At 70.8% G+C, this 55611-nt stretch carries 53 protein-coding genes and 2 pseudogenes (1 of these 55 only partly in view); 31 read left to right on the top strand and 24 right to left on the bottom strand.

What is annotated here, in order from left to right; all coding sequences use genetic code 11:
* The 3 genes in view from HALOF300_RS23070 to HALOF300_RS23060 are tightly spaced (each overlapping or abutting the next) and all read right to left on the bottom strand, a layout consistent with a single transcriptional unit that may run on beyond the window.
* A protein-coding gene (locus tag HALOF300_RS23070; RefSeq protein ID WP_197522787.1) for an SURF1 family protein crosses the window boundary here: on the bottom strand, positions 1-876 show its 5' portion. 72 nt of this gene lie to the left of the window's left edge; 876 of the gene's 948 nt are visible here — the first part of the coding sequence; it begins with the start codon at positions 874-876; its stop codon lies beyond the left edge, outside the window.
* The gene (locus HALOF300_RS23065) at positions 873-1127 is read right to left on the bottom strand and encodes a hypothetical protein (RefSeq protein WP_331716254.1); all 255 of its coding nucleotides are present in this window, start codon (positions 1125-1127) and stop codon (positions 873-875) included. Before HALOF300_RS23065 ends, HALOF300_RS23070 begins: the two co-directional genes overlap by 4 nt.
* Positions 1120-1437: a DUF3099 domain-containing protein gene (locus tag HALOF300_RS23060; protein WP_156743236.1), complete on the bottom strand. Its 318-nt coding sequence runs from the start codon at positions 1435-1437 to the stop codon at positions 1120-1122. Before HALOF300_RS23060 ends, HALOF300_RS23065 begins: the two co-directional genes overlap by 8 nt.
* A gap of 136 nt (positions 1438-1573) precedes the next feature.
* Here HALOF300_RS23060 and fabG point away from each other — a divergent pair, with 136 nt between their 5' ends.
* From fabG to HALOF300_RS23045, 3 genes are all read left to right on the top strand, one after another.
* Positions 1574-2287, top strand: coding sequence for a 3-oxoacyl-ACP reductase FabG (gene fabG / locus HALOF300_RS23055; protein WP_156743235.1), 714 nt, complete (start codon positions 1574-1576; stop codon positions 2285-2287).
* Positions 2288-2353: 66 nt separating this feature from the next.
* Positions 2354-3121, top strand: a complete 768-nt coding sequence (gene fabI / locus HALOF300_RS23050) for an enoyl-ACP reductase FabI (protein WP_156743234.1) — start codon at positions 2354-2356, stop codon at positions 3119-3121.
* Positions 3122-3125: 4 nt separating this feature from the next.
* Positions 3126-3665: a SixA phosphatase family protein gene (locus HALOF300_RS23045; protein WP_197522786.1), complete on the top strand. Its 540-nt coding sequence runs from the start codon at positions 3126-3128 to the stop codon at positions 3663-3665.
* Positions 3666-3687: 22 nt separating this feature from the next.
* On the opposite strand, the gene serB is transcribed toward HALOF300_RS23045, so the two are convergent.
* A complete protein-coding gene (gene serB, locus HALOF300_RS23040) occupies positions 3688-4368 on the bottom strand; it encodes a phosphoserine phosphatase SerB (protein WP_231955710.1) in 681 nt (226 codons plus the stop codon).
* 69 nt (positions 4369-4437) lie between these two features.
* Positions 4438-5682, bottom strand: a complete 1245-nt coding sequence (gene glgC, locus HALOF300_RS23035) for a glucose-1-phosphate adenylyltransferase (RefSeq protein WP_156743232.1) — start codon at positions 5680-5682, stop codon at positions 4438-4440.
* A gap of 105 nt (positions 5683-5787) precedes the next feature.
* Between glgC and glgA the strand changes: the two genes are divergently transcribed.
* Positions 5788-6990 carry a glycogen synthase gene (gene glgA, locus HALOF300_RS23030; RefSeq protein WP_156743231.1) on the top strand — a complete coding sequence of 401 codons (1203 nt, stop codon included), beginning with the start codon at positions 5788-5790 and terminating at the stop codon, positions 6988-6990.
* Positions 6991-7019: 29 nt separating this feature from the next.
* Here glgA and HALOF300_RS23025 read toward each other — a convergent pair whose 3' ends face one another.
* On the bottom strand, positions 7020-7808 hold the full coding sequence (locus HALOF300_RS23025; protein ID WP_156743230.1) for a hypothetical protein: 789 nt from the start codon (positions 7806-7808) through the stop codon (positions 7020-7022).
* A 33-nt stretch (positions 7809-7841) separates the two neighbouring features.
* Between HALOF300_RS23025 and HALOF300_RS23020 the strand changes: the two genes are divergently transcribed.
* From HALOF300_RS23020 to HALOF300_RS22990, 7 genes are all read left to right on the top strand, one after another.
* Positions 7842-8663 carry an ABC transporter ATP-binding protein gene (locus HALOF300_RS23020; RefSeq protein WP_156743229.1) on the top strand — a complete coding sequence of 274 codons (822 nt, stop codon included), beginning with the start codon at positions 7842-7844 and terminating at the stop codon, positions 8661-8663.
* A 47-nt stretch (positions 8664-8710) separates the two neighbouring features.
* Complete coding sequence (locus tag HALOF300_RS23015) at positions 8711-9196, top strand: NfeD family protein (RefSeq protein ID WP_156743228.1); 486 nt, start codon at positions 8711-8713, stop codon at positions 9194-9196.
* Between the two features lie 61 nt (positions 9197-9257).
* The gene (locus tag HALOF300_RS23010) at positions 9258-10439 is read left to right on the top strand and encodes an SPFH domain-containing protein (RefSeq protein WP_156743227.1); all 1182 of its coding nucleotides are present in this window, start codon (positions 9258-9260) and stop codon (positions 10437-10439) included.
* A gap of 26 nt (positions 10440-10465) precedes the next feature.
* On the top strand, positions 10466-12196 hold the full coding sequence (locus HALOF300_RS23005; protein WP_156743226.1) for an ABC transporter ATP-binding protein: 1731 nt from the start codon (positions 10466-10468) through the stop codon (positions 12194-12196).
* Positions 12193-14217: an ABC transporter ATP-binding protein gene (locus HALOF300_RS23000; protein WP_408637010.1), complete on the top strand. Its 2025-nt coding sequence runs from the start codon at positions 12193-12195 to the stop codon at positions 14215-14217. Before HALOF300_RS23005 ends, HALOF300_RS23000 begins: the two co-directional genes overlap by 4 nt.
* Before the next feature lie 92 nt (positions 14218-14309).
* Complete coding sequence (locus HALOF300_RS22995; RefSeq protein WP_156743225.1) at positions 14310-15485, top strand: glycosyltransferase family 4 protein; 1176 nt, start codon at positions 14310-14312, stop codon at positions 15483-15485.
* A 10-nt stretch (positions 15486-15495) separates the two neighbouring features.
* Positions 15496-16317 carry a TrmH family RNA methyltransferase gene (locus HALOF300_RS22990; protein ID WP_231955709.1) on the top strand — a complete coding sequence of 274 codons (822 nt, stop codon included), beginning with the start codon at positions 15496-15498 and terminating at the stop codon, positions 16315-16317.
* Positions 16318-16354: 37 nt separating this feature from the next.
* On the opposite strand, the gene HALOF300_RS22985 is transcribed toward HALOF300_RS22990, so the two are convergent.
* The 4 genes from HALOF300_RS22985 to HALOF300_RS22970 all read right to left on the bottom strand — a co-directional run bounded on the left by HALOF300_RS22985 (position 16355) and on the right by HALOF300_RS22970 (position 21865).
* Positions 16355-18022, bottom strand: a complete 1668-nt coding sequence (locus tag HALOF300_RS22985; protein ID WP_156743224.1) for a dipeptide ABC transporter ATP-binding protein — start codon at positions 18020-18022, stop codon at positions 16355-16357.
* On the bottom strand, positions 18019-19062 hold the full coding sequence (locus HALOF300_RS22980; protein ID WP_156743223.1) for an ABC transporter permease: 1044 nt from the start codon (positions 19060-19062) through the stop codon (positions 18019-18021). The genes HALOF300_RS22985 and HALOF300_RS22980 overlap by 4 nt, the downstream gene beginning before the upstream one ends.
* Positions 19062-20114 carry an ABC transporter permease gene (locus tag HALOF300_RS22975; RefSeq protein ID WP_231955708.1) on the bottom strand — a complete coding sequence of 351 codons (1053 nt, stop codon included), beginning with the start codon at positions 20112-20114 and terminating at the stop codon, positions 19062-19064. The genes HALOF300_RS22980 and HALOF300_RS22975 overlap by 1 nt, the downstream gene beginning before the upstream one ends.
* Before the next feature lie 107 nt (positions 20115-20221).
* Entirely contained in the window at positions 20222-21865 is a 1644-nt protein-coding gene (locus tag HALOF300_RS22970; RefSeq protein ID WP_156743222.1) for an ABC transporter substrate-binding protein, read from the bottom strand.
* A gap of 249 nt (positions 21866-22114) precedes the next feature.
* On the opposite strand from HALOF300_RS22970, the pseudogene HALOF300_RS27440 reads away from it, so the two are divergent.
* The 3 genes and pseudogenes from HALOF300_RS27440 to metH all read left to right on the top strand — a co-directional run.
* A pseudogene (locus tag HALOF300_RS27440) lies at positions 22115-22471 on the top strand (barstar family protein); the annotation flags it as partial.
* Between the two features lie 123 nt (positions 22472-22594).
* On the top strand, positions 22595-23536 hold the full coding sequence (locus tag HALOF300_RS22965; protein WP_231955715.1) for a 5'-3' exonuclease: 942 nt from the start codon (positions 22595-22597) through the stop codon (positions 23534-23536).
* A gap of 40 nt (positions 23537-23576) precedes the next feature.
* Positions 23577-27104, top strand: coding sequence for a methionine synthase (metH, locus tag HALOF300_RS22960; protein WP_156743220.1), 3528 nt, complete (start codon positions 23577-23579; stop codon positions 27102-27104).
* A gap of 25 nt (positions 27105-27129) precedes the next feature.
* Here metH and HALOF300_RS22955 read toward each other — a convergent pair whose 3' ends face one another.
* A complete protein-coding gene (locus HALOF300_RS22955; protein WP_156743219.1) occupies positions 27130-28158 on the bottom strand; it encodes a LacI family DNA-binding transcriptional regulator in 1029 nt (342 codons plus the stop codon).
* A 123-nt stretch (positions 28159-28281) separates the two neighbouring features.
* Between HALOF300_RS22955 and HALOF300_RS22950 the strand changes: the two genes are divergently transcribed.
* The 6 genes from HALOF300_RS22950 to HALOF300_RS22925 all read left to right on the top strand — a co-directional run bounded on the left by HALOF300_RS22950 (position 28282) and on the right by HALOF300_RS22925 (position 33997).
* The gene (locus HALOF300_RS22950) at positions 28282-29499 is read left to right on the top strand and encodes an Nramp family divalent metal transporter (protein WP_156743218.1); all 1218 of its coding nucleotides are present in this window, start codon (positions 28282-28284) and stop codon (positions 29497-29499) included.
* Between the two features lie 5 nt (positions 29500-29504).
* A complete protein-coding gene (locus HALOF300_RS22945) occupies positions 29505-30530 on the top strand; it encodes an NAD-dependent epimerase/dehydratase family protein (protein WP_156743263.1) in 1026 nt (341 codons plus the stop codon).
* Positions 30530-31552 (top strand): dihydrodipicolinate synthase family protein, encoded by a 1023-nt coding sequence (locus HALOF300_RS22940; RefSeq protein WP_156743217.1) that lies wholly within the window; start codon positions 30530-30532, stop codon positions 31550-31552. Before HALOF300_RS22945 ends, HALOF300_RS22940 begins: the two co-directional genes overlap by 1 nt.
* Positions 31553-31740: 188 nt before the next feature.
* The gene (locus HALOF300_RS22935; RefSeq protein ID WP_156743216.1) at positions 31741-32259 is read left to right on the top strand and encodes an EXLDI protein; all 519 of its coding nucleotides are present in this window, start codon (positions 31741-31743) and stop codon (positions 32257-32259) included.
* Positions 32260-32450: 191 nt separating this feature from the next.
* Complete coding sequence (locus HALOF300_RS22930) at positions 32451-33236, top strand: ABC transporter ATP-binding protein (protein ID WP_156743215.1); 786 nt, start codon at positions 32451-32453, stop codon at positions 33234-33236.
* Positions 33233-33997: an ABC transporter permease gene (locus tag HALOF300_RS22925; protein WP_156743214.1), complete on the top strand. Its 765-nt coding sequence runs from the start codon at positions 33233-33235 to the stop codon at positions 33995-33997. Before HALOF300_RS22930 ends, HALOF300_RS22925 begins: the two co-directional genes overlap by 4 nt.
* A 1-nt stretch (position 33998) precedes the next feature.
* Here the strand turns inward: HALOF300_RS22925 and HALOF300_RS22920 are convergent, their stop codons facing one another.
* From HALOF300_RS22920 to HALOF300_RS22905, 4 genes are all read right to left on the bottom strand, one after another.
* The gene (locus tag HALOF300_RS22920; protein ID WP_156743213.1) at positions 33999-34544 is read right to left on the bottom strand and encodes a YbaK/EbsC family protein; all 546 of its coding nucleotides are present in this window, start codon (positions 34542-34544) and stop codon (positions 33999-34001) included.
* The gene (locus HALOF300_RS22915; protein ID WP_156743212.1) at positions 34544-35071 is read right to left on the bottom strand and encodes a YbhB/YbcL family Raf kinase inhibitor-like protein; all 528 of its coding nucleotides are present in this window, start codon (positions 35069-35071) and stop codon (positions 34544-34546) included. The genes HALOF300_RS22920 and HALOF300_RS22915 overlap by 1 nt, the downstream gene beginning before the upstream one ends.
* An 81-nt stretch (positions 35072-35152) precedes the next feature.
* Positions 35153-35824 (bottom strand): hypothetical protein, encoded by a 672-nt coding sequence (locus HALOF300_RS22910; RefSeq protein ID WP_156743211.1) that lies wholly within the window; start codon positions 35822-35824, stop codon positions 35153-35155.
* A gap of 114 nt (positions 35825-35938) precedes the next feature.
* Positions 35939-36601, bottom strand: coding sequence for a TetR/AcrR family transcriptional regulator (locus HALOF300_RS22905; protein WP_156743210.1), 663 nt, complete (start codon positions 36599-36601; stop codon positions 35939-35941).
* Between the two features lie 113 nt (positions 36602-36714).
* Between HALOF300_RS22905 and HALOF300_RS22900 the strand changes: the two genes are divergently transcribed.
* The 4 genes and pseudogenes from HALOF300_RS22900 to HALOF300_RS22885 all read left to right on the top strand — a co-directional run.
* On the top strand, positions 36715-37563 hold the full coding sequence (locus tag HALOF300_RS22900) for a hypothetical protein (RefSeq protein ID WP_156743209.1): 849 nt from the start codon (positions 36715-36717) through the stop codon (positions 37561-37563).
* Entirely contained in the window at positions 37563-39263 is a 1701-nt protein-coding gene (locus HALOF300_RS27575) for a Y-family DNA polymerase (protein ID WP_156743208.1), read from the top strand. Before HALOF300_RS22900 ends, HALOF300_RS27575 begins: the two co-directional genes overlap by 1 nt.
* Before the next feature lie 104 nt (positions 39264-39367).
* A complete protein-coding gene (locus HALOF300_RS22890) occupies positions 39368-40288 on the top strand; it encodes a hypothetical protein (RefSeq protein WP_156743207.1) in 921 nt (306 codons plus the stop codon).
* 27 nt (positions 40289-40315) lie between these two features.
* Positions 40316-40663 (top strand): annotated as a pseudogene (locus tag HALOF300_RS22885) (hypothetical protein); the annotation flags it as partial.
* 29 nt (positions 40664-40692) lie between these two features.
* On the opposite strand, the gene HALOF300_RS22880 reads toward HALOF300_RS22885, so the two are convergent.
* Positions 40693-41145 (bottom strand): nitroreductase family deazaflavin-dependent oxidoreductase, encoded by a 453-nt coding sequence (locus HALOF300_RS22880; protein WP_156743205.1) that lies wholly within the window; start codon positions 41143-41145, stop codon positions 40693-40695.
* Positions 41146-41238: 93 nt separating this feature from the next.
* Between HALOF300_RS22880 and HALOF300_RS22875 the strand changes: the two genes are divergently transcribed.
* Positions 41239-41670, top strand: a complete 432-nt coding sequence (locus HALOF300_RS22875) for a hypothetical protein (RefSeq protein ID WP_156743204.1) — start codon at positions 41239-41241, stop codon at positions 41668-41670.
* 7 nt (positions 41671-41677) lie between these two features.
* On the opposite strand, the gene HALOF300_RS22870 is transcribed toward HALOF300_RS22875, so the two are convergent.
* Positions 41678-42160, bottom strand: coding sequence for a VOC family protein (locus tag HALOF300_RS22870; RefSeq protein ID WP_156743203.1), 483 nt, complete (start codon positions 42158-42160; stop codon positions 41678-41680).
* Positions 42161-42347: 187 nt separating this feature from the next.
* Here HALOF300_RS22870 and HALOF300_RS22865 point away from each other — a divergent pair, with 187 nt between their 5' ends.
* On the top strand, positions 42348-42953 hold the full coding sequence (locus HALOF300_RS22865) for a ClpP family protease (RefSeq protein WP_156743202.1): 606 nt from the start codon (positions 42348-42350) through the stop codon (positions 42951-42953).
* Positions 42953-43561: a ClpP family protease gene (locus HALOF300_RS22860; protein ID WP_156743201.1), complete on the top strand. Its 609-nt coding sequence runs from the start codon at positions 42953-42955 to the stop codon at positions 43559-43561. The genes HALOF300_RS22865 and HALOF300_RS22860 overlap by 1 nt, the downstream gene beginning before the upstream one ends.
* Here HALOF300_RS22860 and HALOF300_RS22855 read toward each other — a convergent pair.
* Both HALOF300_RS22855 and HALOF300_RS22850 read right to left on the bottom strand, forming a co-directional pair.
* Positions 43533-43955: a TIGR03667 family PPOX class F420-dependent oxidoreductase gene (locus HALOF300_RS22855; RefSeq protein ID WP_156743200.1), complete on the bottom strand. Its 423-nt coding sequence runs from the start codon at positions 43953-43955 to the stop codon at positions 43533-43535. The genes HALOF300_RS22860 and HALOF300_RS22855 overlap by 29 nt on opposite strands.
* Before the next feature lie 17 nt (positions 43956-43972).
* Positions 43973-44455, bottom strand: a complete 483-nt coding sequence (locus HALOF300_RS22850; protein WP_231955707.1) for a helix-turn-helix domain-containing protein — start codon at positions 44453-44455, stop codon at positions 43973-43975.
* A gap of 147 nt (positions 44456-44602) precedes the next feature.
* Here HALOF300_RS22850 and HALOF300_RS22845 point away from each other — a divergent pair, with 147 nt between their 5' ends.
* Positions 44603-47917, top strand: a complete 3315-nt coding sequence (locus HALOF300_RS22845) for an error-prone DNA polymerase (protein ID WP_156743199.1) — start codon at positions 44603-44605, stop codon at positions 47915-47917.
* 1 nt (position 47918) lies between these two features.
* On the opposite strand, the gene HALOF300_RS22840 is transcribed toward HALOF300_RS22845, so the two are convergent.
* The gene (locus HALOF300_RS22840; RefSeq protein WP_331716253.1) at positions 47919-49238 is read right to left on the bottom strand and encodes an AI-2E family transporter; all 1320 of its coding nucleotides are present in this window, start codon (positions 49236-49238) and stop codon (positions 47919-47921) included.
* A gap of 204 nt (positions 49239-49442) precedes the next feature.
* Between HALOF300_RS22840 and HALOF300_RS22835 the strand changes: the two genes are divergently transcribed.
* Positions 49443-50192 (top strand): hypothetical protein, encoded by a 750-nt coding sequence (locus HALOF300_RS22835; RefSeq protein ID WP_156743198.1) that lies wholly within the window; start codon positions 49443-49445, stop codon positions 50190-50192.
* A 31-nt stretch (positions 50193-50223) separates the two neighbouring features.
* Here HALOF300_RS22835 and HALOF300_RS22830 read toward each other — a convergent pair whose 3' ends face one another.
* Positions 50224-51117, bottom strand: a complete 894-nt coding sequence (locus HALOF300_RS22830) for an aminoglycoside phosphotransferase family protein (RefSeq protein ID WP_156743197.1) — start codon at positions 51115-51117, stop codon at positions 50224-50226.
* 65 nt (positions 51118-51182) lie between these two features.
* Positions 51183-51893, bottom strand: a complete 711-nt coding sequence (locus HALOF300_RS22825) for an HAD hydrolase-like protein (RefSeq protein WP_231955712.1) — start codon at positions 51891-51893, stop codon at positions 51183-51185.
* A gap of 117 nt (positions 51894-52010) precedes the next feature.
* On the opposite strand from HALOF300_RS22825, the gene HALOF300_RS22820 reads away from it, so the two are divergent.
* Entirely contained in the window at positions 52011-52772 is a 762-nt protein-coding gene (locus HALOF300_RS22820; RefSeq protein WP_231955706.1) for a pentapeptide repeat-containing protein, read from the top strand.
* A 15-nt stretch (positions 52773-52787) separates the two neighbouring features.
* Positions 52788-54020, top strand: a complete 1233-nt coding sequence (locus HALOF300_RS22815) for an MFS transporter (RefSeq protein ID WP_156743194.1) — start codon at positions 52788-52790, stop codon at positions 54018-54020.
* Between the two features lie 25 nt (positions 54021-54045).
* On the opposite strand, the gene HALOF300_RS22810 is transcribed toward HALOF300_RS22815, so the two are convergent.
* Together HALOF300_RS22810 and HALOF300_RS22805 are read right to left on the bottom strand one after the other, a co-directional pair.
* Positions 54046-54519 (bottom strand): tRNA (cytidine(34)-2'-O)-methyltransferase, encoded by a 474-nt coding sequence (locus tag HALOF300_RS22810; RefSeq protein WP_156743193.1) that lies wholly within the window; start codon positions 54517-54519, stop codon positions 54046-54048.
* A gap of 48 nt (positions 54520-54567) precedes the next feature.
* Positions 54568-55611: AAA family ATPase (locus tag HALOF300_RS22805; RefSeq protein ID WP_156743192.1), on the bottom strand; the 1044-nt coding region annotated here is incomplete at its 5' end.

The raw sequence follows: 55611 nt of genomic DNA, 5'->3' as shown, positions 1-55611 counted from the left end.
GGCCCCTCGTGGGCTCGAGCCGCTCGGGGAGCTCGGATCATCGGCCGGGTCGGGGCCGGGGCCGGAACCTTCGGCGGCCTCGCGGCGGGCGAGGATGACCGTGCCCACCAGGGCACCGATCCCGAAGATCCACCACTGGAACGCGTACGAGAGGTGGTTGCCCAGGTCCGCGGCAGGCCGGGGGAGTGCGCTCGGGGGCGAGGCCGTGGTCGGCGACTCGACCGCGAGCACGCCGTAGGCACCCGTGACCAGCTCGCCGTCGGCGCCCACCGCAGCGCTCCCAGCGCCGCCGTCACCGGTCGTCGCGGCCAGCACCTGCGCCGGAGCGAGGCCGTAGACCTGCCCGTCCGGGGCGTCGCGGTCGGTGGTCGGCTCCGCCGGTCGCAGGCGCACGGTGAGCGTGACGTCGCCGTCGGGGAGCTCCTGCTGTGCGCCGTGGTCGGCGAATGTGTCCGTGGCGTACCAGCCGCGGTCGACCGTCAGCAGCCAGGTGCCGCCGTCGGCCAGGTCGACGGCGAAGATGGCGGCCACGTGGTCGGCGGGACTGCCCCCGATCGGCCGCTGGGGAAGGACCACCGAGGGGTGCGGGGCGTCGGTGAGGTAGTGGCCGGTCACCGTCACCGGGGTCCAGGTCTGCGACGTGGCCAGCACTGTGCCCGGGGTGGGGATGACCTCCTCGATACCGACCGGGGTCGAGTCGTAGTTCGCCTCCACCAGCTCGATCGCGGCCGCCTTGCCCTGGTAGCGGGTCAGCTGCCAGTAGCCCAGCGCCGCGCAGGCGACCGCGACGACGAGGGCGACGACCACGGTGCCCGCCCACCGGCCGCTCAGCAGGAACCGGTACCGCCCCGGGATCCGGCTCTCCTGCGAACTCACTTCGGCTCGTCGGGGCTCACTCGAGGATCCGATCCACCAACGCCCGACTCCGGCGGTAGGTCCGCCACCGGGATGGTCTCGCGCAGGAACGAGCGGGCGCCGAGGAAGTTCTCCAGGTGGAGGCGGTGGTCCGGGCACGCGAGCCAGGTCTTGCGTCGGTCGGCGGTGTGCAGCTTCGGATTGTTCCACCGCAGCGCCCAGGCAGCCTCCTGGCGGCAGCCCTTCGCGCTGCAGACGAGGTGCTCAGTCATCATGGCTGCCCGACGTCGAGGCGTCGGTCGGGGCGTCCGGGCCAGGTCCCGCGGGCAGGGACGGCTGGTCGACCTGGGTACCCGGTGCGGTGCGACGGTCGCCGCCGGCGTTCGCTGCCACCACGGCCAGGTATGGCAGCACCACGGCGAGTGCCGCGAACGTCCAGCGCAGCCAGGTGATCGTCACGAAGATCGCCAGCGCGAAGCACACCGTGCGGATACCCATGGTGATGAGATAGCGCTTGGTGCGATCGTGGAGCTGCTCGCTGCGGCCGCGCCCGACCGAGGTGATCGCGTGAACTTCTGGCACCCACCCAGGTTACGCCGGTCGTGACCACCTGGGGGCTGCCGCGGACGATTGTGACGCCCGCCCTCGATCTGCACTAGCGTCTGGGCGTGAGGATTCGAGGGAACAAGGGCCCCGAACGAACGACTGGGATGGCGCAGTGAGCGAGAACGAGCGGACCGTGGTGGTCACCGGGGCGAACCGGGGAATCGGGCGGGCGATCGCCGAACGTTTCGTCGCCGACGGCTACCGCGTCGCCACCATCTACCGCGGCGGGGACCTGCCAGAGGGCGTCTTCGGGGCGGTCGGGGACATGCGGGACTCCGACTCCATCGATGCTGCGTTCACGGCGATCGAGGAGCACCAGGGCCTGACCGACGTCCTCGTGGCGAACGCCGGCATCAACCGGGACACGCTGCTGATGCGGATGACGGACGAGGAGTTCACCGACGTCGTCGACGTGAACCTCACCGGCACGTTCCGGTGCGTGCGCCGAGCCAGCAAGGGCATGATCCGCAAGCGGTCCGGTCGGATCATCCTGATCTCCTCGGTGGTTGGCCTGTACGGCTCGCCCGGGCAGGTCAACTATGCGGCCACCAAGGCGGCCCTGGTGGGCATCGCGCGGTCCGTAACCCGGGAGCTCGGCGCCCGCGGCATCACGGCGAACGTGGTGGCGCCCGGATTCATCGACACGGCGATGACCCAGGAGCTACCGGAGGCGACGCAGCAGAAGTATCTCGCGTCGATCCCGGCCGCACGCTTCGCCGAGCCGGCCGAGGTCGCCGGCGCGGTGAGCTTCCTGGCCGGCCCGGACGCCGGCTACATCAGCGGGGCCGTCATCCCGGTCGACGGCGGCCTCGGCATGGGCCACTGACCACGGGGCCGCCCGGCCCCGCTCACCACGCATCACACCGGCACCACAGACACAGGAGACGCAGGCATGGGACTGCTCGAGGGTAAGAAGTTACTGATCACCGGCGTGCTCATGGAGAGCTCGATCGCGTTCTCCGTCGCGAGGCTCGCGCAGGAGCAGGGCGCCGAGGTGGTGCTGAGCTCGTTCGGCCGCCAGTTCAAGCTGACCCAAGCGATCGGGCGCCGGCTCCCGAAGCCCGCCCCGGTGGTGCAGCTGGACGTCACCGACGACGACGACCTCGCCGCCCTGGCCGACCGGGTCGGCGAGCACGTCGACTCCCTCGACGGTGTGCTGCACTCGATCGGGTTCGCGCCGCAGAGCGTGATGGGCGGCAACTTCCTCACCGGGCAGTGGCCGGATGTCGCGACCGCCCTCGAGGTCTCCGCGTTCTCGCTGAAGTCGCTCGCGGTCGCGGCCAAGCCGCTGCTCGGCGCGGGTTCCTCGATCGTCGGTCTCACGTTCGATGCCCAGTTCGCCTGGCCGGTCTATGACTGGATGGGCGTGGCCAAGGCCGCGTTCGAGTCCACGGCCCGCTACCTGGCCCGGGACCTCGGGCCGGACGGCATCCGGGTGAACCTCGTCTCGGCCGGGCCGCTGCGCACCACCGCGGCCAAGTCGATCCCGGGGTTCGAGGCGATGGAGGGCGGCTGGCCCACCCGAGCCCCACTGGGTTGGGACGTCAATGACGCCGAACCCACGGCCCGCACGATCGCCGCGCTGCTCTCGGACTGGATGCCGGCCACTACCGGAGAGATCGTTCACGTCGACGGTGGAGTGCATGCCATGGGACTCTAGGTCCATGAACGAGTCAGTTTCTGAGCGGCACCTGATCCTGCTCCGACACGCGCAGGCGGAGCACTCGGCACCGACCGATTACGACCGGGTCCTGACCGTCACCGGACGGGCCCAGGCCACGGTCGTCGGTCAGCGGATCGCGGAGCGGGACATCGTGCCGGACCTGGTGCTGTGCTCGGCGGCTGTTCGAGCCCGGCAGACCTGGCAGCTGGTCGCGGCGGCCCTCGGCGATGCGGCCGAGGCCATCGAGGTCACCTACTCCGACGACCTATACAGCGCCGATGTCGACGAGATCCTCGACCTGCTGCGGGCCGTCGCGCCCGAGGTGGTCCGGGTCCTGGTGGTCGGGCACGAGCCGGTGCTCTCCGGAGCCGCACACCGGCTCGCCGGGCCGAAGTCGCAGGAGTCCGCGGCGCTGCGGGTCCGCACCGGGATCTCCACGGCGACAGCGGCGTTCCTGGAGTTCAGCGCACCCTGGTCGACGCTGACGGACCGCTCCGCGGTGCTGACCGGGTTGTCGACGGCTCCGACGCCCGTCGAATAGGTCGGTCGCCGCGTCGAGTCCGTCAGTTCGCGTCGAGCAGAGCGAGCACTGCGTCCAGGCGCGGCCCGGGCAGGGCGACGTCAGCTTGGGCGGCCACCACCGGCTTCGCCGCGAAGGCGACCCCGAGCCCGGCGGCGGCGATCATGTCGAGGTCGTTCGCGCCGTCGCCCACCGCCACCGTGTCGGCGAGATCGATACCCTCGGCCGCTGCGAACTCGCGCAGGTGCCGCGCCTTCGCGGCCCGGTCCACGATCGGCCCGCTGACGCGGCCGGTGAGCACGCCGCCGATGGCCTCGAGCCGGTTCGCCCGGACCAGGGTGATGCCTGCCCGGGCGGCGATCGGGTCGACGATCTCGTGGAAGCCGCCGGAGACCAGGGCGACCGGCCAGCCGCGCGCGAGCAGTTCGCGCACCAGCTCGAGGGCGCCCGGTGCCGTGCGCACCTGGGCACGGACCTCGTCCAGGACGGAGACCGGCAGCCCGGCGAGAGTGGCCACGCGCTCGGTCAGGGAGTGGGCGAAGTCGAGCTCGCCACGCATCGCCCGCTCGGTGATGGCCGCGACGAGGTCACCGGTGCCCGCGTGCGCTGCGATCAGGTCGATCTGCTCGGCGGTGATGAAGGTGGAGTCCACGTCCATCACGACCAGCCGGCGGCGAGAGCTCGGCATTGTCGGCCCGGTCGGCCCGGTCGGCGTGGTCGGCATGGGGATAATCATGCCGCAGCCACCCACCCAGGCGGACCTGCATCACCGGGACGCCCGCCCGGATGCTGCTCAGACGGCGGTGACGCGGGTGCCCTTCGGAACAACGGTGACCCCGGCGGGGGTCACCGCGAAGCCGCGGCTGGCGTCGAGCTCGGCGTCGACCCCCACCGTGGCACCGGCCTCGATCTCCACGAACTTGTCCACGATCGCCTTGTTCACCCGTGCCCGCCGGTGCACCTGGACGCCGTCCATGAGGACCGAGTCCGCGACCGAGGACCACGAGTTCACACGGGTCCCGGGGGACAGGATCGAACCCGACACCTCGCCGCCGGAGACGACCACGCCGGGGGAGATGATCGAGTCGTGGGCCTGGCCGACCCGGTCGGCGGATGCGTGCACGAACTTCGCCGGCGGCAGACCCACATACCCGGTGTGCAACGGCCAGTGGTCGTTGTAGAGGTTGAACACCGGCTCGACGGTGATGAGATCCCGGTTCGCCTCGTAGTACGCGTCCAGTGTCCCGACGTCGCGCCAGTAGTCGCGGTCCCGGTCGGTGGACCCGGCCACATCGTTGTGGATGAAGTCGTACAGGCCGCACTGCCCGCGATCGACGAAGTAGGGCACGATGTCGCCGCCCATGTCGTGGCGGGAGGCGGTCGACGCAGCGTCCTTGGTGACGGCGTCGAGCAACGCGTCCGCGTTCATCACGTAGTTGCCCATGGAGGCCAGGACCTCCTGCGGGGAGTCCGCCAGGCCGACCGGGTCGGCCGGCTTCTCCAGGAACTCGGCGATCCGCAGCGCGTCCGATGCGTCCGCGGAGATCACCCCGAACTGGTCGGCGAGGCCGATCGGCTGCCGGATCCCGGCGACGGTCATCTCCGCACCGGAGTCGATGTGGGAGGCGACCATCTGGGAGAAGTCCATCCGGTACACGTGGTCGGCGCCCACCACGACCACGATGTCGGGGCGCTCGTCGTCCATGATGTTCAAGGACTGGTAGATCGCGTCGGCGCTGCCGAGGAACCAGTTCTTGCCGACCCGCTGCTGCGCCGGGACCGGGGCCACGTAGTTGCCGAGCAGGTGTGACATCCGCCAGGTCTTCGCGATGTGGCGGTCCAGCGAGTGCGACTTGTACTGCGTCAGCACCACGACCTTGAGGTAGCCGGAGTTCACTACGTTGGACAGGGCGAAATCGATGAGGCGGTAGATGCCGCCGAACGGGACCGCGGGCTTGGCGCGATCAGCCGTCAGTGGCATCAATCGCTTACCTTCTCCACCGGCCAGGACGATCGCGAGAACTCGTGGTGCTGCCATGGTCTGAACCATAGGGTGAGGCGAGGGTTCCCACCATTGCTGGCCGTGGTTTGTCACCAGCAGTTCCGCACGGGGACCGGCACCGGAACCGGAAGGAGAGCGGGGATGCGCGTCGACCTGCTGACCAGGGAGTACCCGCCGAAGGTCTACGGGGGTGCCGGCGTGCACGTCACCGAACTCGCGGCGGTCCTCGCCGCGCACATCGAGGTGCAGGTGCGGTGCTTCGACGGCCCGCGGCCGGATGCCGTCGGCGTGACCGGGTACGACGTGCCGCCGGGCCTGACCGGCGCCAACCCCGCGCTGGCCACACTTGGCGTCGACCTGGAGATCGCCGCCGACGTCGCAGGGGCGGACCTGGTCCACTCGCACACCTGGTACGCCAACCTCGCCGGACACCTCGGCGGACTGCTCAACGACATCCCGCACGTGCTGTCCGCGCACAGCCTCGAGCCGTTGCGGCCCTGGAAGGCCGAGCAGCTCGGGGGCGGCTACGCCGTCTCGAGCTGGGCCGAACGGACCTCCTACGAGGGCGCCGCCAGGGTGATCGCGGTGAGCGCGGGCATGCGCTCCGACATCCTCCGCAGCTATCCGCAGCTGGACCCCGAGAAGGTCGTGGTCGTCCACAACGGGATCGACCTGGACTCCTGGCGACGCCCGGAGGCCGCCGAGGTGGACGCCGTCGCCGCGAAGTTCGGCGTGGACCGCTCCCGGCCCACCGTGATCTTCGTCGGCCGGATCACCCGGCAGAAGGGGCTGCCCTACCTCCTGCAAGCGGTCCGGGAGCTGCCCGCCGAGGTCCAGATCATCATGTGCGCGGGAGCACCCGACACCCCGGAGATCGCGGCCGAGGTCAAGGATGCGTTCGCGCAGCTCACCACCCGGCGCACCGGGGTGATCTGGATCGACGAGATGCTGCCCCGCGCCGAGGTGGTCGGGCTGCTCGCGGCGTCCACGGTGTTCGTGTGCCCGTCGATCTACGAACCGCTCGGCATCGTGAACCTGGAGGCGATGGCCGTGGGACTGCCGGTGGTGGCGTCCGCGACCGGGGGCATCCCGGAGGTCGTCGAGGACGGTGTGACCGGGCTCCTGGTGCCGATCGAGCAGGTCACCGACGGCACCGGCACGCCGGTGCACCCGGAGACCTTCGTCCGTGACCTGACCGCAGCCCTCACCGATCTCACGTCGGATCCCGAGCGTGCGGCGCGGATGGGCGCCGCCGGGCGGACCCGGGCCGAGGAGCACTTCTCCTGGGCCGCGATCGGGGAGCGCACCCTCGAGGTGTACCGGGGTGTGCTCGCCGAGCGCTGAACCTCCCGCGCCGCGATCACGGATCCGCGTCAGCCCGGCCGCGGCGCGCTCGCGCTCGCCGCGGTCAGCGCGCGCCGGGCTGCCGCGGCGACGTGCCGGAGCGCGGCCGAGCGCTGATCGGCCTGCCAGGCGTTCACCGCCGCACCGTCGTCGGTGCGGGCGAGTTCGACGATCGCGGTGAGCCTGGCCGCGCGGGCCAGCAGGTCGGTGCGGCGGGGGTCCTGATCGGGGGGCAGCCGGATCTCAAGCGCCGGGGGTACCACGGACGATGCCAGCATCGAGATCTCCTCGGCGGCCTCCTCGCGCCACCGCGCCACATCCATCCGGCCGAGCGCTTCGATGGCGACGTTCAGCGCCTCGGCGAGCCCCGCGCGTGCCTCGCCGAGGGAGTCCACCGCGGGGGGCCCGGCCGCGCCGGTGAACACCTGCCACACCACCATCGCACCGGGCTCGAGCATCGAGCCGAACTCGGTCACGATCGGCACCGCGACGAAGGACCCGGTGGCGGCGTCCGTGCCGGTCGGCGGCCCGACCTGCCGGCCGGACACCACGAGCGCCTCGCCGACCTCCATGGCCAGCTCCCCGGCCGGGCCGCCGAGGGCGAGCGGTTGGCCCGGGCTCGGCAGCGCCGCGACGACCTGAGCATCGCCCGCCCGCAGCAGCAGCTCAGCGAGCGAGCCACCGCCGTCGACCGTGTGCGGTTCGTCCTCGCCGATGATCGCGGCGAGGGCGTCCGAGACGGAGGTCCGGGCGTCCGGGTCGCGCAGCGCGTCGACCCAGAGCGCGGCCAGCACGCTGCGCGGCACGTCGATGGTCACACGCAGAACCTAGGTCAATTAGGGTCAGGAGTCATGGGTGACGTGCTGCAGTTCGACGACGTGAGCGTCCGTCGCGGGACCAAGACCATTCTCGACGGCGTGAACTGGTCGGTCGAGGAGGGCGAGCGTTGGGTGGTGCTCGGCCCGAACGGGGCCGGCAAGACCACGATCGTGCAGCTCGCCTCGGCACGGATGCACCCGAGCGCGGGCCAGGTGGAGATTCTCGGCGAGCGGATGGGCGCCGTCGACGTGTTCGAGCTGCGCCCGCGGATCGGCCTTGCCAGCGCGGCGCTGGCCGACCGGATCCCGGGCGGCGAGACCGTCCTGGACGTCGTCCTCACCGCCTCCTACGGTGTCACCGGTCGGTGGCGGGAGAACTACGAGACACTCGACGTCGGGCGTGCACACGATCTGCTGGGTGCGTTCGACGTGGCGGACCTGAGCGGCCGACTCTTCGGAACGCTCTCGGAGGGCGAGCGCAAGCGCGTCCAGATCGCCAGGGCCCTGATGACCGATCCCGAGGTGCTCATCCTCGACGAGCCGGGTGCCGGCCTCGATCTCGGTGGCCGGGAGGAGCTCGTCGCCGCCCTCGGTGAGCTCGCTGCGGACGTGTACTCACCCGTGCTCATCCTGATCACCCACCACGTCGAGGAGATCCCGCCCGGATTCACCGACGGTCTGCTGCTGCGGGACGGGAAGGTCGAGGCCTCCGGACGTCTCGAGGACGTGATGACCCCGCAGGACCTCTCCCGCACGTTCGGACTCGACCTGCTGGTCGAGCGGCACGGCGAGCGGTGGAGCGCGCGGGCCCTCACCCGTGACGAGCGTGAGCCTGAACGTCGCCACGTGCTTTAAACTTCCTTTACACTGCACTCAAAGGCGACAGGTGAGGGGAGGCAGCGATGAATTACGGCTGGCTGTGGTGGCTCGGAGCGGCGTTGCTGCTCGGGGTCGTCGAGATGCTCACCGTGGACCTGCTGTTCCTGATGCTCGCCGGCGGGGCGGTGGCCGGCGCGATCGCGGCCGGTCTCGGTGCCCCGTTCTGGGTGTCCGCTCTCGTGGCCGCCGCCGTCTCGATCCTGCTGATCTTCGCGGTCCGGCCGTGGGCGCTGGCGCACCTGAAGAAGACCACCCCGGAGGCGGACACGAACATCTCCGCACTCACCGGCCGCACCGCCACGGTGCTGGCGGACGTGACCCAGCAGTCCGGCCGGGTCAAGCTGGTCGGTGAGGTCTGGACCGCGCGCGTGGACCAGCCCGGAGTGGTGCTGGGCGTCGGCTCGGTGGTCTCCGTCGTCCGCATCGAGGGCGCGACCGCCGTGGTCACGGCGCAGGCCGTGCCGCAGAACCCGAGTCAGCCGTACGGAACGCCCGGTCCCGGTTACTGACCGACGACCTTCCACACACGCACGGCCCGATCTGCGGGCCAGAGGAGAGTAGGGGTAGCTGATGGATTTCGGTCAGGTAGTCGGAGCGATCATCCTGATCCTGGTGGTGATCTTCGTGGTCGTGGCGGCCCGCCGCGCGATCCGGATCGTGCCCCAGGCCGTGGCACTCATCGTCGAGCGGCTCGGGCGGTACCAGACGACCATGTACGCCGGGCTGCACCTGCTGATCCCGTTCGTGGACCGCGTCCGGGCCGGCGTCGACCTGCGTGAGCAGGTCGTCCCGTTCCCGCCCCAGCCCGTGATCACTTCCGACAACCTCGTGGTCAGCATCGACACGGTGATCTACTTCCAGGTCACCGACCCGAAGTCCGCGACGTACGAGATCGCTAACTACATCCAGGGCATCGAGCAGCTCACGGTCACCACGCTCCGTAACATCATCGGTTCGATGGACCTGGAGCAGACCCTGACCAGCCGCGACCAGATCAACGGCCAGCTCCGTGGGGTGCTGGACGAGGCCACCGGTCGCTGGGGGATCCGCGTGAACCGGGTCGAGCTGAAGGCCATCGACCCGCCCCAGAGCGTGCAGGGCGCCATGGAGCAGCAGATGCGCGCCGAGCGTGACCGCCGTGCGGCGATCCTCACCGCCGAGGGTGTCAAGCAGTCCCAGATCCTCACCGCCGAGGGTGAGAAGCAGTCCTCCATCCTGCGGGCCGAGGGTGCGGCTCAGGCCGCGATCCTGCGGGCCCAGGGTGAGTCGCGAGCGATCCTCCAGGTCTTCGACGCGATCCACCGTGGCGATGCCGACCCCAAGCTGCTGGCCTACCAGTACCTGCAGATGCTGCCGCAGATCGCGAACGGTTCGTCCTCGAAGCTGTGGGTCGTCCCGGCGGAGTTCACCGCGGCTCTCGGCTCCATCACGTCCGCGTTCGGTGGCGGCGGGACGACACCGCCTGCTCCCACCGGTGGTCGCGGCGACGGCCCCTCGGACGCGGGAGCGGCCCGCGAGCCAGGACCGGACATGATCGAGGGCCTGGACATCGCCCTGCCCGAGACATCCCTGCAGGACCCCGCCGAAGCGCTGCGCGAGGCCCGGAGCCAGGTGGACGAGGCGACAGCCGAGGCGAGCACCGCCGGCGAGCACACCGGGGCACCGTTCAACCGGTCGGCCGAGGCCGGCCAGGCCCCGCCGGACGAGCCGGTTCCGCCGGCAGCGAAGCCGTGGAGCCCACACGGGGAGTAGCTGCGCTCGCGGTGTAACGTCACCGTGTGCTTCGACTGGTCCGCAACTTCCTGAGACCGTACACGTCGGCGATCGTGATCGTCAGCGTCCTGCAGCTGGTACAGACGCTCGCCGCGCTGTACCTGCCGACGCTGAACGCCCGCATCATCGATCAGGGTGTGGTCACTGGCGATACCGACTTCATCATGCGCACCGGCGCCATCATGCTGGGCATCTCGCTGGTGCAGATGGTCGCGAACGTGATCGCCATCTACTTCGGTGCGCGGACGGCGATGGCCCTCGGGCGTGACCTGCGCGAGGCCCTGTTCGGGCGGATCATGGACTTCTCCGCCCAGGAGATGTCCGCGCTCGGTACGCCGTCGCTGATCACCCGCTCCACGAACGACGTGCAGCAGGTGCAGATGTTCGTGTTCATGTCCCTGACCATGATCATCACGGCGCCGATCATGCTCGTCGGCGGCATCATCATGGCGGTCCAGGAGGACACCGGGCTGTCGTTGCTGCTCGTCGTCGTGGTGCCGGTGCTCGGCGGCACCATGGCCCTCGTGGCCGGCCGGATGGTGCCCTACTTCCGCAGTATGCAGAAGCGGATCGACTCCATCAACGGGATCCTGCGCGAGCAGATCACCGGGATCCGGGTGGTCCGGGCGTTCGTGAAGGAGGGCGACGAGCAGGCCCGGTTCGCCGTGGCGAACACGGCGCTGCGGGACGTCGCGATCAGGGTGGGCTGGGTGCTCGCGTTCGCGATCCCGCTGGTCATGCTGATCGTGAACGTCGCATCCGTCGGAGTGATGTGGTTCGGCGCCCAGCGTGTGGACTCTGGTGCGATGGAGATCGGGTCCATCGTGGCGTTCCTCAGCTATCTGATGTTCATCCTGTTCGCCGTGATGATGGCGACGATGATGTTCATGTTCGCTCCGCGGGCCGTGGTCTCGGGTGAGCGGATCGACGAGGTCCTCGGATCGGAACCGACCGTGCTGGCACCCCTCGACCCGAAGCGGCCCGCCCAGGTGCGCGGCGCCGTGGAGTTCGACACCGTCGACTTCCACTACCCGGGGGCCGAGGCCTCGGTGCTGCACGGGGTCTCGTTCCGGGCCGAGCCTGGCCGGACAACGGCGATCATCGGGTCCACAGGTTCCGGCAAGACCACCTTGTTGAACCTGGTACCCCGGCTGTTCGACGCCTCCGAGGGTGCCGTGCGCATCGACGGGATCGACGTGCGGGACATCGCCCCGGAGATCATCACCGGGGAGATCGGGCTGATCCCGCAGAAGCCGTACCTGTTCTCCGGGACGGTCGCCTCGAACCTGCGGTACGGGCGTGAGGACGCCACCGACGAGGAGATGTGGGACGCGCTGAGGGTGGCGCAGGCCGAGAACTTCGTCCGGTCCATGGACGGCGGCCTGGAGGCGGAGATCGCGCAGGGCGGCACGAACGTCTCCGGTGGGCAGCGCCAACGCCTGGCGATCGCGCGAGCCCTGATCCGCAAGCCCTCCATCTACCTGTTCGACGACTCCTTCTCCGCGTTGGACTACGCCACGGACGCGGCGCTGCGGTCGGCGCTGAGACCGCGGACGCGGGACGCCAGCGTGATCATCGTGGCCCAGCGGGTCTCGACGATCCGGGACGCGGACCAGATCCTGGTGCTCGAGCACGGCCGGGTGGTGGGCCGGGGCACGCACGAAGAGCTCCTCGCGACGAACGAGACCTACCAGGAGATCGTCTCCTCCCAGCTGACCGCGGCGGAGGCGGCATGAGCACCGACGATCGCGATGTCACCAGCGGCGAGCGCGCAGACGACTCCGAGCTGAAGGCTTCGGTCAAGCCCGCGGCGCGCCGGCCCCAGGCGCACGGCCCCGGCGGCGGGATCGGGATGCCGGCCGAGAAGGCGATGAACTTCGGCGGCACCCTGCGAAGGATCGTCTCGGAGCTGCGTCCCCAGCGGGTCGCGGTCATCGTGGCGATCGGGTTCGGCGTCGTCTCCACGGCGCTCGTCGTGGTCGGCCCGAAGTTGCTCGGGAACGCGACGAACGCCATCTTCGAGGGCTTCATCGGGAGCCAGTTCGAGCCGGGCCTGACCCAGCCGGAACTGGTCGAGTACCTGCGGTCGCAGGGGATGGACGCCCAGGCGGACCTGATCAGCGGGATGCCGAACCTGATCCCCGGGCAGGGCATCGACTTCACCCGGCTCGCCCAGTTGCTCGGCGTGGTCCTGGCCGTGTATGCCGCGTCGTTCCTGTTCAGCTGGCTGCAGGGCCGGATCACGACCAAGGTGGTCCAGCAGACCGTCTACGACCTGCGGGAACGCTCCGAGACGAAGCTGGCGCGGCTGCCGCTCAGCTACTTCGACAAGCAGGCCCGCGGTGAGGTGCTCTCCCGGGTCACGAACGACATCGACAACATCGCCCAGACGTTGCAGCAGTCGCTTTCACAGCTGATCACCTCGGTGCTGACCGTGGTCGGCGTGCTGTTCATGATGTTCTACATCTCGTGGATCCTGGCACTGGTGGCGCTCGTGACGATCCCGCTGTCGGCCGTGGTGGTCGCCCAGATCGCCAAGCGCTCCCAGCCCCAGTTCGTGGAGCAGTGGAAGCGCACCGGCACCGTGAACTCGCACGTCGAGGAGATGTACACCGGGCACTCCCTCGTGAAGGTCTTCGGCCACGAGGCGACCGCCCGGCAGACGTTCGAGCAGGAGAACACGAAACTCTACGAGGCCAGTTTCAAGGCGCAGTTCATCACCGGCACCATCCAGCCCGTGATGGGCTTCGTGTCCAACCTCGGGTACGTGGTGGTGGCCGTGGTCGGTGGACTCCGGGTGGCGTCCGGACAGATGAGCCTCGGTGACGTGCAGGCCTTCATCCAGTACTCGCGCCAGTTCTCCCAGCCGATCACCCAGATCGCCTCGATGATGAACCTGCTGCAGTCCGGGGCAGCCTCGGCCGAGCGTGTCTTCGAACTGCTGGACGCGCCGGAGGAGTCCGCGGACCCGGTAGCCCCGGCCACGCTGGAGACGGTCCAGGGCCGGGTCGCGTTCGAGGACGTGTCCTTCAGCTACACACCGGAGCGGCCGCTGATCGAGGGCCTGTCCTTCGTGGCCGAGCCCGGGCAGACTATCGCGATCGTCGGCCCGACCGGGGCCGGCAAGACCACCCTGGTGAACCTGATCATGCGGTTCTACGAGGTGGACGGTGGTCGGATCACGATCGACGGCGTGGACACCCGCGACCTGACCCGCGCCGGGCTGCGCTCGAACATCGGCATGGTCCTGCAGGACACCTGGCTGTTCGGTGGCTCCATCGCGGACAACATCAGCTACGGCACCCACCGCGAAGTGACCGAGGCCGAGCTCGTCGCCGCCGCCGAGGCCACCCACGTGGACCCGTTCGTACGGACCCTGCCGGACGGCTACGAGACCAGGCTGGACGACGAGGGCACCAACGGCACCGCGGTCAGCGCGGGGGAGAAGCAGCTCCTGACCATCGCGCGGGCGTTCCTGGCGGACCCCGCGATCCTCATCCTCGACGAGGCCACCTCCTCGGTGGACACCCGCACCGAGGTACTCGTCCAGGAGGCCATGAACGCGCTCCGGCGCGGGCGCACCAGCTTCGTCATCGCGCACAGGCTCTCCACCATCCGGGATGCCGACATCATCCTGGTGATGGAGCAGGGCTCGATCGTCGAGAAGGGCAACCACGACGAGCTGATCGCGGCCGGCGGCGCCTACGCCCGCCTGTACCAGGCCCAGTTCGCCGCGGCCGCGGCCGAGGTGGACTGACGCCGTCGTACACCTGAAGTTCGACAACGCGTCGGGTGACATCACCCGCGCGGTGGATACGCTACGCGGCCCGCTTCTGCCACGATCGGCCTATGCGCATCGCCGTGGTAGCCGAGTCGTTCCTTCCCCAGGCCAACGGGGTGACCGTGACCCTGCTGCGGCTGCTGGAGTACCTGGACGTGCGGGGCGAGGACGTGCTGGTCCTGGCGCCGGCCCCGGGCCGTGGCGAGCACGCCGTCGCCGAGTACGCCGGCGCGACCGTGCGTCGTTACCGGGCGGTGCCGCTGCCGGGCTACGCCGAGATGCGGCTGTCCAACCCGCGGGTACGGACCCTTGAGGAGCACCTGCGCTACTTCGGTCCGGACGTGGTGCACCTGGCCGCGCCGTTCGTGCTCGGCTGGCAGGCGATCGGGGCAGCGCAGTCACTCGGTCTGCCGTCCGTAGCGGTGTACCAGACCGAGGTGCCCAGCTACGCGAAGCGGTACAAGGTGCGCCAGATCGAACCGCTGCTGTGGCGCCGGATCGAGGACATCCACAAGAGCGCCACGCTCTCGCTCGCGCCGTCGTCGTACGCCTGCAACCAGCTGATCGACCGGGGCGTGCACCGGGTCGCGGTCTGGCCGCACGGGGTGGACCGGGACCGGTTCTCGCCGGTGCACCGCGACGACGCTCTGCGGGCCACGGTGGCGCGCGGGGACGAGGTCGTGGTCGGGTATGTCGGCCGGCTGGCGCGGGAGAAACAGGTCGAGGACCTGGCCGTGCTGCAGAACCTGCCGGGCGTGCGCCTGGTGGTGGTCGGCGACGGGCCGCGCCGTGACCAGATCATGCGGGCACTGCCGGACGCGACCTTCACCGGTCGGCTCGAGGGCGCGGATCTGACCCGCATGATGGCCAGCCTCGACGTGTTCGTGCACACCGGTGAGATGGACACGTTCGCCCAGACCATCCAGGAGGCCCAGGCCAGCGGCGTGCCCGCGGTGGCACCGGCACGGGGCGGGCCGATCGACCTGATCGCGGACGGGCAGAACGGCTTCCTCTTCCCGCCGGGTGACCTGGCCGCGATGCGACGAGCGGTCGCCACCCTTGTCGCAGACCCGGTGCGCCGCACCATGATGGGCCTCGCGGCGCGGGAGTCCACCGCACCCCGGACCTGGGATGCGGTCAACGCCGAGGTGACCCAGCACTACGCGAACGCGATCGAGTTCGCCGCCCGGGATCGGATCGCCTCCGGCGGACGACCCATGCGGCGCCGGCTGATCACCCGTTAGTCTCGCGGGCGTGCCGATCGTCCCACTCACTGATCTCGGATCCGCCGAACTCGCCGACTACACCAGCCTGACCGACGTGGCGCTGCGCTCGCGCAGCGAGCCCGAGCGTGGCATGTACATCGCCGAGAGCTCCACGGTGATCGGCCGGGCCGTGGCAGCCGGGCACCGGCCCCGCTCCTTCCTGCTCGAGCCCAAGTGGCTCCCGGACCTGGAGCCGCTGCTGGCGCAGGTCGGTGCCGGGGAGCACGGGGACATCCCGGTCTACCTGGCCGAGCAGGACCTGCTCCAGGAGATCACCGGCTTCCACCTGCACCGCGGTGCGCTCGCGGCCATGCACCGCCCCGCCCTCGCGCCGGTGGCGCAGATCGTGGCCGGGGCTCGGCGGGTCGCGATCCTCGAGGACATCGTGGACCACACGAACGTCGGCGCGGCGTTCCGCAGCGCCGCCGGGCTCGGGGTGGATGCGGTGCTGGTCACACCCCGGTGCGCCGACCCGTTCTACCGGCGGTCCGTGCGGGTCTCGATGGGCACCGTGTTCCAGGTGCCGTGGACGCGCGTGGACCCTTGGCCCGACGGGATCGACGCACTGCGCGACGCCGGGTTCGTCACGGCCGCCCTGGCGCTCGACGACGACTCGATCACCCTGGACGAGCTCGCGGACGACCCGCCGGAGCGGCTCGCCATGGTGCTCGGCGCCGAGGGGCACGGGCTCAAGGCCCGAACCATCGCGGCGTGCGACCGGACCGTGCGGATCCCGATGGCCGGTGGCGTGGACTCCTTGAACGTCGCAGCCGCCGCGGCGGTCGCGTTCTGGGCCACCCGGAGCCGCTGACGGCTACCACCCCCGGTCCGGCCACACCCGCCGAGCGTCAGCCCTCGAGCTCGGCCAGGGCGAGTCGCCGCTCCTTCTGTACCACCGGGTCCGGTACCGGTACCGACGCGAGCAGGCGCTGCGTGTACGGGTGCGTCGGTGCACCGAGCACCTGCTCGCTGGTGCCCTCCTCCACCAGTTCGCCCCGGTGCAGCACACCGACCCGGTCCGCCACCATCGCCACCACGGCGAGGTCGTGGCTGATGAACAACGTCGCGAACCCGAGGCGTCCCTGCAGCTCCGCGAACACCTCGAGCACCCTCGCCTGCACCGAGACGTCCAACGCCGACGTGGGCTCGTCCGCGATCAGCAACTCGGGATCGAGGGCGAGCGCCCGGGCCAGGCTGGCCCGCTGGCGCTGCCCGCCGGAGAGCTCGTGCGGGTAGCGGCCGGCGTACTGGGTGGGCAGGTGCACCGCATCGAGCAGCTCGTGGACCCGGTCCCGGGCCGCGTTCACGTCCGGGAACCGGCCGTGCACCACCAGGGGCTCGGCCACGCAGTCACCGATCGTCAGCAGCGGGTTGAAGCTCGTGGCCGGATCCTGGAACACGAACCCGAGACGTGCCCGCAGGGGGCGGAACTCGCGCTCGCGGAACCCGACCATCTCGTGGCCGAGGACCTGCAACGAGCCACCGGTGGCCGGGGTCAGACCGGCGATCGCCCGCCCGATCGTCGTCTTCCCGGAGCCGGACTCACCCACCAGGCCGACCACCTCGCCGGGCGCGATCTGCAGGCTGACCCGGTTGACGGCGCGGAACCCGCTCCGACCGAACCGCCCGGGGTAGACCACTTCCAGATCCTGGGCGGCCACGACGGCGGCCACCGCGGGCGCGCCGGCCGACGTCGCAGCGGCAGGGCCGCCGTCGGGCTCGTTCGTGTGCGCCTGCAGCCGCGGCACCGCGGCGAGCAGCGCGCGCGTGTACGGATGCTGCGGTCGGGCGAACAGCTCGAGTGCACTGGCCTGTTCCACCAGCTTGCCCTGGTACATCACCGCGACCCGGTCCGCGAGATCGGCGACCACACCCATGTTGTGGGTGATCAGCACGATCGAGGAGCCGAACTCGTCCCGGACCCGGCGCAGCAGGTCCAGGATCTCGGCCTGCACGGTCACGTCCAGCGCCGTTGTCGGTTCGTCGGCGACGATGACCTTGGGGCCGAGGACGAGCGCCATCGCGATGACGATGCGCTGCTTCTGTCCGCCGGAGAACTGGTGCGGGTACTGATCCACCCGGATCTCCGCGTCCGGGATGCCCACCCGGTCCAGAACCTCGATGGCACGGCGGCGGGCGTCCTTCTTGGAGACGGCGCCATGGGCACGCAGCCCCTCGGCGATCTGCCAGCCCACCGTGTAGACCGGGTTCAGCGCGGCCGAAGGTTCCTGGAACACCATGGCCACGTCCCGGCCCCGGACCCGCCGCATCTCGGTGGCACCGAGGGTCACCACATCGTTGCCGGCCAGGATCACGGCGCCGTCGACCGTGGCCGTCTCCGGGAGCAGCCGCAGGATGGTCTTCGCCGTGACCGTCTTGCCCGAGCCGGACTCGCCGACGATGGCGAGCACCTCACCGGGCTGCACCTGCAGGCTCACCCCGTCGACGGCGGTGACCGGATCCCCGTCCGTGGCGAAGGTGACGTGCAGGTCCTTGATGTCCACGACGGCGCTCATGTCGATGCTCCTTCGGTGGCCGGCTCCGGCGGTGGGATGGTGAGCACGCCCTTGACCCGCCGTCGGATCCGCAGCCGGGGATCGGAGAGGTCGTTCAGGCTCTCGCCGACCAGGGTGACGCCGAGCACCAGCAGCACGATGGCGGCGCCGGGGAACACACCGGTCCACCAGATGCCACTCGCCACATCGGAGATCGCCCGGTTCAGGTCGTAGCCCCATTCGGCGCCCGCCGTCGGGTTGATGCCGAACCCGAGGAAGCCGAGTCCGGCCAGGGTGAGGATGGCTTCGGAGGCGTTCAGGGTGAGGATCAGCGGCAGGGACCGGGTCGAGTTGCGGAGCACGTGCCGGGTCAGGATGCGCGGCGTGGAGGTGCCGATCACGCGGGCCGACTCCACGAAGGGCTCGGCCTTGAGGCGTACCGTCTCGGCGCGCACCACCCGGAAGTACTGCGGCACGAACACCACGGTGATGGACAGGCCGGCCGCGAGGATGCCACCGAGGAAGCTGGCCCGACCGCCGGAGATGACGATGGACAGCACGATCGCCAGCAGCAGGGACGGGAACGCGTAGATCGCGTCCGCGATGGTGACCAGCACCCGATCCAGCCAGCCGCCGAGGTAGCCGGAGACCAGCCCCAGCAGGACCCCGAGGAACAGGGATCCGATGATCGCCACCACGACGACCAGCAGCGCCGTCCGCGCGCCCCAGATCACCCGGGAGAACACGTCGTAGCCGCCCACCGTGGTGCCCCAGACGAACTCGGCCGAGGGGGGCGCCTGGCGGGGGAAGTTCCCGTCCGGCCCGGAGAGCTGGTTGTAGGAGTAGGGCGCGATCAGCGGGGCGAACACGGCCAGCAGCAGGAACAGCACGCACAGCGCCAGACCCGCCACGAGCATGCCGCGCTGCAGGCCGACGCTTCGCCGCAGCTGCCAGACCAGGGGCAGCTTCTTCCACCGCGGCTCGGCAGAGGTGCCGTGCACCACCACGGGTTCCTCGATTGGCCCGGGCACCTCGCTCTCGGTCAGCAGCCGTTCGCTCATCAGTACCTCACCCTCGGGTCGATCAGCGCCGCGGCCACGTCCACGATGAAGTTCGTGACGGCGACGATCACGGCCAGCATGGCGACGATGCCCTGCACCGCCACGAAATCACGGGCGCCCAGGTACTGCGCCAGCTGGAAGCCGAGCCCGCGCCACTCGAACGTGCTCTCGGTGAGGATGGCCCCGCCCAGCAGCAACGCGATCTGCATGCCCATCACGGTGATGATCGGGATCAGTGCCGGCCGGTAGGCGTGCTTGCGGACAAGGCGGGACTCGCTCACGCCACGCGACCGGGCCGCGTCCACGTAGTCGCGCCCGAGGGTGCCGATCAGGTTCGTCCGCACCAGGCGCAGGAACACCCCGGCGGTGAGCAGGCCGAGGGCCATCGCGGGCAGCACCGCGTGAGCGGCCACGTCCCCGATCAGATCCATCCGTCCGGTGCGCAGCGCGTCCAGCATGTTGATGCCGGACGATCCGCTGATCCCGCTGAGGGTCAGCTGGGTGCTGGAGGTGGCCCGGCCGCTGAGCGGGAACCAGCCCAGCCAGACCGAGAACACCAGCTTCAGCAGGAGGCCGGCGAAGAACACCGGCGTGGCGTAGAAGAGGATGGCCATCACCCGGAGCACCGCATCGGGCCACCGGTCCCGCAGCTGGGCCGCGAGCATCCCGAACGGGATGCCCACCGTGAGCGCCACGATCAGGGCGTAGATGGCCAGCTCGAGCGTGGCCGTGCCGTAGGTGACCAGGATCTCGGAGATCGCCCGGTTGTCGGTGAGAGTGCGCCCGAAGTCGCCGGTGAAGATCTGACCGAGGTATTCGAAGTACTGCACGTGCAGGGGCCGGTCGAAGCCCGCGTCGGCGAGCCGCTCCGCGAGCTGCGCGGCCGTGAGCCGGTCGCCCACGGATGCCGTGATCGGGTCCCCGACCACCCGCATCAGGAAGAAGACGAGGGTGACCAGGATGAACACGGTCGGAATGATGAGTAGGAAACGGGTGAGGATGTAGCCGCCGAGTCCGGAGCCCTTGCTCCGGACTGTGGCGGTCGAACCCACCGTGCGATCGTCGACGATCGTCACACTTGGACCTCTTTCGCAGGCGTTCCGGCGGCGTCACGAGTGCCGGTGCCACCGCGCGGCGGCACCGGCACCCGGTCTCCGGCTCAGCGGCCCAGGGCCGCGTACCGGAACTTGAAGGACGCGTCCAGCGTGTCCGCGACGCCGGTGATGTCCGCCGCCGCGACAGCCACCTGGGCGCCCTGGAGGTACGGCACCGTGGACAGATCGGCGGCGACCAGGTCCTGCACCTGCTCGATCAGCGCGGTGCGTTCGGCCTCGTCGACGGTGGTGGCCTGCGCCAGGATCAGGTCGTTGACCTCCTGGTTGTCGTAGTGATTGCCGAGGAAGTTCTCGGTGAGGAAGAACGGGGACAGGTAGTTGTCCGCGTCCGAGTAGTCCGGGAACCAGCCGAGCTGGTAGGCCGGGTACAGGTCCTGGGTGCGCTCGGCCGAGTAGGCATCCCAGAGGGTGGAGTTGAGCTGCACGTCGAACAGGCCGGTCGCCTCCAACTGCGCCTCGATCATGGCGTACTCCTCGTCGGAGGAGGCGCCGTAGTGGTCCGGGCTGTACTGCAGGTTCAGCGTCACCGGGGTGGTCACGCCCGCATCGGCGAGTACTGCCGCGGCCGCATCGGCGTCGGGGCCGCCCTCGCCGTCACCGTAGAGATCCTGCAGCGCCGTGTTCGCACCGGTCAGGCCCTCCGGGATGTAGGAGTACAGCGGCGTGTAGGTGCCCTGGTAGATCTCCTCGGACAGCGCGTTGCGGTCGATCAGGTGGGCGACGGCCTGCCGGACGGCCAGTGCCATCGCAGGATCGGCCTCGGCGGTGGTGGCACCGAACGGCTGGGTGTTGAAGTTGAACACGATGTAGCGGATCTCCCCACCGGGCCCGTCGTGGACCACCACGGAGTCGTCGGTGCGCAGGTCGCCGATGTCGGTGGGGCTCATCGACCGGAACGCCACGTCGACGTCGCCTTCCTGCACCGCCAGCTTCAGCGAGGTCTCCTCGGCGAAGTACTGCACCGTGATCTCGTCGGTCACCGCCGGCGGCAGGAGGCCGGCGTAGTCCTCGAACGCCGTGTAGCGGATCACCTCGTTCTCCACGTAGTCACTGATCGAGTACTGGCCCGCGAACGCCTCGGCCTCGGCGATGTCGGCCGACGGCGTCACCTCGGTCGCGGAGAGCACCTCCTCGTCCACGATCGGGGCCACCGGGGAGGCCAGGATCTGCGGGAAGATCTGGTCGTTCTCACTCAGCAGGTGGAACACGACCGTGGTCTCGTCGACGACCTCGGTGCTCTCCAGGTTGTAGAGCAGGGAGGCCGGGCCCTGCGGGTCGTTGATGGCGACCTGGCGGTCGAACGTGAACTTCACGTCCGAGGCGGTCAGCGCGTGGCCGTTCGCGAAGGTCAGGTCGGGCTTGAGCACCACGGTGTACTCGGTCGGGGCGGTGAACTCGGCGGACTCGGCGATGTCCGGCTCCACGTCCGGCGAGCCGTACGGGGAGTTCATCAGGAACGGGTACACCTGGTTCATCACGGCCCAGGACCCGTTGTCATAGGACCCGGCCGGGTCCAGCGCGATGATCACGTCGGTGGTGCCGACCGTGATGGCACCACCGGTGTCGCCGCCGGTGCCCTCATCGGCGTTCGGGTCCTCGGTCTCGGCGCAGGCGGCGAGCACGAGGGCGAGGGCGGCGGCAGTGCCGACCACGCTCAGGCCCCGACGCCGGAAGCTGGCTGTAGCCATGTTCCACATCCTTCTTGCGATCTCTGGGTTCGTGGGTACACGAACTCCCGGTGATGCTTGTCACATCCTTTGTGGTGTGATGTCTAGCACACCGAGATTGCGTTTCGATCACGGGACCTGCGCGGCCCGGCCGTCCTGGCCCGCACGGCCGCGGGACCCGTGTGCCAGACTCGACCGGGTGATCCGGCCCGCTGGTGGAACCCGCGTCCCGCGTCCGCGCATCGTGGCCGGCCGGATTCGGCCGGCCGCATGAGGACTGTTCCGGTCGGGGCCACAGGTCCGGGCCACGACGGCGCACCGACCGGTGGCGCCCACGATGTGTGGCATCTGATCGATGGCGGCCGCTGCCGCACCAAGTCCGACCTGCTCGGTGAGATCGCGCGTGTGCTCGAGTTCCCGGACTGGTTCGGCCGCAACTGGGATGCCCTGTTCGACTGCCTGCTCGGTCTTGACCGGCTCGGCCCGCAGCGACGTGGGGCACCCCGCCCAGGGCTGCCCCACTCCGGACGGCCGGTGGGCACCGGCCGGCACGTCCTCGTGTTCACCGACCCCGAGGTACTCCTCGTCGACGCCGAGTCCGAGCTCGGCACGTTCCTCCAGGTGCTCACCGATGCGCGCCTGTACGGCATCGACGCGGCCGTCGTCACGGACGCTCCCGAGCAGTGGCGCGAACGTGCACGACGGGCGATGTCCGCGCGCCGTGACAGACTCGGCGACATGGACCGACTGATGCTCCTGGACACCGCGAGCCTGTACTTCCGTGCGTTCTACGGCGTTCCCGATTCGATGACGGCACCCGATGGCACACCGGTCAATGCGGTGCGCGGGCTGCTGGACTTCATCACCCGGCTGGTCGACCAGTATCGGCCGACCCATCTCGTCTGCTGCTGGGACAACGACTGGCGGCCGCAGTGGCGGGTTGACCTGATCCCGTCCTACAAGGCCCACCGGGTCGAGGAGGTCGTCCCCGGCGGCTCGGACGTCGAGGAGGTGCCGGACCCGCTCCAGGTACAGATCCCGATCATCGTGGCGACCCTCGAGGCCCTCGGGATCCGGATCGTCGGCGCGGACGGTTACGAGGCCGATGACGTCATCGGCACCCTGGCCACGGATGCGGGCATGCCGGTGGACGTGGTCACCGGGGACCGGGACCTGTTCCAGCTCGTCGAGGACGGCGCTGCCGGCGGCCCGGTGCGGGTGCTGTACACCGCGCGCGGGGTGGGCCGGCACGAGGTCCTCACGGACGCCGTCGTGGTGGAGAAGTACGGGGTCCGGCCGGATCAGTACGCCGACTTCGCGACGATGCGCGGGGACTCCTCGGATGGGCTGCCCGGGGTGGCCGGGGTGGGGGAGAAGACCGCGGCGTCGCTGCTCGCGAGCTTCGGCGACCTGGCCGGGATCCGGGCCGCCGCCGCGGACCCGGGCACGCCTCTCGCAGCCGGGGTGCGCACCAAGATCAAGGCCGCCTCGGACTACCTGGACGTGGCTCCGGAGGTGGTCGCGGTCGCGCGCCGGATCAACCTCGGCGAGGTCGATACCGCGCTGCCGGGGAGCGGGCCGGGCTATCCGGTGCCCCGGGACCCGGCGGCGCTCACCGAACTCGTGGACCGGTGGGGCCTCGGCGGGTCGGTGTCCAGGCTGCTGGAGGTGCTCCGGCCCACAGTGTCGTGACTCGTGCTCGGACGGCGCCGCAGCCGCCTAGACTCGGGGGATGCTCCCCGAACGCGCCGCCGCACTGAAGCACGCCATCAGCACCCGGGTGGTCGTCGCCGACGGTGCCATGGGCACCATGCTGCAGGACGCCAACCTGACCCTCGACGACTTCCAGGGCCTCGAAGGCTGCAACGAGATCCTGAACGTGACCCGGCCCGACGTCATCGAGTCCGTGCACGACGCGTACTACGCCGTCGGCGTGGACTGCGTCGAGACGAACACGTTCGGCGCGAACTGGTCGAACCTGTCCGACTACGACATCGACGACCGGATCTTCGAGCTCGCCGAGGCCGGCGCCCGGATCGCGCGGCGCAGCGCCGAGAAGAACTCCACCCCCGACCATCCCCGCTGGGTGCTCGGGTCGATGGGGCCCGGCACGAAGCTGCCAAGTCTTGGGCACACCACCTACGCCCACCTCAGGGACACGTTCGCCCAGCAGGCCGCGGGCCTGATCGCCGGCGGCGCGGACGCGATCCTGGTCGAGACCAGCCAGGACCTCCTGCAGACGAAGTCCGCCATCAACGGCGCCAAGGCCGCCATGGCGGAGTCGGGCACCGAGCTGCCGATCTTCGCCCAGGTCACCGTGGAGACCACGGGCACCATGCTGATGGGTTCGGAGATCGGGGCCGCGCTGACCACCCTGCGCGCCCTCGGCATCGACTCGATCGGGCTGAACTGCGCCACCGGGCCGGCGGAGATGAGCGAGCACCTGCGCCACCTCGCCCGGCACGCCGACCTGCCGGTCACCTGTATGCCGAACGCCGGACTGCCGGTGCTCGGTGCGAACGGTGCCTCCTACCCGCTCACCCCCACCGAACTCGGTCTCGCGCACGAGCAGTTCGTGACGGAGTTCGGCCTCGGCCTGGTCGGTGGCTGCTGCGGTACCACCCCCGAGCACCTCGCGGAGGTGGTCCAGCGCGTCGGCGGCCGCCCCGTGGTGGCCCGCTCGCCGGAGCCCGAGCAGGGTGTGGCGAGCCTGTACACCCACGTCGACTTCGACCAGGACGCCTCGTTCCTCGCCATCGGTGAGCGCACGAACGCGAACGGGTCCAAGGCGTTCCGGGAGGCGATGCTCGCGGAGGACTGGGACGAGTGCGTGCAGATCGCCCGGGCCCAGACCCGTGACGGTGCACACCTGCTGGACGTCTGTGTCGACTACGTGGGGCGGGACGGCGTCGCCGATGCCCGCGAGGTCATCTCCCGGTTGGCCAGCGCGTCCACCCTGCCGCTGGTGATCGACTCGACCGAGCCCGAGGTGGTCCGCGCCGGGCTGGAACTCGTGGGCGGCCGGGCCGTGGTCAACTCGGTGAACTTCGAGGACGGCGACGGTCCGGGCTCCCGCTACGCCCGGGTCATGCCGATCGTGAAGGAGCACGGCGCCGCCGTCATCGCCCTCACCATCGACGAGGAGGGCCAGGCCCGCACGGCGCAGACGAAGGTGGACATCGCGACCCGCCTTATCGAGGAGCTGACCGGGACCTGGGGCATGGCGATCGAGGACATCATCGTCGACACGCTCACGTTCCCGATCGGGACCGGCCAGGAGGAGACCCGCCGGGACGGCATCGAGACGATCGAGGCGATCCGGGCGCTGAAGGCGAAGTATCCCGGCGTGCACACCACCCTGGGTGTCTCGAACGTGTCGTTCGGGCTCAACCCGGCGGCCCGGGTGGTCCTCAACTCGGTGTTCCTGCACGAGGCGGTCCAGGCCGGGCTCGACTCCGCGATCGTGCACGCCGCGAAGATCCTGCCGCTCGCGAAGATCCCCGACGAGCAGCGCCAGGCCGCACTCGACCTGGTCTGGGACCGTCGCGAGTTCGACGAGACCGGCGCGATGACGCACGACCCGCTCGCGCACCTGCTCGACCTGTTCTCGGGCGTCGACTCGGCCGCCCTGAAGGACCAGCGGGCCGCGGAACTGGCGGCCCTGCCCCTCGGGGAGCGGCTGCAGCGTCGCATCATCGACGGCGAGATGAAGGGCTTGGACGCCGATCTCGAGGCTGCGCTCGGCGAGGGCTGGAGCGCGCTCGCGATCATCAACGACCACCTCCTCGAGGGCATGAAGGTGGTGGGCGAACTGTTCGGCCGTGGCGAGATGCAGCTGCCGTTCGTGCTGCAGTCCGCCGAGGCCATGAAGTCGGCGGTGGCCTACCTCGAGCCGTACATCGAGAAGACGGACGAGGCGGGCAAGGGCACCATCGTCCTGGGCACCGTGCGCGGCGACGTACACGACATCGGCAAGAACCTCGTCGACATCATCCTCACCAACAACGGCTACACGGTGGTCAACATCGGGATCAAGCAGCCGGTCTCGGCGATGATCGAGGCCGCCGAGGAGCACAACGCGGACGTCATCGGGATGAGCGGCCTGTTGGTGAAGTCCACGGTGGTGATGAAGGAGAACCTCGCCGAGCTCGCCGCCCGTGGTCTCGCCGAGAAGTACCCGGTGCTGCTCGGCGGCGCCGCCCTGACCCGCGTGTACGTCGAGGACGACCTCGCCGGCCAGTACCCGGGCGAGGTCCGCTACGCCCGGGACGCCTTCGAAGGCCTGCGCCTGATGGAGCCGCTCGTCCGGGTCGCGCGCGGGGAGGCGCGCGACGCCGTCGGGCTCCCCGCTTTGAAGAAGCGCATCCACGCGAAGGTGACGGTCGACGAGACCCCGCCCGAGGACCTGCCGGCCCGCTCGGACGTGACCCTGACGAACCCGATCCCGACCCCGCCGTTCTGGGGCACCCGGATCGTCAAGGGCATCAAGCTCGCCGACTACGCCGCGTTCCTCGACGAGCGTGCCACCTTCATGGGGCAGTGGGGTCTGAAGCCGTCCCGCGACGGCGAGCTGTCCTACGAGCAGCTGGTCGAGACAGAGGGACGGCCGCGGCTGCGGGACTGGCTGGACCGCATCCAGACCGAGGAGATGTTCGCCCCGGCCGTGGTCTACGGGTACTTCCCGGCCGTGTCCGAGGGCGACGACATGGTCATCCTGCACCACGAGGGTCCCGACGGCGGCTCCGGGGGTGAACCCGGCACGGAGCGGATGCGGTTCACGTTCCCCAGGCAGCGGCGGGACCGGCACCTGTGCCTGGCCGACTTCGTGCGGCCACGTGAGTCCGGCGAGATCGACGTCGTCGGGTTCCAGCTCGTCACCGTCGGTGCGGCCGTGAACGACCACACGGCACGGCTGTTCGCGGCCAACGCCTACCGCGACTACATGGAGCTGCACGGGCTCTCGGTGCAGCTGACCGAGTCGCTCGCCGAGTTCTGGCACTCCCGGGTCCGCGAGGAGCTCGGCTTCGCCGCCGAGGACCCGGCAGACCTGGACGGCATGTTCAAGGTGGCCTACCGCGGCGCCCGCTACTCCCTCGGCTACCCGGCCTGCCCGAACATGGAGGACCGCCGCAAGATCGTGGACCTCCTCCGCGCCGACCGGATCGGGGTCGAGCTCTCCGAGGAACTGCAGCTGCACCCGGAGCAGTCCACCGACGCGATCGTGTTCCACCACCCGGAGGCGAAGTACTTCTCCGTGTGAGCGGCGCGCGGGCTCCCGACCCGGCTCACCCCCGGATTCGGGTGCCCGGCGCCGGGCCGGTGGAGCCGCGCACGATCAGTTCCGTGCCCAGTTCACGGATCACCGGTTGCGTCGAGGGCGCCGGGGCGAGCGCGATCTCGAGCGCCGCAGCGCCCATCGCGCGTAACGGCAACCGTACCGAGGTGAGTCCCGGGTTCAGGTCTCGGGAGACCGCGATGTCGTTGAAACCTGCGACCGAGACATCCTCGGGCACGGCCCGGCCGTGCTCGCGCAGCCAGGACATGGCCCCGATCGCCATCTGGTCCGCGGTTCCCACGAGAGCCGTCAGGTCGGGCCGGCCGGCCAGCAACGCACCCGCGCCCGCATAGCCCTCGTCCCGCGTGGGCGCACCCTGGCGCAACGTGACGGACCCGCCCACGGCCTCGATGGCCGAACGGATACCGTCGACGCGTTCGACGGTTGAGCTCACCTCGGCCACGCCCACCAGCACCCCGACGTCGCGGTGGCCCAGAGCGACCAGGTGCTCGCCGAGCCTGCGACCGCCGGCGGCGTTGTCCACGAGCACGTGGTCGACATCGAAGTACGGATGCCCGATCGCCACCACCCGCCCGCCGGCCGCCTCGAAGGAGCGGGACCGGGCGGCCATCATCGTGCCGTAGCGATCGTCCGTGCGACCCGAGCCCGCGATGATCACCACGCCGGTCCGATGCGCCTGCAGCAGTCGGAAGTACTCGAGCTCACGATCTACGTCCCGTTCGGTGCTGCAGATCGTGACCAGCAGCTGACGGTCCGTGGCGACCTCGTGGATGCCGTTCACGATCTCGGAGAAGTACGGGTCGTCGACGGTGCCGACCAGGACTCCGACGGTCCGGGCGGCGCCGCCGAGCAGGCCCTGCGCCTGCGCGTTCGGGACGTAGTCGAGGTCACGTGCGGCCTGCTCGACCCGCTCGCGCAAGGCGGTGGCCACGGGGTAGTCGCTGCCGGAGAGCACCCGGGACGCCGTCGGCACGGACACCCCGGCGCGGCGCGCGACGTCACGCAGGTTGACGGCCATGCCAGGAGGTTATGGCATCGGGCGGCTCGTCACCGATTCGACAGACCTCCGGCGCGCGGGGTTGACGGCGATGTGTCCACGGTCATAGTTTCATCATCTATCCCCTGAGAAAAGGCTTTCTACATGTCTACGAGTTCTCCGCCTGCCGAATCGCGGGTCCGCGTGCCGGGTCGTCTCGGTCCGGCCTTCATCACCGCGGCACTGGTTTTCGGCCCGGGCAGCGTGACCACGGCCAGCTCGATGGGGGCGGAGTTCGCCTATGACCTGGTCTGGGTCCCGGTCATCGCGACGGTGCTGATGCTCTGCTTCGTGGACCTGTCCGTACGGATCGGTCTGACCACGGACACCGGTCCGATCGGAACCGTATCGCGTCGGATGGGGCGCGTCGTCGGCGTGCTCGTCGGACTCGGCGCGTTCGCCGTCACCGCGTCGTTCCAGGCAGGGAACTCCGTCGGCACCGGCGCGGCCGGGAACGTGCTCTTCGGTGGCAGCACCGCGGTGTTCGCGGCGGTGTTCACGCTCGCGGCGATCGGGTTCCTGTGGCTGCGGTCGTTCTACAAGTATCTCGAGCGCACCATGATCGTGATCATCCTGGTGATGCTCGTGATCTTCGTGGTCACGGCCGTGGTCTCCGCCCCGGACCTCGGTGCTCTGGTCGCCGGCCTCGTGCCGAGCGTCCCGACCGGCTCGTCGGCGGTCGTCGTCAGCGCCGTGGCCACCACCTTCTCGGTGGTCGGCGCGTTCTACCAGATCCAGCTCGTCCGCGAGAAGGGCTGGGGCGTCGACGACTACCAGGTGGCTCGCCGGGACGCGGTGGTCGGCACCCTGATCCTCGGTACGCTCTCGACCGTCATCATGATCGCTGCGGCGGCCGTGCTGAACCCGGCCGGGCTCTCGGTCACGTCCCCGGCGGACATGGCGACGATCCTCGAACCGGCGATCGGACAATGGGCCACGGTCCTGTTCGCGCTCGGCCTCTGGGCGGCGGCGTTCTCCTCGCTGATCGGCAACAGCACCATCGGCGGCAGCATGCTCGCCGGTGCGCTGGGGATCGAGGCCGGCGGCCTGGAGTCGAAGCGGGTGAAGCTCTGCATCACATTGGTGCTGGTGCTCGGCGGAGTGGTGGCCGTGGCGTTCGGGGGCATCCCGGTGCAGCTGATCCTCACCGCGCAGGCGGTGACGATCCTGCTCGTCCCCCTGATCGGCGTGGTCCTGGTGGCCCTCTCCCGGCATCGGGACCGTGGCGCGCTGCGCCTGCGCACACCGCAGTTGGTGCTCGCCGTCATCGGCGTGCTCTTCCTGACCCTGCTCGCCGTCACCTACGTGAGGAACCTCCTGTGACCGAGATGACCCGGCCCGTGGACGAGGCCGACCTGGACGATCTGCTCTCCCGGCCAGGACCCGGCGTGGGTGCCGCGCTCGCGGCGGTGAGCGGCGACATCGTGCTGCTCGGTGCCGGCGGCAAGATCGGTCCGACGATGGCGCGGATGGCCAAGCGCGCGCTCACCGAGGTGGGCTCCGACGCCAGGGTGATCGCCGTGTCCCGGTTCTCCGACCCGGTCGCGGCCGAGTCGCTCGAGGCGCACGGGGTGCGAGTGCACCGCGCGGACCTGGCCGAGCCGGCGAGCTACGCCGCGCTGCCCGATGCGGCAGCCGTGTTCTTCCTCGCCGCGATGAAGTTCGGCACCACCGGTGCCGAGCACCAGACCTGGTGGTCGAACGCGGCCATCCCCGTGCTCGTGGCCGATCGCTACCGGGGCGTTCCCACGATGGCGTACTCGACGGGGAACGTCTATCCCCTCACGCCACTGGCTCACGGCGGCTCGATCGAGTCCGACCCGCCGGGACCGGTGGGCGAGTACGCACAGTCCGGGCTGGCCAGGGAGCGGATCTTCACCAACGCAGCGCACACCTGGGGGACCCCGACCACGATCTTCCGGCTGAACTACGCCTGCGAGCTGCGCTATGGGGTCATCGCCGACATCGCCACGAAGATCGCCGCCGGTGATCCGGTGGACGTCACGATGCCGGCGGTGAACGTGGCCTGGCAGGGCGACATCAACGCGTGGGCGTTGCGCAGCATCGAGCTCGCCGGGGTACCACCACACGTCCTGAACGCCACCGGGCCGGAGACGGTCTCGGTGCGCCGGATCGCCACCCTGCTGGGCGAAGTGATGGGCAGCGCGCCCGTACTGGCCGGCGAGGAGTCCACCGATGCCCTCCTGAGCGACGCCGGTGAGTGCCATGACCGGTACGGCTATCCGAGTGTGCCGTTGCGCCGGCTGGTGCGCTGGGTGGGGGAGTGGGTGGCCGACGGCGGGCGCCAGCTCGGCAAGGCCACCAAGTTCCAGCAGCGGGAGGGAAAGTTCTGATGCGCCTTCAGGAGCGTCTGCGTGGCGGTGTGGTCATCCCCGCCCACCCGTTGGCCGTCACGGCCGACGGCGACATCGATCTTCAGGCCCAGCGGGCGCTGACCCGGTACTACCTCGAGTCCGGTGCTGACGGCCTGGCGGTGGGGGTGCACACCACCCAGTTCGAACTGCATGCGGATCCGGGCGCGTTGCGCGAGGTGTGGGACCTTGCCGCGGCCACCACGCTCGAGCTCGCCCCAGACACGATGTTGATCGCCGGGCTGGTCGGGGACACCGAGCAAGCCGTCGCAGAGGCGCAGGCGGCGGTGGCCGCCGGCTATCACGCGGTGCTGCTCAGCCCGTGGGGTCTGTCGGATGGCGGCGAGCGGGCCCTGCTCGAACGCGCCCGCGCCGTTGGGGAGGTCCTACCCACGATCGGCTTCTACCTACAGGACAGCGTGGGAGGCGGGCCACTCGGGCGCGACTACTGGAGCGCCCTGTTCGATCTGGAGTCCGTGATCGCGGTCAAGACCGCGCCGTTCGACAGGTACCGGACCAACGACGTGGTCCGGGCGCTGCTCGACCACGATCGCTGGGCAGAGGTGGCGCTGCTGACCGGCAACGACGACGCGATCGTGCACGACCTGATCACGCCGTACCGCCGCGGCGACCGTGAGGTCCGTGCCGCCGGTGGGTTGCTCGGGCAGTGGGCGGTCGGTACCCGGGCCGCCGTCGGGCTGGTCCGGCGCGCCCGGGCAGCAGTCGCGGCCGACGCCGTCGGCTCAGACCTGCTCACCGAGGCGACCGACCTGGTCGAGGTCAACGCGGCCGTGTTCGACGTCGACCACGACTTCGCCGGGTGCGTGGCGGGGGTCAACGAGGTGCTCCGGCAACAGGGGCTGCTCACGTCGGCGCGCTGCCTCGATCCCGGCGAGGCGCTGTCGCCGGGGCAGGCCGACCTGATCGGCCGGGCCAGGGCACAGTTCCCGGAGCTGCTCGACGAGGAGTTCGTGGCCGGCCGCCGCGATGAGTGGTTGCGCTGACGCTCGTGATGGCGGTGCCGATCGTCGCCGTGCGGTAGGTCCGGAGGTGAGGTCGGCGCTGACGGCCGGGGTCGGCGAGGATTGGCCGGAGGGGGTGCGGGACGGGGCCGTGATACCTCGAGTTCTCCTATGCCTTGCGCTATACGTATACATATGCGTATCCTCGTACCGGAGGATATGATGAGCCCATGCCGAACAAGACGATCTATGTCTCCGACGCCGACCTGCCCCTCTACGAGCGGGCGCAGGAACTCGTCGGTGGCAACCTCTCCCAGGCGATCGTCAAGGCGCTGCGCCGGTACGTCGACGTCGAGGAGGGCAAGGACGACGGCTTCGAGGAGATCACCGTCCGGGTCGGTCCCGGCAAGGGTCGGCGCCAGCGCTTCCTCGGTGTGCTGCTCGTCGAATGGCTCCAGTCCACCAAGGACCGGGTTCACAAGTACAAGGTGTATCGCAGCCGGACCGGCAAGTACGTGGTCCATGCCGAACGGTCGCCGGAACAGATCTGGGCGGCCGGTGTCGACGGGCAGGCCAAGGGGTGGCGCAAGCACGTCAGCCAGGACCAGACCTGGGGCACCACGGCTGCCACCTCGACGCTGGAGATCTTCGACGACCTGGACGCCCTCCGTGAGAACGTCCCGGCCTCTCTCTACGATCTGATCGCTGCCGCTGCCGACGTCCCCGAGGTCGAGGACCTCGACATCTGAGTCCGTCGGGGGATAGCCCCCGGCGCACCACCACCGCCCACGGGCCGGCGTGAGCCTGCCCTGCGACGCCCCGCACGCCGCAAGGGCGGGCGCGAGCCTGCCCACCGACCCGTCCCGGAAGGTGGGTCGGCCATGCCAACACGACCTCCGCCGTCGGCCATCGGCGCGCCGGACGAAAGGAACGACCCCAGATGACAACCATTGTGGACCGACCCCCAGCGATCCATGTCAAGGACCTGGAGAAGTCCTACAAGGATCTGCAGGTGCTGCGCGGCGTCGACTTCGACGTGGCGCCGGGCGCCATCTTCGCCCTGCTGGGCTCCAACGGGGCCGGCAAGACCACGATCGTGCGGATCCTGTCAACGCTGCTGCGGGCGGATGCGGGGACCGCGACCGTGAACGGCTTCGACGTCGCCGCGCAGCCGACCGACGTGCGCGAATCCATCAGCCTGACCGGCCAGTTCGCGGCCGTGGACGAGATCCTCACCGGACGGGAGAACCTGGTGCTGGTCGCCAGGTTGCGGCACCTGCCGAACCCGGGCGCGGTGGCGGACGACCTGCTCACCCGCTTCGACCTGACCGGTGCGGCGGCCCGGCGCGTCTCGGGCTACTCCGGTGGCATGCGGCGGCGGCTCGACATCGCCATGAGCCTCATCGGGACTCCGCGGGTGGTCTTCCTGGACGAGCCGACCACGGGGCTCGACCCCCAGGCCCGCAACGACATGTGGCAGATCGTCCGCGACCTCGCCGACGACGGCACCACGGTGCTGCTCACCACCCAGTATCTGGAGGAGGCGGAGAAACTCGCGGACCGGATCGCCATCCTGCACGAGGGCCGGATCATCGCGAACGGCACGCTGGCCGAGATCAAGCAGCTCGTACCGCCCGCCGAGGTCACCTACGTCGAGAAGCAGGCCTCGCTCGAGGACGTCTTCCTCGCCATCGTCGGGACCGACACCACCAAGGAGCAGTCATGACCGCACACGTCCTCGCCGACACGTCCGTTCTCGTCGGTCGGTCGATGCGCCACATCACGCGCAGCATGGACACCATCATCACCGTCACCATCACGCCGATCGCGATGATGTTGATGTTCGTCTACGTCCTCGGCGGCGCGATCCAGGCCGGGGCGGGCCGGTACGTCGACTACCTGCTGCCCGGGATCCTGCTGATCACGATCGCGTCGGGGATCGCCTACACGGCCGTCCGGCTGTTCAACGACATGACGAGCGGGATCTTCGAACGGTTCCACTCCATGCCGATCGCGCGCTCGTCGGTGCTGTGGGCGCACGTGCTGACCTCCCTGGTCTCCAACGGGCTCTCGGTCGCGATCGTGGTGCTCGTCGCGCTCGTGATGGGGTTCCGGTCGCCGGCGGGACTGCTCGCGTGGCTCGCGGTGGCGGGCATCCTGGCGTTGGTCACCCTGGCACTGACCTGGCTCGCGGTGCTCGCCGCGCTCGCCGCGAAGACGGGGGAGGGTGCCACGGCGTTCTCCTACCCGCTCATCTTCCTGCCGTTCATCAGCTCCGCGTTCGTTCCGACGGACACCATGCCCGGGCCGGTCCGAGCCTTCGCCGAGAACCAGCCGGTCACCTCGATCGTGAACACCATCCGCGCACTGCTCGCGGGGGAGCCGGTCAGTGGCGACATCTGGATCGCGCTGGCGTGGTGCGGGGGGATCCTCGCGGTCGCCTACGTCCTCTCGATGGTCGCCTACCGGCGCCGGATCGCCTCGTAGGTCAGATCGCGAGGCCCTCGACGACCTCGACACCGGGCATCGCGGCGAGGACCTCGCCCGGGAGCAGGATCTTGGACCGGCGCAGGCCGCTGCCGATGATCGCCCGGCCGGTGCCGACCGCCGGATCGAGCAGGATCCGGTGGTCGGCGGGCAGCCCGATCGGGGTGATCCCGCCGTACTCCATGCCGGAGTCGGCGACCGCCCGGTCCATCGGCAGGAACGAGGCCTTGCGGACGTCCAGCAGGCGCTTGACCGTGGAGTTCACGTCCGCCCGGGTGGTGGCGCGCACGACGGCGGCCGCGATCCGCTCCTCGCCGGCGCGCCGCCCGGCCACGAGCACGCAGTTCGCGGACGCGTCCAGCGGTAGGTCGTATGCCTCGGTCATCTCCGCGGTGTCGGCGCATCCCGGGTCGATCTCGGCAACAAGCACCTGCCCGACGGCGTCGGGCGCCTGCTGCGCCCACGTCGCCAGGGCGGCGCGGACGCCGGTCGCGAGCAGGTCCGGGTGATCGAGGGCGGGTGCCCAGTCCAGGGTTCCGAACCGCATCAGCGCTCGAAGGTCGGCGTGATCACCGCGCGGGCGACGGTGTGGAACAGCGCGACGAAGGAGAACTTGGTGGCGCTCTCCTCATGGGAGAGCTCCAGGGTCTCGACGTCGAGGGCGTGTACCGCGAACGCGTAGCGGTGCGGGCCGTCCCCGGGTGGGGGTGCGGCGCCCTCGTAGGCGAACGCCCCGCCGTCGGTGCGGGCGTGGAAGGACGCGCCGGGCAGGGTGAGGTCGCTCTCGCCCCAGCCCTGCTCCATCTCCGTGACGGTCACGTCCAGGTCCGCCACGGTCCAGTGCCAGTAGCCGGACGGGGTGGGGGCGTCCGGGTCGAAGCAGGTGAGCAGGAAACTCTGCGTCTGTGGCGGGAAGCCGGACCAGCTCAGCTGGGGCGAGACGTTGCCGCCGGTCAGCGAGTGCAGCGCGGGCATGGGAACGCCGTCGGTGATGTCGGTGCTGGTGACGGTGAACGTGGCGGTGGCGGGAAGCGCGTCATAGGGGGCGGGGGCGACGGGGCGCTGCAGGTCCATGTCATCTCCTTGTGCGAGTGGAGAACCGGTGGGTGCGTCCGGCTTCACGCTTAACCTACGACGAGTTCGGGTGCGTGGCGTTCAGGGCACGCGCGCGTCGGTATCCGCTGCCGGCGGTGGAGCATCGGCGAACGGTGCCTCGAGGACGAGGTGGGTGACCAGGAGCTTGAGGTACAGCAGGACCGGGATCCAGGCGAGCATCCCGGGTATCGGCACCAGCCACTGGTTTCCGATCACAGCGAGCAGGGTCAGACCCATCGCGACCGGACGCTGCACGCTCCGCGGGGCGAACTCGATGGCGAGCGTGGCGACGAGGAGTATCACGACGTTGGCCGCGACCCACGCCCAGTAGAGGTCCAACACGACCAGGCCCAGGAGGAGTAGGTGTGCCACGTGGGTGGCAATGAAGAACAGGCGTTCGCGGCGGGTGCCGGGACGGTGGTACCACCGCTTCGCGGATCCGGTCGCGTTGGTCAGGACGCCACCGATCGCGTCGAACGCGAAGATCGCCAGGACGAGCGTGCGCCACCACTCGAACCGTTCGGCCGGTAGGTCGCGCAGGAGAAGCAGCGTGAGGACGCCGCCGATCACGAGCAGGCCGATTGCCTGCACGGCGACCTCGCGGCCGGTCTGGCCCGGGCCGAAGAACCGGTCGACGCCGCCCCGCCACCCCGGTCGCGGCGGCACCGGGGTCCAGTCGATGGCGACGTCACTGCGGTAGGGGCCTTGGGTGAGTGGGACGGTCTGTGGCACAGCGTGGCTCCCTCTGGGTTTGTACCGGGTGGTCCAGTCAGGTTAGAACGGTTTGGACCACCCGGTCCAGAGGTTTCACGCTCGGGTGAATGACGGCAGATGTCCCGGGGGTGGTCAGATGGTGGTGCCGACCAGGCGCCGGACCGTCGCGAACTGCGCATCGGCGAGGTCGTCGAGCACGGCGTCCGTGGCGATGCTGACATCCGGTTGGTGGTTCAGCCACCACTCGTCGAAGATCTGGATCACGGTCCGCAGCATTCGTGTCTGCAGCTCAACCGGCAGGTCGTCACGAACGGCACCGATGGCGCGCCCGATCTCGAGGGTCCGACGTAGCCAGGAGTCGAATCCGACGGTGGCGTTCGCACGTGTCGAGTCCGTGGGGTCGGTGCCGGCTGTGCTCACTGTGACCGTGTCGGGCGAGGGGCCGGGCAGGTACCACATCCGCCCGAGGTGATGGAAGGTGGGGTCCGTGCGTCCGGCGGCGATGAGTCGCCGGACGGTTGCGGCGAGTTGTGCCCAGTAGTCCTGCGTGAGTTGCTCCGGATCCGGCGGGGCGATGGCCGCCAGGAGTGGTGGCGTGAACTCGGCCAGCACGGCATCGAAGAGCGCTTCCTTCGAGGCGACGTAGTGATAGAAGGAGCTCTTGCTCAGTCCGGCCCGCGTGATGATCCGGTTGAGGGAGGCCTGCTGATAGCCCTGCTCAGCGAATTCCTGGGCGGCTGTTCGGAGCAGGCGATCCCACCGCGGGGCAGGCATCGCGCCGGTTGCTCGAGGCATGGAGCCAGCCTACGGGTGGTGGCCCTCGATCGTGCTCACCTTGGTACAGTGTTCGAACCGACGTTCGAATGTCGGTGGTGGCTTCTAGCGTGATGGACGTGGGAGGAGGAACGATGGCGACCACGTCGAAGTTGGAGGATGCGCGGCGGGCGCTGGCCGCCGCGGAGGCCTCGGCCGGGCTGCGGACGGCGCTGAGCGGTCCCACCGTTCGCGCGGTGTCCGGCCTCGCGCTACCCGCTCACGCGGCACCGGGCTCGCAGGCGCCCGGCTCGCAGGAGCCCTCGCCCCCTCCCGCTGCGGTGGGCCTCGACCCGGAACGGGTGCTGCCTGTGCCGGCCGCGCTGGCGCCGCTGTTCCCCTATGGCGGGATCCGCCGCGGCACCGGGGTGCAGGTGGCCGGGTCCACCTCGCTGCTGCTGCGTCTCGCCGCCGCGGCCTCCTGCGCCGGCGTGTGGTGTGCGGTGGTGGCTCTGCCGGACGTGGGGCTCGCGGCCGCCGCCGAGGCCGGCCTGCCCCTGGACCGGATGGTGGTGGTGCCCCGGCCCGGCCCGGACTCGCCGTCCGTGGTGGGAGCGCTCGTGGACGGGTTCGATGTGCTGGTGCTGGGGGACTGCACGGCGTTGGCGGACCGGGACCGGCGGCTGCTCGCCTCCCGGGCCAGGACCCGGGGGTCGGTGCTGCTGACCACCACGCCCTGGCCGGGTTCGGAACTCGTGCTCGACGCCGGGGACCGGGTCTGGCGCGGCGTCGGGCGGGGAGCCGGGGTGCTGCGCACCGAGGAGCTCACCATCGTGGCGTACGGGCGGGGTGCCGCGGCTGCCCGACGGGTCCGGGTCCGGGTGCGGATCGGCCCGGGTGGGGTGGAGACCGCCGCCCCTGACGAGGTCGGCGCGAACGGCCCGACGGCGGCCCCGGAGTTCGTCGTACCGGTCGCCGAACGCTCGTTGGCGCAGGTCGGCTGATGGGCGCCGCCGAGCAGTTGCCGCCGCCGGGTCCGGCTCCCGAGGTCGCGCAGCTCACCGAGGCCGCCACCCGGCTCGCGGTGCTGTGGGTCCCGGACTGGCCGATCGCCGCCGCCGTCGCCGAGGGTCTGATCGGTGCGCACCAGAGCGTCGTGCTCCACGACGGGCGCGGCGTCACCGCCGTCTCCGCCAAGGCCCGTGCGGCGGGGGTGCGCCGCGGGATGCGTCGGCGCACCGCGCAGGGGCTCTGCCCGGACCTCGTGCTGCTGCCCGCGGACGAGGCACGGGACGTGCGTGCGTTCGAGCCGCTCGTGCAGGGTGTGGAGGAGGTGGTGCCGCAGGTGCAGGTGATGCGGCCCGGGGTGATCGCCGTGGGCGCCCGTGGCCCGAGCCGCTACCTGGGGTCTGAGGAGGCGGTGGCCGAGGCGCTCGTCGGTGCAGTGGCGCAGGCCAGCGGCTCCGAGGCCCAGGTGGGGATCGCGGACGGCCTGCTCGCGGCCCTGTTGGCGGCCCGCACCTCCACGGTGGTGCCGCCGGGGAGGTCGGCACGGTTCCTCGCCCCCCGGGACGTGCGGGACCTCATCTACATCACCACCACGCGCCAGTCCAGGGCGGCCTACACCGATCTGGTGGACCTGCTGCGCCGGCTGGGGCTGAGCACCTTGGCCGATCTCGCCACGATGCGCACGGCACACGTGCTGCCCCGGTTCGGTGAGCTCGGGGTGCAGGCCCAGCGGCTGGCCAGAGGACTGGACGCGTACCCGCCGCAGACTCATCGGCCCGAACCCGACATCACCACCCATGCCGAGCTGGACCCGCCCGCGCAGCGCATCGACACCGCCGCGTTCGCCGCTCGCCGGCTGGCCGAGGAACTGCAGAGCCGGATGGTCCGGCGCGGCGTGGTGTGTGCCCGGTTGCGGGTGTCCGCCCGGGCGGGCAGCGGCGCCGAGCTGACCCGTACCTGGCGCATCGACGGCGCGCTCACCGCCACCGAACTGACCGACCGGGTGCGGTGGCAGCTGGAGGGCTGGCTCAGTGGGCGCAGTGGGCAGCCACCGAGTGCGGCGCTGACCCATCTGGAACTCGCCGCCGAGGAGATCAGCCCGGCCGCCGCGGTTCAGGACGGGCTGTGGGGCCGGGTGGGGCGGGGCCAGGTCCAGGCCGGCCGGGCCGTGCTGCGGGTCCAGGGGCTGATCGGTGCCGAGGGGGTGCTCGCCCCGGTGCTGGAGGGCGGCCGCTCGCCGCGGGACCGGGTGCGGCTGGTGACCTGGGGGGACGAGCTGCGCCCGCTCCGCGACCCAGAGGCGCCGTGGCCGGGGCAGATCCCGCGGCCGTTGCCGGCGACGGTGCCGGCCGAGCCGGTGCCGGCTCGTCTCGTGGACGCCCAGGGTGATCCGGTGCGAGTGGGTCGGCGCGGCGAGCTCGAGGGCGATCCGGCCCTGGTGGAGGTGCGTCGAGCCACCCGAACCGCGTCGAGCGGGACTGTCCCGACGGCCGGGACCGTCCGGGGGGCCGGCGCTGTTCGTGGAACCGCTGCGACTGCGCACCCCATCACCGGGTGGGCCGGCCCGTGGCCGGTGCATGAACGGTGGTGGTCCGGCACCGAGCCGCGCACCTACCTGCAGGTGGTCACCGAGGGCGGTGCCCTGCTGTTGGCGGGAGAGGGTGGCAGGTGGTGGGTCGAGGGGGTCTATGACTGACGGGTGACGAATCCGGGTGGCGAACCGCGGCGGGTCCGATGACGATCGGGCATCGATCCGGCCATGCCCTGGCGGTCGGAGGACGCCGGGATACCCTCGAGGGCATGACCAGCAGCGTGCGGCACGCTCTCGTGGCCGCCGCCGTCTCGCTCGGACTGGCGCTCGTGGCCGGGTGCGGGGGAGCCGGTGGTGAGGACCCGGGCGATGGCGCCCAGCCCAGCGACTCGACCGGGACCACGGGCGACCCGACGGACACGCCGCCCGGCGACCCGGTCGACCTGATCGACCTCTGGCGGGTCAGCGGCGCGGAGGGCGAAGAGAGCGACACCTGGTTGCGCCTGGAGGCCGGCCAGTTCCAGCTGTGGCGTGACTGCGGGATGCTCATGGGTGAGTGGGCGGCGTCGTCCACCCTGTTCCTGGCGAGCATTTCCAGCTGGTCGGGATCCTGCTCGGTCGACGATCCCGAGGGCGCCGACGATGCCGAAGATGCCACGATCCCAGCAGTACCGTGGCTGGACCTGGTCACCGAGTACCGGTCGGCCGCCTCGGGCTGGGACCTGCTCGACGCCGATGGCGCGGTGGTCGCAACCCTGAGCATCGACGGTGCACCAGAGCCGATCGACACGGCGGCGTCGTCCTACGCGGAGCCGCCGGAGGTCACCGACGAGGTGCGGGCGTGGCTCGCGGCGCCGGCGCCCCTTCCCGACGGCGTGACTCCGGCCTCGGAGGACGACCTGGTGGGTCGGTGGATTCCCATCGACACCGTGCCCACCGATCCTCATGTGGAGTTCGCCGCCGACGGCACCTGGACCGGTTCCGATGGCTGCAACGGCGGCGGTGGCCGATGGGTCATCGACCCCGACGGACTGGTGCTGACCACGTCCGGGCCGCAGACGCTCATCGGGTGCGAGGGTGCGCCGGTGCCGTCCTGGGTGGCGATGACACGGACGGCCGCGCTGGACGGCGCAGTGCTGAGCCTGTTCGACCGCGACGGTGAACTGCTCGGGGAACTCGCCGCGGGTTGAACCACGTCGTCAGGCGGCCAGAGCTTCGGTGGGCTGGCGGCCGCCGGTGTCACGCTGGCACGGCCAGACCTGGCTGCGACGGCGATCGTCCAGTCCGGGTCGTTCTGGTTCACCGACGGCGATGAGCCGCGGCGTCACAACCCGGTCCCCGGCGACCTGGTGCGCCGCCTGCGTGCAGGCGAGCTCGGGCGCCCGCAGGCGCGGTTCCACCTCCAGGCGGGCACCGACGAGGGCACCATGGTCGACCAGGCCGAACACTTCGACGCCGCCTGCGCCGCAGGAGCGGTGGGTCTGTGCGTGGTCACCGGCGGGCACGACTACGCCTGGTGGAGGCACCACCTGCTGAGGACGCTCACGGACGTCGTCCCCGACTGACCGCGGGTGCGTGTCCGGGACGGCGCTGCTCAGCGTCGCGGCCGGAGCCGCACCAACGGCATCCGCTCCGCGATGTCCTCGGGCAGCGGGCCGTCGACGGTGAACCCCTCGATGCCCAGGCCCTTGGCCAGCGTGCGCACCGTGCCCGGGTGCCGCTTCCGGTAGTCGTCCAGGACGATGCGACCCTCCACCGGATCGAGGATCCGGGCGATCGCACTCACGCCGGTGCCCCATCCGGACCACATCCGTACCCGCGGATCGGCCTTGACGTTGCGCAGCCACTGGGACGTCCACCCGTACCCGGAGATGACGTAGACGATGTCCCCGTCGATCTTGATCGTCTCCAGCACCACTTCCCGGATCAGCCCACTCCTGCGTCCGCGGTGCTCAAGCATCACGAACCGCTTGCTGAGCAGCCCGCCGAGACCGAGGCGGAACATGGGGATCGGGGCACGGGCGATCACGCGGGGGATCTTGCGCATGGATCAGCCTAGGCATGAAAGCGCGATGTAAGCAGGTCGGGGGAGTCTTGACGCCGACGGTCGCCCGACGCGACCACGGACGAGGGGACGACTATGTCGATGATCGTGGCCGCGCGCCGAGCGAGCTGGGCCGGCCTCACCACCTTGACGGGAGTCATGCTGCTGACGGGGACGTACGGGGTGGAGCGCAACGACCGCGTCGACTGGGTCTCGACGTCGACCGTGACGTCGTCCGCCGAGCCGGCCGGCGCCGTCGTCGTGGGCCTGAGCGACCCCGACGGCGCGGTCGGGTACCGTGCCGAGCTCCGGCCGGATCCGGGCCGGCTGGTCCTGGTCGACAACGCCGACGACGGCGCACCTGTGCTCGCCTACGTCTGGATCGAGAGTGAGGGTCCACAGGTGTTCCTCGGTGCCGGTCCCGGAACCCAGACGCTGTACCTGGACGTCCCACCGAACAGGGAGCTCGGTCTGCAGGTGTGCGTCCAGGGCGGCGCCTGCTCGGCCACCGTCCACGGCAGGAGCTGAGCGGACATCAGCGTCCCGGGTGGAACTCCACCGACTGTACGGAGGCCATCGCCTCCTGGAAGCGCGGCAGGGTCATCCGGCGCGCGGCCTCGGCCTCGTCGACGTCGGCCACGTGCTGGTGGATCCAGTACAGGTTGCCGAACGGGTCCGCGATCCTGCTGGTTCGGTCCCCCCAGAACATCTCGGTCGGCTCGGTGATCACCCGCGCACCGGCCGCGATGGCCCGTCGGTGCACGGCGGCATCGTCCGGCACGTAGAACCGCAGGAAGCAGGGGGTCGGAGGCCAGGTGGGTGGGGAGTCGAACATCATGATCACGGAGTCGCCGACCTGCACCTCGGCGTGCCCGATGACGCCGTCGACCTCGACGCGGCCGCGTTCGGTGGCCTCGAAGACATCCACCAGGAAGTCGATCACCTCGGCCGTGCGCGCGTTGATCAACCACGGATTCACGGTGTGGTAGCCGTCGGGGACGGTGCTGGGTGTGGTCATGGCGGGCTCCTCGGTCGATCGACAACGTACCGACCACGCTAGGGGCGGTACAGGTCAGTACCTGGCCGCTACCAGCAGCGCTGGGCGCACCGATCTGCTCACAGCAGATCCGCCGTCGGGCGCATCGAACCCGACCGACGCGTGAGCGGCGCAGGCTGAACGGACCAACCCACGAAGGGAGCCTGCCATGTCCGAAGGGACCAGACTCGACGACCGCCTGGCGGACGGTCTCATGCAACACCGCGTCATCGCCATCGGCACTGAGGTGGACGACGACGTCGCCGCCCGCATCACCAGCCAGCTCCTGCTGCTCTCCGCCCAGGACCCGAAGGCGGACATCACCCTGCTCATCAACTCGCCGGGTGGATCGGTCTCGGCCGGGCTCGCCATGTACGACACGATGCGGCTGATCCCCAACGACGTCGCCACGGTAGCGATGGGCCTGGCCGCGAGCATGGGCCAGTTCCTGCTCTCCGCGGGCACGCCCGGCAAGCGGTACGCGCTGCCGCACGCGCGGATCCTGATGCACCAGGGCTCCGCCGGGCTGCAGGGTACGGCGGTGGACATCGCGATCCAGGCGGAGAACCTCGAGCACACCCGCTCGGTCATGCTCTCCCTCATCGCCGAACACACCGGGCAGCCGCTGCAGCGCATCGAGGCGGACTCCGACCGGGACCGGTGGTTCACCGCCGAGGAGGCCCACGAGTACGGCTTCGTGGACGCGATCGTGCGCGACGTCGGCGACGTGATGCCCGTTCGGGCCCGTCGCGCCGGGTTGGGAGGGCAGTTTTGATGAGCCAGTACACGATCCCCAGCGTCATCGAGCGGACCACCTCGGGGGAGCGGGCGGCGGACGTCTACTCCCGACTGCTCTCGGATCGCATCGTGTTCCTCGGCACCGAGATCGACGACGGTGTGGCGAACACGGTCATCGCCCAGCTGATCCATCTCGAGTCGGTCGACCCCGACGGCGAGATCAACCTCTACATCAACTCACCCGGCGGCTCGGTCACCGCGATGCTCGCGATCTACGACACCATGCAGTTCGTCCGGGCACCGGTCGCGACGATCTGCGTTGGTCAGGCAGCGTCGTCCGCTGCGGTCCTGCTGGCGGCCGGGGAGCCGGGCCGGCGCGGGGTGCTCCCACACGCCCGGGTGCTGTTGCACCCGCCGTCGATGGGCGGGCAGGGTGCGCTGCCGGACCTGCGCATCCAGGCGGCGGAGATCGCCCGGATGCGCGCCGAGGTGGACGAGATCCTGTCCCAGCACACCGGGCAGAACGTCGGGCGGCTGGCCGAGGACACCTCGCGGGACCGGATCTTCACGGCGCCGCAGGCGGTGGACTACCACCTGGTGGACGAGGTGGTCGCCGTCAGAACCCGCGCAGTCGCGTCACGCTGACGCGGACCACCTGCGAGTAGTCGGCGTGGAAGTCATCCGACGTCATGCCCAGGCCCTGGATGTCCGTGGTGTACTTCGCGTCGTAGGCCGCGAGTTCCGAGCCGGTCAGCGGTCCGGGGTCGACGGCGGCGGTGCCGGTCAGCACGACGACGTCGCCGCCGCTCGGGGTGCTGTTGAGCGAGACGCTCACGCCGGGTCGCGCAGCGATGTTGCGCACCTTGTGGGTGCCGGGCTGGCTCGCTACAAGGAGCTGCGAGCCGGTCCAGGTGAACCAGACAGGCACGGGCTGCGGCACGAGCGACGGTGAGATCGTGGTGAGCCAGGCGACGGTCTCGCCGGTGAGGCGCGCGCTGACGCGCGCGCCGAGGTCGGTGCGGGTGTCGATGCGCAACATCTGCTCCTCCGGCTGTCTCAGGCCGCGAGGAGTACGGGGGTGCTCGAGGCGAGCGAGCGGGAGACCCGGCCGGTCAGCACGGCCAGTTCCAGGCCGAGCGAGCTGCCGATCGCCTCGAGGATCTCCGAGGACGGCTCCTTGCGGCCGCGTTCGACCTCGGACAGGTACTGCGTGGAGACCCCAGCCACCGACGCCACGTCACCCTGGGTGCGACCCTGTTCGTGGCGTTCGGCGCGCAGTTCGTGACCGACGGCCTCGCGCCAGAGCAGCGGGCGGGGCTGCACGGCGGGGCGCGGGCGCGGCTCCGGCTCGTCGACCGCTGGGACGGTCGACGGCGGGGGCGTGGTGCCCGACGGCGAGGTTCGGCGGTCGGGTACCGGTTGGTCATGCTCGGCTCGGGTCAGCTCGGGTCGGTCGCGGGACGGCCGCGACTCCACAGGCGGCGCGGCTCGTGCCGCCCGCATCGCTTGGTGGGTCGCGAAGTCGATGACCTGTCCCATGTCGGGCAGCCTACGGACGGCGAGCGGGACACGCACGGATGTTCCCGTGGAGCGTAATCGCGCCCGCTCGACCTGGTGTCGCGATGGTGCTCGCCCTGGCTCCGGTCGACCGAGCGGCCAGCATCCAGGCGAGGTAGAATCGAACACATGTTCGCATCCGGCTACGCTGAACTGCACGCCCACTCGGCGTTCAGCTTCCTCGACGGCGCCAGCCAACCCGAGGAACTGGCGATCGAAGCCGCAGGGCTCGGCCTGTCCGCGATGGCGATCACCGATCACAACGGCCTCTACGGAGTGGTCCGGTTCGCCGAGGCCGCCCGCACCCTGGAGCTGCCCACCCTGTACGGGGCGGAACTGAGCCTGGACGCACCCGTGCGTCCCACCGGGATGCCGGACCCGCCGGGCACCCACCTGCTCGTCCTGGCCCGCGGGGCCGAGGGGTACCGGCGGCTGTCCCGGTCGATCGCGAACGCCCACCTGGCCAGCGGGAAGAAGGGGGAGGCGCACTATCGGCTCGGTGAGCTCGCCGACCTCGCCGCTGGGAACTGGCTCGTGCTGACCGGCTGCCGCAAGGGCGCGGTGCGCCGGGCCCTCGAGCCCGAGCCCGGGCGGTTCGACCTGGCCGCCGCACGCAGGGAGTTGGACGTCCTGGTGGACCATTTCGGCGCGGAGAACGTGGTCGTCGAGATCACCGATTCCGGTGCGCCGCTGGACTCGGTGCGCTGCGACGCGCTCGCCGAGCTCGCCGCGGCCGCCCGGCTGCCCGTGGTGGCCACCGGCGCGGTGCACTGCGCGAGTCCCGCGGACCAGCCCCTCGCGGACGTCCTGGCCGCGGTGCGGGCGCGCACCACCCTGGCCGAGCTCGACGGTTGGCTCCCGCCCAGCGCCGCTCACGTGCGTGCGCCGGCGGAGATGTACGCCCGGCACACCACCCGTCCGGAGGCGGTCGCTATGAGCGTGGAACTGGCACAGCAGTGCGCGTTCGACCTGCGCCTGGTGGCACCGAACCTGCCTCCGCACCCGGTGCCGCCCGGTCACACCGAGGCCACCTGGCTGCGTCACCTCACCTACGAAGGGGCCCTGGACCGGTACGGCCCGCCGGAGGCGCCGCGGCTGCCCGGCGCGTACGCCACGATCGAGCGGGAGCTCGACATCATCATCGACCTGGACTTCCCCGGGTACTTCCTGATCGTGCACGAGATCGTCGACTTCTGCCGGCGCAACGACATCCTCTGCCAGGGCCGCGGCTCCGCCGCGAACTCCGCGGTCTGCTACGCCCTCGGCATCACCGCCGTCGACGCCGTGCAGCACAAGCTGCTGTTCGAACGGTTCCTGTCCCCGGGCCGCTCCGGTCCGCCGGACATCGACGTCGACATCGAGTCCCGGCGCCGGGAGGAGGTGATCCAGTTCGTCTACGAACGCTACGGACGCACCCACGCCGCGCAGGTGGCGAACGTGATCTCCTACCGGCCGCGCTCGGCGATCCGGGACGCCGCGAAGGCGTTCGGCTACGACGTAGGGCAGCAGGACGCCTGGTCCAAGGGCATCGAACGGTGGGGCAGCCTGCGCCCGAGCCCGCCGCCCGATGGCACCGGCGAGCGGATCAGCGAACTCGAGCGCCGCCGTCGGGACGGACCGTGGACCCCGAGCCCGGAGGCGGTCGCCGCGGCCGACGGCGCTACCGGGGGCGGTGACCTCGACGGTATCCCCGCGGAGGTCGTGGACATGGCCGAGCGGATGCTGCGTCTGCCCCGCCACCTCGGCATCCACTCCGGCGGCATGGTGCTGTGTGACCGTCCGGTCATCGACGTGTGCCCGGTGGAGTGGGCCACCATGCCCGGGCGCACCGTGCTGCAGTGGGACAAGGACGACTGCGCCGACGCCGGCCTGGTGAAGTTCGACCTGCTCGGCCTCGGCATGCTCACCGCGCTGCGGCTCGCGTTCACCTGGGTGCGGGACCTCGAGGGGGTGGACGTCGGGCTGCACTCGCTGCCGCAGGAGGACCCAGAAGTGTACGACCTGCTCTGCGCCGCGGACACGGTGGGCGTGTTCCAGGTGGAGTCCCGGGCGCAGATGGCCACCCTGCCACGCCTGCAGCCCCGGGAGTTCTACGACATCGTCGTGGAGGTGGCGCTGATCCGGCCCGGGCCGATCCAGGGCAACTCGGTGCACCCCTACATCAACCGGGCCAGGGGCCGGGAGGAGATCACCTATCTGCACCCGCTGCTCGAGCCTGCCCTGTCCAAGACCTTGGGCGTGCCGCTGTTCCAGGAGCAGCTCATGCAGATCGCGATCGACGTGGCCGATTTCAGCGCCGCCGAGGCGGACCAGCTGCGCCGGGCGATGGGGTCCAAACGGTCCGCCGAGAAGATGGAGGCCCTGCACGCCCGCCTGCTCGCCGGGATGGCCGTCAAGGGGATCTCCGCCGAGATCGGTGAACAGATCTTCGACAAGCTCAAGGCATTCTCCGACTTCGGGTTCCCCGAGTCGCACGCGTTCTCGTTCGCCTACCTCGTCTACGCCAGTTCATGGCTGAAGGTGCACCACCCGGAGGCGTTCTACGCGGGGCTGCTCGCGGCGCAGCCGATGGGGTTCTACTCGCCGCAGTCGCTCGTCGCCGATGCCCGACGGCGAGGGGTCCGGGTCGAGCGTGCGGACGTCGCCTTCTCGCAGGTACAGGCGTGCGTGGAGCGGGTCGACGGCGGAGGGCTGGTGGTGCGCCTCGGGCTCGCCCCGGTCCGGGGGATCGGGGAGAAGGGGGCCGAGCGGATCGTCGCGGCCCGGGACGCCGCGCCGCTGCGCGACCTCGCCGATCTGGCCCGCCGGGTGCGGCTGTCCGCCGCCCAGCTCGAGGCGCTCGCGACCGCCGGTGCGCTCGACTCCTTCGGGCACTCCCGCCGGGAGGCGCTCTGGCTCGCCGGCGCCCTGGCCGCCGAGAGCGGCACCTCCACCCTGGTCCGCTCCGGCGACGGGCAGCAGCTGCTCCGGGCCGTGCAGGAGCCGCTGCCGTTCACCGCCGTCGGCATCGACCTGCCCACCCTGCCGGGCATGGACGAGGTGACCACCGCCGTCGCCGATGTCTGGGCCACCGGGGTGTCCACGGACTCCTTCCCCACCGAGTTCCTGCGGACCGACCTGGATGCCCGCGGGGTGGTGCGGGTGACCGACGTGCCCGGCGCCGGGTCCGGCACGAGGGTGCGGGTGGCCGGGGTGGTCACGCACCGGCAGCGCCCGTCCACGGCCGGCGGGGTGACGTTCCTGTCCCTCGAGGACGAGACCGGCCTGCTGAACGTCATCTGCACGCAGGGGCTGTGGGGCCGCTACCGGCGGGTCGCCCGCACCAGCGCCGCCCTGGTGGTCCGGGGCACCGTGGAGACCGCCGACGGCGTGACGAACCTGATGGCCGACTCGATCACCGCCCTGAGCCTGCGGGTCGCCTCCACTTCTCGCGACTTCCAGTGAGTCAGGCCTGGGCGGGCTTGGCGTCCGACTCGAGTTCCTCCATCGGCGGGTCGAGGCTGCGCAGCTTCGCGTAGACGGCCCAGATCACCGCCACGATCGGGATGACGATCACGGCGCCGAGGATGCCTGCCACCAGGGTGCCGGCCGTCACGGCCAGTGCCACGACCAACGGATGCAGCGAGACCTGTTTGCCCATCACCAGCGGCTGCAGGATGTGTCCCTCGAACTGGCCGATGAGGGCGATGCCGATGCCTACCAGGACAGCGTTGATGGGGCCGTTCACGGCCAGGGCCACCACCATCGCGACGATCATCGCCGCCGGTGCACCCACGAGTGGGATGAACGCACCGATGAACACCAGCACGGCCAGCGGCGCGGCCAAGGGCACCCGCGCGATGAGCAGGATGATCGCGGCCAGGAAGCCGTCCACCAGCGCGATGATCACGGTGCCGCGGGCGTACCCGGAGAACGTGTACCAGCCGACGCCGCCGGCGAGCATCCACTTCTCCCGCACTTTGGCCGGCAACTGGTTCAGGAACCACTTCCACATCTCGCTGCCGCGGGCGAGGAAGAACACCGTGGAGAAGATCGCCAGCGCGAGGGCCGCGAACACCTCGAACACCGACCCGGCGCCGGCCGCGGCCCGGTCCAGCAGGGCGCCCTGGTTCTCCTGCAGCCACGCCAGACCCTGGTCGAACCACTCGTTGACCTGATCCTCGGTGATCGTGAGGCCGAACGGCAGGTTCTCGGCGAGTGCCAACAGCTGGGCGATGCCGGTGGCGAACTGCTCCGAGAGGGACTCCCACTGCCCGGTCACGGACGTGATCACATAGGTCAGCAACCCACCGACGAACAGCAGTGCGGACAACATGCCCAGCGCGGTGGCCAGACCGCGCGGCATGATCTTGGCGAACACGTTGACCAGTGGGCGCAGCACGGCGGTGAAGACCAGGGCGAGGAAGACCGCGACGAACACCAACTGGATCCGGGCGGTGGCCCAGACCAACAGCGCGATGAGCGCGATCACTACGAGGATGCGCCAGGACCAGCCGGCCGACTTGCGCATCCACCGGGGGACGCCGTCGCTGCCGTCGTCGGCGCGCAGGTGCGCCTCGGGAAGCCGGTGCACCCGGGCTCTCGCGCCCCGGGCGGGGGAGCGCGGCAGCGGGGGCAGGGGCACCGCCGAGGGCGAACCGTCGTCGGCGTCGGTGGCGGATCCGGTCGCTGCCGCCGACCTGCCGGCGTTCGCGGACGCCGCCCGGCGCGCGGCCGCGGCCTGGCGGACCGCGACGGCCTGGATGCGTTGGGGCACGAGTCTCACGCCGCCAGTCTGCCCCAGAGTCGTCCGTTTCGCGCGGAAGCAGACCCGGTCCACGAATCCTGCCCGTGACGTCCCGGCGTGCCCTACATTCGGCCCACCGGGCGAACGTACCGGCGCCACGAGTGGCCTCCACGAAAGAACACGCCCATGGCCGCCCCGCCTTCCGACCAGTCATTCGCACCTCCCTGTCCGCCGCACCGCCCGATGGTGACCGGCAGCTACCCGACCGGCTACCAGGCCGCCTACCCAACCGGGAACCAGGCCGCCTACCCGACCGGCTACCAGGCCGGCTGGCCGTACCCGCAGACGGGCACTGCGCCGTCGGGCGGTCCCGGGGTGACGTGGCCGCCGGCGCCCCCGGCCCGCAGCCGGGTCCTGGTCTGGCTGGTGCCGAGTCTGGTCGGGGTGCTGGCGCTGGTGGTCGGATTCGTGGCGGGCGCGCTCACCGCGCCGTTCGGCGGACCGCTGGCAGTCGCCTGGGAGTCGGGCAACACCACCTCGCGTGAGCAGCCGGCCGCGCTCGGTACCAGTGTGACGATCCTGGACGAAGGGTACGAGTGGGAGGTCACGCTCGGCACACCGCAGTACGACGCCGACGACATCGTGCGCGACGTGGATCCGCTCAACGATCCCGCCCCGGACGGTCAGGCCTACGTCGTGGTGCCGGTCACCGCGACCTACCACGGGCCCGATCGTGCGAATGCGGGTCTGGACCTGTGGGTCTCGTTCGTCTCGGCGCAGGGGAACTCCTACGATGAGGCGAGTCTGTACACCGCGGACGGCTATCTGATGGGGCCGGATCCGCTCTACCTGACCGCCGACGTGTTCGACGGCGCCACCGTGACCGGCAACGTCACGTTCGCCATTCCCGAGGGCGCGCAGGACGAGCCGGGTGCGGTGTGGCTCGTGGCGGACGCGTGGACCGGGGACGGCGCGTACTTCGCCGCGCACTGACGGCCGGTGGACGACCCGCGACCGCAGCGCCTCAGCTGCGCGCGAGCATCGCCCAGCACCGCACCTGGGTCAGGTCCTTCAGCGCGAGTGCCTGGCGGGCCGGATCTGGCCAGGTCTCGAGTTGCCACAGCACCGACTCCACCGACCGGGCGCACGCCCACTCGCAGATCCGTCGGAACGGGATCCCGAGCGCACGCGCGGCGAGCTCCACCCGCGGGCGCAATACGGCCAACGGATCCGGGTAGAGGAACGGGTTGTCGATCTGCGAGAGCACCGGCCACAGGTCGTACCCGGGATCGCCGATCATCGGCTTCGGGTCGATCGCGAGCCACTGCGGCGGCACCGAACCGGGTGCGTCGAGCAGGATGTTGCCGGGGTTCAGGTCGCCGTGCAGGACCACGAGCGGTCCGGGCTTGGCCCCCGGCCGCCCGAACGCCGCGAGCAGGCCGAGCCCGTAGGTGACCTCCTCCCGGTACGCCTCGTACAGGTGGGCCCACCGGTTCGCCCGCTGGGTCGCGATGCGGGACCAGGTCGCACTCACGGTTGTCAATGGCGGCATCTCGGTCCCACTGGCCACGGCTCGGTGCAGGTTCCGCAGGATCTCCACCGCGATCCCCAGCCGCACGTGCGGCGGGGAGGTGTCCGCCAACAGCAGGGTGCCGGGGTGGGCCCGGCGCAGCAGCAGCGCCCAGTCCTGGGTGTCGTGGTCGAGCAGTTCCACGGCGGCGTGACCCTGCCAGAGCGCCAGCGCGGTCGCCTCGTACTTGGCCTCGTCATGCGGGAAGGTGAGCTTGAGGACGACCGGGGTCCCGTCCGCCATGACGCCGGGCGTCGTCCACGCGGCGGTGCCCACCGAGAACGGGGTGCCGAGACTCAGCCCCCAGCGGCGGGTCGCACGGTCGATCAGGCCCGGAAGCCGAGCCACCCAGGCCGCGCCGGCCGGCGTCGATGCTGCCCCGGTCGTCAGCGACGTGGGCAGGACCGGGCCGTTCAGTGCCCGACCGCCGCGCCGTGGGCGGTGACCGGCCCGCCCTTCGGACCCTCGAGCAGCCCGAGCAGCGCGGCCAGGTGCCTGGGATCGGCGGCGACCGCGTCCGCGTCGGCGCGCTCCGCGTCGGTGCCGTAGCCCCAGGCGACGAGCACGCACGGCACGCCGTGCGCGCGGGCACCCTCGAGGTCGTGCACGCGGTCACCGACCATCACGGCACCGGACAGGTCCGCTCCGGCCGCGCGCAGCACCGTCAGGGCCTTGCCCATCACGTACGCCTTGTCCGAACTGCGACCCCGGTCGTCGGCGCCGCAGATGGCGGTGAAGTACTCCGTCAGCTCGAAGTGGGCGAGGATCTCGCGGGCGAACTCCTCCGACTTGGACGTGGCCAGACTCACCGGGACCTCGGCGTCGCGCAGTGCGACCAGCAAGTCACGCATCCCGTCGAAAACGGCGGAGTTGAACATCGACCCGCCGCCGTAATGGGCCCGGTAGAGATCCTGGCCGCGCTCGACGTCTGCGGGGGCCACGCCACCGATGTGCTCGAGCGTCCAGGCCAGGGGTGGGCCGACCACGGCGCGAAGGGCGGACTGCGGGGGTTCGGCGAGGCCGAGGCCGCGCACGGCCGTGACGAACGAGTCGATCACGCCGGGTGCCGAGTCCGTCACGGTTCCGTCGAGATCGAGCAGGACCGCGGTCGCAGTTTCGGGCATCCTCACCCGCGTCAGCCTAATAGGTAGGGTGGCGGCATCGAACCGACCGACCGCACGACCCCGACCGCCGGCGCTCCCTCCGCGGGCCCTGACCTGCGCGCCGACTGCGCCCGGTGCGTGGGTCTGTGCTGCGTCGCCCTGGCGTTCGCGAGGTCCGCCGACTTCGCGTTCGACAAGGCGGCGGGGGACCCCTGCCGGAACCTGCTCGCCGACCATCGGTGCGCTATCCACACGAACCTGCGGGCCACGGGGATGGCCGGGTGCACCACCTACGACTGCTTCGGGGCCGGGCAACACATCACCGCAACCACGTTCGCGGGGCGGACCTGGCGGGACGGCCCGGACACCGGCGCGGCCATGTTCGCAGCGTTCGCGGTGATGCGGCGGCTGCACGAGGCGCTCTGGTACCTGGCCTGCGCCCGGGCCCTCGACCTGCCCGGGGAACTCGCCGCCGAGCTGCACCGGCTCCGGACCCGGATCGAGGACGCGACCACCGGCAGCGCGGCGGACCTGGCTGCCCTCGACGTCGACGCCCTCTGGGACGAGATGGCCGGTGTCGCACTGCGGGCCAGCGCCCACACCCGTGCGCGGGTACGCGGACCGCACCCCGAGTACCGGGGCGCGGACCTCATCGGTGCGGACCTGCGTGGCGCCGACCTGCGCGGGGCGAACCTGCGGGGTGCCGCCCTGATCGGCGCCGACCTGCGCGGTGCCCGGCTGCACCGGGCCGACGTGATCGGGGCGGACCTGCGGGGCGCGGACGTACGCGGCGCCGACCTCGCCGACGTCCTGTTCCTGACCCAGCCGCAGCTCGCAGCCGCGACCGGTGACACCCGCACCGGGATCCCGGACGCGCTCGCCCGCCCGGCACACTGGTAGGCGGGGAGAGCGGTCATGGCGGGCTCCTCGCTCGGGTCCGGGTTCCGGAACGTCTTCGTCGCGAACTTGGGATCCAGCCTCGCGGACGGGATCGCGCGAGTCGCTGCGCCGCTGCTCGCGGTCCGGCTCACCGACGACCCGCTGCTGATCTCTGGGATCGCCGCCGTTGCGTTGCTGCCCTGGCTGTTCTTCGCGATCCCGGCCGGGATCGTCCTGGACCGGATCGACCGACGGCGGGCGCTCGCCATGGCGAACGCCGTGCGGACCGTGCTGGCGGTCGTCCTGTTCGTCCTCACCGCCACCGGTGCCCTGACCATCTGGTGGTTGTACGCCGTCATCTTCGTCTACGGCGCGTTCGAGACCCTGTACGACGGCGCGATCCGGGCGGTGGTGCCGAGCCTCGTCGAGCGGCACAACCTGCCGCGCGCGAACTCGCGGGTCGAGGCCGGTGAGATCGTGGTGCAGAACTTCGCGGCCGCACCGCTGACGTCCGCGTTGTTCGCCGTCTCGGTGCTGATCCCGCTCGGGATCGGCGTGCTCGGCTACGCCGTCGCCGGGTTGCTCGCGCTCTGGCTGCCGTTGGCCGCCGCCGGGGCGCACCGGGCCGACGGCGCGACCCGCGAGCGGATGCCGTGGCGTGACGAGGTACGGCAGGGCCTGCGTTTCATCCTCGGGAACCCGATGTTGCGGCCGCTGTGGTTCCTCAGCACGGTGGTCGCACTGGGCCACTCCGCCGCAACGGCGACGCTGGTGCTCTATGTGCTGGACCGCCTCGGCGTGCCCGAGGCCCTGTTCGGGGTGTTCATGCTCTCGATGGCGCTCGGCGGGATCGTCGGGGCCTGGGTCGCGTCGCCGGCGAAGGAGCGTTTCGGCGCCGGGCCGGTGACGGCGGTCGCCAGCCTCGCTTCGGCGCTCGCCCTGGTCGCGATCGGTGTGTGGCCCACGATGGTCGGCGGTGCCGTCGGGCTGGCGTTGTCCTCCGGTGCGGTGACGGCGTGGAACGTCCTGGTCATGTCGCTGCGCCAGAGCATCATCCCGAGCCGGCTGCTCGGCCGGGTGCACGGGACCTGGCGGACCCTGCTGTGGGGCGTGGTCCCACTGGGATCGGTGATCGGTGGCCTGCTCGCACGGATCGACCTGGTCACACCCCTCCTGGTCGGGGGTGGGCTGGCCGCGCTGACCTCGTTGATGGGGTTCCGGTTCCTGTACTCCCTGCCCGATCCCGAGGATGTCACGGTGCCGGCGTGAGTACGTCGCCGGCCGGCCGCAGGTCTCAGGAGCCGCCGGCGTAGCCGTGCTGGCGCCAGGCCTCGTAGATCCCCAGGGTGGCGGCGTTGGACAGGTTCAGCGAACGGATCCCCGGCAGCATCGGGATCCGCACCCGGTCGGTGACCCGCTCGTCCGCCAGCACATGCTCGGGCAGCCCGGTCGGCTCCGGGCCGAAGAGCAGCGTGTCGCCCGGGGCGTAGGCGACATCGGTGAACGAACGGGTCGCATGGCCGGTGAAGGCGTAGACCCGGCCGGTGCCGACGGCCTGCACGCGCGTCAGCGCAGCGTCGAGACCGGGATGCACCTCGACCCGGGCGAGGTCGTGGTAGTCCAGGCCGGCCCGGCGCAGGTTCGCGTCCGAGAGGTCGAAACCGAGCGGTTCGACCAGGTGCAGCGTGGTACCGGTGGCGGCCGTCAGCCGGATGGCATTACCGGAGTTACCGGGGATGCGCGGCTCGAAGAACATGATGTGGAACACGCGACCATCGTGCCACCGCGGGCGGGCCCGACCGGCCGCGGGCCGGATTCAGCGGCTCGGCCACGTCCACGACGGTCGGCTGAGCATGCCCTGCCCGGCGATCGTCGTCTCGCCCAGCTCCTTGACGAGCTCGACCCGCTCCAGCTCAGCGCCGGCCAGGTCGGCGAGCGAGGCCTGGAGAGCCCCGGAGTGGGTCACCACCACCACCTGCATCTCCTCGCTCGCTGCGTGGATGAGGCCGGCGAGCGGTTCGATCAGCTCCGGGTGCAGGCTCGTCTCGGGCTCGTTCAGGACGAGCAGTTCCGGCGGCCGAGGCGTGAGCAGCGCCGCCGTGAGCATCAGGTACCGAAGGGTGCCGTCCGAGAGTTCGTCGGCGCGCATCGGTCGGAGCATGCCGTCCTGACGCAGCGCGAGTGAGAAGCGACCCGAGTCCACCGACACCTCGATCCGCGATCCGGGGAACGCGGCGTCGACCGTGCGGGCGAGCACCGCGGACCGGCCGATCTCCTGGATCGTCGCCAGCGCGGCCGCGAGGTCCGCGCCGTCGTGGGCGAGGACCGGCGTGCGGGTGCCGACCGGGGCGAGCCGGGCCGGGGCGGCCGCGTCGGTGCGCAGGTGGTCGTAGAAGCGCCAGCCGCGCAGTTGCTCGCGCAGCTCCAGCAGTTCCGGTGCCCGGTGCGGGTCCGCAACGTGCCCGAGCATGGAGTCGTAGTCCGCGAGGGACCGGGTGAGCTCGGACCAGGAGCGTCCGTCCCGCACCCGCACCACCGGCCCGCGGCGGTGCGCCAACACCGCCGCGGGCCGGGCGACCGGTCCGGACCACACGGTCTCCACCTTGATCTCCGGGTCGAGGGCGAACGCTCCCGAGCCCACATCCGGACGTGGCAGCCCGAGGTCCATCGCATATCCGAAGCCGTCCCCGGCGAATCCCAGTTGCAGGCGCACCGGACCTGTGCGCCGGGTGCCCTGGACCGGCACCTCGCCCCGCCGCATCGACCCCGAGATGGTCTCCGGGCCCGCCCAGAGCGTGGACGGCAACCCGCCCTCCCTGGCCAGCGCCGCCCGCGGGGGCGCGGTGGCGGCGTCCGTGAG

The sequence above is a fragment of the Occultella aeris genome, from assembly GCF_902703175.1.
Taxonomy (GTDB): domain Bacteria; phylum Actinomycetota; class Actinomycetes; order Actinomycetales; family Beutenbergiaceae; genus Occultella; species Occultella aeris.
This window is presented reverse-complemented; position numbering and strand designations above follow the sequence as displayed.

Excerpts from the sequence above, each read along its gene's own strand:
- HALOF300_RS23065 (WP_331716254.1), bottom strand. The coding sequence starts at position 1,127 with ATGACTGAGCACCTCGTCTGCAGCGCGAAGGGCTGCCGCCAGGAGGCT.
- fabI (WP_156743234.1), top strand. The coding sequence starts at position 2,354 with ATGGGACTGCTCGAGGGTAAGAAGTTACTGATCACCGGCGTGCTCATG.
- HALOF300_RS23045 (WP_197522786.1), top strand. The coding sequence starts at position 3,126 with ATGAACGAGTCAGTTTCTGAGCGGCACCTGATCCTGCTCCGACACGCG.
- serB (WP_231955710.1), bottom strand. The coding sequence starts at position 4,368 with ATGCCGACCACGCCGACCGGGCCGACCGGGCCGACAATGCCGAGCTCT.
- glgC (WP_156743232.1), bottom strand. The coding sequence starts at position 5,682 with ATGGCAGCACCACGAGTTCTCGCGATCGTCCTGGCCGGTGGAGAAGGT.
- glgA (WP_156743231.1), top strand. The coding sequence starts at position 5,788 with ATGCGCGTCGACCTGCTGACCAGGGAGTACCCGCCGAAGGTCTACGGG.
- HALOF300_RS23020 (WP_156743229.1), top strand. The coding sequence starts at position 7,842 with ATGGGTGACGTGCTGCAGTTCGACGACGTGAGCGTCCGTCGCGGGACC.
- HALOF300_RS23015 (WP_156743228.1), top strand. The coding sequence starts at position 8,711 with ATGAATTACGGCTGGCTGTGGTGGCTCGGAGCGGCGTTGCTGCTCGGG.
- HALOF300_RS23010 (WP_156743227.1), top strand. The coding sequence starts at position 9,258 with ATGGATTTCGGTCAGGTAGTCGGAGCGATCATCCTGATCCTGGTGGTG.
- HALOF300_RS23000 (WP_408637010.1), top strand. The coding sequence starts at position 12,193 with ATGAGCACCGACGATCGCGATGTCACCAGCGGCGAGCGCGCAGACGAC.
- HALOF300_RS22995 (WP_156743225.1), top strand. The coding sequence starts at position 14,310 with ATGCGCATCGCCGTGGTAGCCGAGTCGTTCCTTCCCCAGGCCAACGGG.
- HALOF300_RS22985 (WP_156743224.1), bottom strand. The coding sequence starts at position 18,022 with ATGAGCGCCGTCGTGGACATCAAGGACCTGCACGTCACCTTCGCCACG.
- HALOF300_RS22980 (WP_156743223.1), bottom strand. The coding sequence starts at position 19,062 with ATGAGCGAACGGCTGCTGACCGAGAGCGAGGTGCCCGGGCCAATCGAG.
- HALOF300_RS22970 (WP_156743222.1), bottom strand. The coding sequence starts at position 21,865 with ATGGCTACAGCCAGCTTCCGGCGTCGGGGCCTGAGCGTGGTCGGCACT.
- HALOF300_RS22965 (WP_231955715.1), top strand. The coding sequence starts at position 22,595 with ATGCTCCTGGACACCGCGAGCCTGTACTTCCGTGCGTTCTACGGCGTT.
- metH (WP_156743220.1), top strand. The coding sequence starts at position 23,577 with ATGCTCCCCGAACGCGCCGCCGCACTGAAGCACGCCATCAGCACCCGG.
- HALOF300_RS22955 (WP_156743219.1), bottom strand. The coding sequence starts at position 28,158 with ATGGCCGTCAACCTGCGTGACGTCGCGCGCCGCGCCGGGGTGTCCGTG.
- HALOF300_RS22950 (WP_156743218.1), top strand. The coding sequence starts at position 28,282 with ATGTCTACGAGTTCTCCGCCTGCCGAATCGCGGGTCCGCGTGCCGGGT.
- HALOF300_RS22945 (WP_156743263.1), top strand. The coding sequence starts at position 29,505 with ATGACCCGGCCCGTGGACGAGGCCGACCTGGACGATCTGCTCTCCCGG.
- HALOF300_RS22940 (WP_156743217.1), top strand. The coding sequence starts at position 30,530 with ATGCGCCTTCAGGAGCGTCTGCGTGGCGGTGTGGTCATCCCCGCCCAC.
- HALOF300_RS22935 (WP_156743216.1), top strand. The coding sequence starts at position 31,741 with ATGCCGAACAAGACGATCTATGTCTCCGACGCCGACCTGCCCCTCTAC.
- HALOF300_RS22930 (WP_156743215.1), top strand. The coding sequence starts at position 32,451 with ATGACAACCATTGTGGACCGACCCCCAGCGATCCATGTCAAGGACCTG.
- HALOF300_RS22925 (WP_156743214.1), top strand. The coding sequence starts at position 33,233 with ATGACCGCACACGTCCTCGCCGACACGTCCGTTCTCGTCGGTCGGTCG.
- HALOF300_RS22920 (WP_156743213.1), bottom strand. The coding sequence starts at position 34,544 with ATGCGGTTCGGAACCCTGGACTGGGCACCCGCCCTCGATCACCCGGAC.
- HALOF300_RS22915 (WP_156743212.1), bottom strand. The coding sequence starts at position 35,071 with ATGGACCTGCAGCGCCCCGTCGCCCCCGCCCCCTATGACGCGCTTCCC.
- HALOF300_RS22905 (WP_156743210.1), bottom strand. The coding sequence starts at position 36,601 with ATGCCTCGAGCAACCGGCGCGATGCCTGCCCCGCGGTGGGATCGCCTG.
- HALOF300_RS22900 (WP_156743209.1), top strand. The coding sequence starts at position 36,715 with ATGGCGACCACGTCGAAGTTGGAGGATGCGCGGCGGGCGCTGGCCGCC.
- HALOF300_RS27575 (WP_156743208.1), top strand. The coding sequence starts at position 37,563 with ATGGGCGCCGCCGAGCAGTTGCCGCCGCCGGGTCCGGCTCCCGAGGTC.
- HALOF300_RS22890 (WP_156743207.1), top strand. The coding sequence starts at position 39,368 with ATGACCAGCAGCGTGCGGCACGCTCTCGTGGCCGCCGCCGTCTCGCTC.
- HALOF300_RS22880 (WP_156743205.1), bottom strand. The coding sequence starts at position 41,145 with ATGCGCAAGATCCCCCGCGTGATCGCCCGTGCCCCGATCCCCATGTTC.
- HALOF300_RS22875 (WP_156743204.1), top strand. The coding sequence starts at position 41,239 with ATGTCGATGATCGTGGCCGCGCGCCGAGCGAGCTGGGCCGGCCTCACC.
- HALOF300_RS22870 (WP_156743203.1), bottom strand. The coding sequence starts at position 42,160 with ATGACCACACCCAGCACCGTCCCCGACGGCTACCACACCGTGAATCCG.
- HALOF300_RS22865 (WP_156743202.1), top strand. The coding sequence starts at position 42,348 with ATGTCCGAAGGGACCAGACTCGACGACCGCCTGGCGGACGGTCTCATG.
- HALOF300_RS22860 (WP_156743201.1), top strand. The coding sequence starts at position 42,953 with ATGAGCCAGTACACGATCCCCAGCGTCATCGAGCGGACCACCTCGGGG.
- HALOF300_RS22855 (WP_156743200.1), bottom strand. The coding sequence starts at position 43,955 with ATGTTGCGCATCGACACCCGCACCGACCTCGGCGCGCGCGTCAGCGCG.
- HALOF300_RS22850 (WP_231955707.1), bottom strand. The coding sequence starts at position 44,455 with ATGGGACAGGTCATCGACTTCGCGACCCACCAAGCGATGCGGGCGGCA.
- HALOF300_RS22845 (WP_156743199.1), top strand. The coding sequence starts at position 44,603 with ATGTTCGCATCCGGCTACGCTGAACTGCACGCCCACTCGGCGTTCAGC.
- HALOF300_RS22835 (WP_156743198.1), top strand. The coding sequence starts at position 49,443 with ATGGTGACCGGCAGCTACCCGACCGGCTACCAGGCCGCCTACCCAACC.
- HALOF300_RS22825 (WP_231955712.1), bottom strand. The coding sequence starts at position 51,893 with ATGCCCGAAACTGCGACCGCGGTCCTGCTCGATCTCGACGGAACCGTG.
- HALOF300_RS22815 (WP_156743194.1), top strand. The coding sequence starts at position 52,788 with ATGGCGGGCTCCTCGCTCGGGTCCGGGTTCCGGAACGTCTTCGTCGCG.